We start from the raw sequence: 56920 nt of genomic DNA, 5'->3' as shown, positions 1-56920 counted from the left end.
ATTCCTCGAATGCTGGATACAGCAATGGAATGGGCTCAGCAGACATTTGATACTGCTATAGTTACGAATCCGGATGGGTCAGTAGTCGACAGGCCATCATACCCGCTGATCGCTTTTCGCGAACTGATTGCCAATGCACTGCTTCACCGGGACCTCGACAACTGGTCTCAAGGAATGGCCGTAGAGGTCCGGTTGCGCCGCGATCGACTCATCGTATCGAATCCCGGAGGACTATACGGGATCACAATCGACCGCCTGGGCAAAGAAGCAGTAACTTCCGCCCGGAATGCCCGGCTCGTCACTATCTCGCAATATCTTCGATCACCGGGATCTGGTGGGCGTGTAGTCGAGGCTCTGGCGACTGGTATCCCTACCATCACCGATTCTTTGATTCTCGCTGGCCTACCACCTGCACAGTACTCGGACACAGGCATCCGATTCACAGCCGTCCTTCATTCAGGACAGCAGAATTCGCGAGCCAACCATTTCCGGAATGCGGGGCGTCGAATGGCCGCGCCTTCGACCACCTTCCGGCAAGAAGGTAGCCGAAGTGCTGCGCGCGTAAACAACATACGTGCGGGAAATCTGACAGCCACCCAACAGCGGATTACCGAATTGCTAATGGATGGACCGCGAACCGTATCAGAACTTCAACCGCCTCTCGGTCTGACCCCCGGAGGGATTCGCAAAGCACTCAGTGATCTGCAAGTAGCGGGACTCGTGCGACAGGTCGGAGGACGCGGCCAACGGACCATATATCACTTGACGGATGCGAATATTCACATTCTGCCGACAGATTCATAGTGTTCCACACCAATTTCCATATATTCAATTATAGTGATAGCCAACAGAGGTGCCGACCACTAGACGTGGAGCACCACCTACTTCAGGGATTTCTGAAGTAGGCTACAACCTCCTGCGTGAATGGCTGACGTTTGAGACGATCAGATATCGGCATCTGACCGCCCGCAGCTTCAATTATCTTGTTCGCAGTTTCTGGTCAAGATCAGAACGCTGGCCGGTGCGGGCGTGCCGCTGGCTCGCATCGGGGGCCTGCTCGATGCCGAACCGGAGGTGCTCGCCGCCGAGATCGCCGAGATCGACCGCGCGTTGCGCAACCGCATGGCACAGCTGCGGCGGACCCGCGGTGAACTCGCCCAATTGCAGGGCGGTGACCGGCTTTTCGTCACCGCTGAGGTCGCGGATTACCTCGCCGAACTCCGCGATATCGGCGTCAGCGAACGTCATATCCGGATGGAACGTGACGGCTGGATTCTCATGCACACCGCCGCACCCGAAGACGCGGCTCGGTGGATCGCCGAAAAGCGTGAGTTTCTCGGCGATCCCGAGTTCCGCGCGCTCTGCCTCGAGCACGACGCCGCCTTCGACTGGTCACCCGAGGATCCACGCCTGCCCGCTCTCGCGGCCCGCACGCGGAGCTGGTTCGCCGACTGTCACCACCGATCCGAGGCTCGCCCGGTCCACAATCCGGCGATCGCCCGCTTGGCCGAGCAGTCACAGCCCGGCGCCTCGTCGCCGGCATGGGATCGGCTGGCCCAGCTCACCCGAGGTCAGCCCGCGTCCGACGCGGTCGAGGCCGGTGCGCGCGATCGCCGGGCGGGCGCCACCCGAGCGCGCCCGCCTCGACGAATCCGCGCAACAGACAGGGAACTCACGATGTCCGCAGTCCGTGTTCACCACTACTCCGTCGACCCGGCCCATTTGGAGCAGCTACTCGCTCAGCGCGCCCAGCTGATCGGCGGCATCCGCGCCGGCTTCCCCGGCTTGGTCGAAACTCGTTTGATCCGCCTCGAAGATGGTACGTACCAGGATATCTGGCACTGGGAAACAGCCGAACAGCTGACCGCCGCCGTCGCGGCATCGGCGGCCTTCCCGCCTGTCAGCGCCACCTTGGCGCTCACCAGCGCGGGCACCGTGCAGAACGGGGAAGTCATCGACGAGCAATAGCACACCGCGAGGGCCGTCTCCATCGAAAGATGCAGGCGGCCTTCGCCGTTCACTAGGATTGCCGGGTGTCGCAGACATGGATGCCGGTATTCGGCCACGACAAGGGCGCGACCGCGAGCGGCTTGCTGGTCGGCGCGGTCGCCGAAACCCTCGGCGTCCTGATCGCGCTGAGCACCGGATTCACGATCATCGTCGCGAGCCTGGACTATCCAGCCTCCACGTCCATCACGTTCAACCCCTGTCTGCTGATTCTCATCGGCGGGCTCGCCGCCACGCTTGTCGGCTCATGGCAGCTGCCGAAATCCCAGGATCACCAGCCCGAATCGGCCGCGTAGCTAGTGGTAGTGGGACGCGGCGTCCAGGACGGCGGACCGATAGGCGCGGCCGAAGAGGACGGCGTGGGCCAGCCATAAGTGGAGTTGGTGGAGGGGGATGCGGGTTTGCCAGTCGGGGGCCAGTGGGTGGACTTCGTTGTAGGCGGCGATGATTCGGGTGAGGTGAGGGGCGCCGCCGAAGAGGTACAGGGTGGACAGGTCGGTTTCGGGGTGGCCGCCGTGGGCAGCGGGGTCGATGAGCCAGGGGGTGTCGGACGGGTCCCAGAGGATGTTGCCGGGCCAGAGGTCGCCGTGGATTCTGGCGGGGGGTTCGGTGGGGGCTTCGATGTGGATTGATTCGATATAGGTCGCGTCGATGGGGTCGAGGGCGCCCGCGTCGACGGCGAGTTTCAGGTACGGCAGGATTCGGTGCTCGCGGTACCAGGTCGGCCAGTCCTCGCCGGGGGTGTTGGCGAGGGGCAGACCGGCGAGGAACCCGTCGGCGGGCGCGCCGAAAGTGGGGGCACTGCCCGCGTGGGTGGCCGCCAACCCCGCCCCGAACCGTTCAGCGGCGACAGCAGTCGGTTCGCCATGATCCACCCACTGCATCAACAACAGTTCATCGGTCTGCGCATACAACTCCGGCACCCCGACCCCACCAGCCTCCCGCAGCCACCGCAGCCCGTCCGCCTCGGCCGCGAAGAGCCCAGCCGGAGCGGACACGGCCTCAGCCGTCGGAGCGCCGGAAACCCCACCCGGCCAAGTCTTGAGAAACAGCTGCGTCCCGTCATCGAGCACAATCCGCTCAGCCACACAGACCGAGCCACCCCCAACCGGCGTAGTCCGAAGCCGTTGATGGGCGAGAAAAGTCGGCAGCAGGTGCGGGTTCGCACGCAGAAACGGCAGGTCCACTCCCCTATCCTGCCCACTAGCCGCCGACCATGATCGGTAATCCAGAGGAAGGGGTCTCACCTGATTCTGTGATGCGGTAGCATCAGATGTATGCGCACCACGCTGGCAATCGACGACGACGTGCTGCTCGCCGTCAAGGAGCGAGCACGCCGCGAGAACAAAACCACTGGCCAGGTCTTGTCCGACCTCGCCAGGAAGGCGCTGTCCTGCTCTGGGACCGCGTCGCGACGACGTGACAGCGCCTCGGCCTTCCATGGTTTCGAACCACTTCCCCGGCGTGGAGCAACGATCTCCAATGCCCTCATCGACCAGCTCCGTGAAGAAGAGGACGTGTGAAGCGAGCCCTGCTGGACGTCAATGTTCTCCTGGCACTGCTCGACCAAGACCACGTAGACCACGCTCGGGCCCGCGAATGGCTCGAGACAGAGATCGACCACGGCTGGGCTTCGTGCGCGATCACCGAAAACGGATTCGTCCGAATCCTCAGTCAGCCCAAGTACCCGAACGCGGCCAGCGTCGCTGAAGCCATCGATTTGCTCGACAACGCGACAAAAACCGAGTATCACGAATTCTGGCCTTGCTCGATCAGCCTGCTCGACGACACAGTGATCGACAGATCCCGACTGCACGGTCATCGACAGCTCGCTGATGCCTATCTGCTGGCTCTCGCCACTGCCACGGACGGCAGGTTCGTGACGTTCGATACGGCAATCTCGATCACTTCGGTGCGCGCGGCCGACGAAACCAATCTCCTCGTCCTGTAGTCCCAGCTCGATATCCCACCAGCTCGCAGTGTTTCGAGCGCGACGACAGCGGCTACGGAAAGGGTGGGGCAGTCGCCCAGGTTTCGCCTGCTACGACGATGTGGTCCAGATAGCGCAGGCCTACGGTGCGGGCGGCTTGCTGGAGCAGGGTGCTGGCTCGGCGGTCGTCGGGGCTCGGGGTGGGGTCGCCGGAGGGGTGGTTGTGGACTACGGCGAAGGCTCGGCCGTCGTGACGTAGGACGGTGTTGAGGATTTCTCGGACGGGGACGGCGACGTGGTCGATGGCGCCTTCGGCGACGAAAGCGCGGTGGCGTAGGCGGTTCTGGGTGTCGCAGATCAGGACGAGGAGGCGTTCGACGCGGGCGCCCGCGAACAGTGGGACTGCCACGGACGCGATGTCGTCGGGAGTGGTGAGTTGGGGTACCGAATCGATGGGAACGCGGGACCGGGTACCGAGGTGGAAGGCGGCGACGACCGTGGCGGCTTTGGCCGGGCCGATCCCGGCGCGGGCTGCCAGTTCTTCGGGCCGGGCGGCAGCGAGTTCGGCCAATCCACCGTAGTCGCCGATCAATCGGGCCGCGACTTCCAGCGCGGATTGGCCTCGGGTGCCCTGGCCGAGCAGCAGCGCCAGTAGCTCGCCGTCGCTGAGCGCGTGTGGGCCGAGCATGAGCAGTCGCTCGCGCGGACGTTGGGCGACAGGCAAACTCGCGATCGGAACCGACATCTTTCCCCCTGCGGATCGGTGACTGACTCCGATAGTCGCAGGGGGTACCGACAAGTTCGAGCTACCCCTCGGCCACCACCTCGGTGACGCAACCCGAACCTGGTCCTTCCCCGGTTAGGAGGGCTCCGCGCTGAGGACGGAATCACCGGCCGGGTCGGTGCTGAAGACCGAATCGGCCATCAACCGTTCCAGATTGCGTAGCTGGCGTTCGTGCACCACGATGCGGCGTAGCGCCTCGTTGACGGTGGCGTTGCTGTCGGCCGTGCCCATGATGTCGGCGGCAGCGGCCAGCAGGCGCTGATCGAGATCTATTCGCAGAGTGCGCACACATCCTCCTCAGGGACAAACGCAATCTTGCGTGATGACCGGAGGGCTCGTCGGCTGATTCACCGCGTCGTTACCGAAACCACGCGTTCGCAAGTCCGCACAGCGACCGAGCGCATCGGCTGGCAAGCGCACAGAAAACACAGTTCACCGCCGGAATCCGACCGCGACCAACCCTGCAACTGTGCAGTTTGCGTAGTTGGCAAGGCGGTTGTTGTCGCGACGCCACGGCGGTGCTTGCCTGGAGTCATGTTCACCGAGGCCCAGCTCTACTCGCCGGTGACGCGCGAGCGTGACGGCGACGTGACGGTTCATCTCAGCGATGACCACCCCGGCAGCCGCGACGAGGCTTACCGCGCCCGCCGCAACGCCATCGCCGCACTCGCACTCGACTACTCCCCCGGCTCCCGCCCACCGCACGTCGACTACACCGACGACGAGCAGCAGGTGTGGCGGATCGCCTCGGCGGAGCTGGCCCGCAAGCACGAGGTCTACGCCTGCCGCGAGGTCCGCGACGCCGCGCGCAACCTGGCCCTGCCGCACGATCACATCCCCCAACTCGACGAGGTGTCGCGGCTGCTCACCCCGCTGTCCGGCTTCCGCTACGTGCCCGCGGCGGGTCTGGTTCCGCTGCGCGAGTTCTTCGGTTCCTTCGCCGATCGCACCTTCCATTCCACCCAGTACATCCGCCACCACTCGGCCCCGCTCTACACCCCGGAACCCGATGCGATCCACGAGATCATCGGCCACGCCAACCAGATCGCCAGCCCACGTTTCGCCGCACTGTACGAAACGGTCGGCGCGGCGGTGGCCCGGCTGGAGACCGACAGCGCGCTGAAGTTCCTCGCCGATGTGTTCTGGTTCTCGCTCGAATTCGGTGTGGTGCGCGAGGGCGGTGAAATCCGTTGCTACGGTGCCGGATTGCTGTCCTCCTACGGTGAGATCGACGAGTTCCGGCACGCACGGCTTCGTCCGCTCGACGTCGCGGAGATGGGCACCATCGCCTACGACATCACCCACTATCAACCGGTGCTGTTCTGCGCTGATTCGGTGGATCAGATCGTCGGCGTACTCGGCGAATTCTTCGCGACGATGGACGACGAGACGCCTGCCCGACTCGGATATCCGATGCGAACCGGGCGATAGCCGACCATCGAAAACCTTGTCACAGAACACAGTTCGCCGATCAGCGTTTCTCACTTGGTGAGACCTGACACGCGCGACTCATTGCGAAACTGTTATTTTCGACCCGTTCTTCGAGCTTTTGAAAGGGTCGGGTAGACCGAAAATGACTGTGGACGTGACGGATACGCAGGCCGAGCAGAACCCGGAACCGGAAGCCCCGCTGTGGCTGCAGGGCCGCGAAGCGGTGATCGCCGCCGCGGCGCCGGAGGAATGGCGCGGCAACGTTCCCGACTACGAGCTGAGCCACGAGGTGATCCCGCGCGAGCGCAGCGTCGAGCACGCGCCCGGTTCGCTCGAGGCGATCGTCGAGGACCTGGTGAAGGTCTTCGAAATGGAGGTCTCGCACAAGGCCGACCCCGCGACGTGGCTGTCGGTGGTGGCCGATCAGTACCGCGGCCGGGTCAACGGTGGGGTGTGGCAGGACGCCGAGGAGTTCGCTCGCATCGGCAGCTACAACATCCTGATCGGCGACAACCCCTACTACGACGCCGAGAACGAGACGTTCGATTCCTCGCACAACATCTTCCACACCGCCTTCCCCGGCGGGTTCTTCTGGGAGGTTCTCGAGGTGCTGTCGGGCCCGCCGACGGTGAGCTTCCGGTGGCGGCACTGGGGCAAGTTCGAGGGTGAGTACAAGGGCCACCAGCCCACCGGTGAGCACATCGAGATGTTCGGTGTGACCATCGCGCGGGTGAGCGAGGATCTGCGCATCCTGGAGCTCGAGCACTTCTACGACAACAACAAGCTGCTGGGCCCGCTGGCCCACGGTTGCCCCGTGCAGCACGGCGAATAGGCGCTACTGCCGTTCGGCGCGAACCGGTGCGTCGAACGGCAGGCCTTTTTCCAGGAAAGCCAGTGCGTCGGTGAGGGTTTCGGTGTTCATCGGCGTGGTCGTCATGACCGCGAGCACCCCGCCGATCATCGCGCCCGCGGTGACGCGCACTTCGAAGTCCTCGGGCGATCGTCCCAGGTAGTCGGCCATCAACTCCGCGGCGAAACCGATGCTGCGGTGATATTCCTGGCCGATCGCCGAGCGCAGTTCCGGCACTCCGAACAGCAGTCCCTGACGTTGCCGTTCGAAGGCGAATTCCTCGGGGTCCATCTCGGCGAAGACCGCGCTCATCGCGTTCCGGAACGCCGCGATGGGGTGTTGGCCCCGAGGTTGCGCGCGCAACGCGGCGTCCATCGCCGGATCGAGGTCGTCGGTGAGGACGAGCTGTTCCTTGCTGGGGAAATAGCGGAAGAAGGTGCTCGGCGAGACCTCGGCCGCGGCCGCGATCTGCTCGACCGTGGTCTCGGCGTAGCCCTGCTCGCGAAAGAGCCGGAACGCCTCGACCCGGATCGTCTTGCGGGTTCGTTCCTTCTTCCGCTCACGCAGCGACCGCTCAACCGACATGCGCCGATTCTGCCGCAACCGGCCCTGTCTGCGACGACCGCTGCCCCCGCACGAACACCGCGACGGCCACCGCCGCCACCGCGCACAGCCCGGCGCACACGCCGAGCATGGTGTCCATGCCCGCCACGAACGCGGACTGCACCTGCGCCAGCGCGACCGGATCATTCGCAGTGGCGGCCACACCCGCATTCACACCGTCGGAGATCGGCGGCCGGTTCAGCGCGCCCAGATCCGACCGATACGCGGTGGCGAGCACGGTGCCGAGCACGGCCACGCCGATGGTGCCGCCCGCCTGCCGAAGTGCTTGCAGCAGTGCCGAACCCGAGCCCGACCGGGCGGCGTTGAGCTCACCCAGCGCCATACCCATGGCCGCGGGCATGACCACTCCCATTCCGACGCCGAGCACCGTCGTCCACACTGCGGTGAGCCCGTAACCACTGTCGACCCTGGTGAGGGCGCCGAGGCCGATTCCGCCGGCGAGAACAGCGAATCCGGCGGTGAGCACCACCCGTTGTCCGAGCCTCGGCAGTAGCACATCGACCAATCTGCTGCCCACAACCAGCCCTCCGATCATCGGCAACAGCCGGAGCCCGCTCCCGAGCGCGTCGACCCCGAGCACGGCTTGGAAGTACTGCGGGACGGTGAAGAACATGCCGAACATGGCGAAGCTGACGAGAATGGAAATCGCGGTGCCCCAACCGAATCCGGGGTTGGTGAACAGCGCCAGGTCGATCAGCGGGTGCGCGGTGCGCCGCTGCCACCAGAGGAAGACCGCGAGGATCAAGGCACCCGCAACGACAACGATCCAGGCGGCGATGTCGTCCCAGCCGTGGTCGCCGATTCGGATGAATCCGTAGGTCAGCCCGAGCATGCCCGCCGCCGACAGTACAGCGCCGACGAGATCGATGCGAAAGGTGTTGTCTCCCCGGGATTCCGGTACCAGAGTAGCCACCGCCAAGGCGCCGACGATCACCAGCGGCACATTGATGAGGAACACCGACCCCCACCAGTAGTGCTGCAGTAGCCACCCGCCGACGATCGGGCCGAGGGGCAGGCCGAGCGCGGTCGAGGTGACCCAGATCGTCACCGCGCGTTGCCGTTGCGCCGGATCACTGAACAGCACCGGAAGTACCGCCATCGACAGCGGCATCATCGCGGCCGCCGCGATCCCGAGCACCACCCGCGCGGCGATGAGCTGTCCCGCCGAGCCGGCGAACGCGCAGGCCAGCGAGGCCACCCCGAACAGCATCAGGGCAGCGAGCAGCATCTTCTTGCGGCCGTAGCGATCACCGAGCGCGCCCGCGGGCAGCATCAGCGCGGCGAGGGCGAGGGTGTAAGCGCTGCTGAACCATTGCAGCGCAGCGGTATTCGCGTCCAGGTCGACCGCGAGGGTCGGGATGGCGACGGTGAGCACGGTGACGTCGAGTCCGATGGTGAGCATCGCCACGGCGAGCGCGCCGAGCGCGAGCCAGCTGCGGGCTTCTTCCGTCCGCATATCTCCTCCAAAATGAGAGTCTCTAGCATTTGATGGTAGCTCTCATTTACTAGAGTGTGTCAAGAGATGTTCCTCGCGGCCGCGCTCATTAAGCTGCGAGGCGATGAGGATTCGTGAAGTCGGCGTGCGCGCCGCATGCAGTCTCTGCGCCGCCGTCACCGTCGCCGCGCTCGCGGGCGCTCCCGCCGTTGCCCAACCCACCACCGACAGGCCGTCGACCAGCGCTCCGGCGCCGGGCGCCCCGCCGACGCCGGGCAACACGTCACCGCCGATCGGCGGCCCGAGCACCACGCCCCCGTTCACCACCCCGAACACCGACGATTGCCCGCAGAAAACGCAGCCGCCGGCCCCGATCGACACCTCGGAGGTCCCCGCACCCGGCGACCCGACGCCGAGCCCGCTGCCGGTCCCCTCCCCCGCCATCGGCGGCCAGCGAATGGGCGACTGCGGGGTGGTGGTGCCCGACGACGCGCCCCCGGTGCCCGCCGAGATCTCGGCCACCTCGTGGATGGTCGCCGACCTCGATACCGGCCGCGTGCTCGCCGCCAAGGACCCGCACGGCCGCTACCGCCCCGCCAGCACCATCAAGGTGGCCCTCGCCATCGTCGCGCTACGCAGCCTGGATCTCGACGACGTGGTGATCGGCACCCAGGCCGACGCCGACGTCGAGGGCACCAAGGTCGGCATCGGACCGGGTGGCCGCTACACCAATCGTCAACTCCTGCAAGCCCTGATCATGTGTTCGGGCAATGACGCCGCCCATGCCATCGCCACCCAACTCGGGGGCGACAAGGCGACCGTGGCGAAGATGAACGACCTCGCGAAGACATTGCGCGCCTCGGACACTCGCGCGTCGACCCCGTCCGGACTCGACGGGCCCGGCTCGAGCATCTCGGCCTACGACCTGGCGGTGCTGTTCCGCGAGGCGATGAGCATCCCGCTGTTCGCCGAGCTGATCCACACCGAGCAGGCCGACTTCCCCGGGTTTCCCGCCGACCCGAAAATCCCTGGCGACAAAGATCATCCGGGCTTCCCGATCGGCAACGACAACCAGCTGCTCTACAACTACGCGGGCGCGATCGGCGGCAAGACCGGCTTCACCGACGACGCTCGCCAGACCTTCGTCGCCGCCGCCGAACGCGACGGCCACCGCCTGGTCGTGACGCTACTCAAAGCCGATGTGCGCCCGATCCGCCCGTGGGAGCAGGCCGCGCGCCTGCTCGACTACGGTTTCGCCCTCGACACCGACGCCCGAATCGGCAAGCTGCCCGAAATCGGCAGCGAGGCAGTGCAACCCAGCGTCCCACTGGCCTCACCCCCGCCACGCGCCGACGGTTCCCGAGACGATTCGGTGCGACCGGCACACGAGGGCGCCCGCATCGCGACGCTGATCGGTGGGCCCCTATTGGTCGTCGTCCTGCTGCTCTGGGCCCGCAGGGCTTTCCGACGCAGACGGTGACGCCGCCTGCCGACATTTGGACGATTGATCACCAGGCTCTCACGCAAACATCGCCCAAGAGAGAAACCCCTGAGAGCCTGGTGATCGACCGTCCAGGTGGGTCAGCGGCGTTTGCCGACCCGCATCAAGGCCAGTGCCGCGACCACGCCTGCTCCGAAGTAGGCGGCGCCCGCGCCCGTCGATACCCCGTGTTCGACCACGCGCGGCCGGATGACCACCGGGTTCGGCGGCGCCACGGTGGCGGCGCGTTCGTTGTCCGAGGAGGTCGCCGCCCACGCCGTGGCGAACAGCAGGATCCGGTAGGTCATGTAGCTGAACACCATCAGGCCGATGATCGACCCGAAGGTCGCGCCCGCGGGGCTCGACAGCACCATCCGCAGGTAGATCGCACCGATGATCTTGAAGATCTCGAAGGCGACCGCGCCGAGCACCGCCGCGCGCGCCGCACTGCGCAGCGACACCGGTTCGCGCGGCAATCGGGCGATCATCCAGGCGAACACCGCCCACGAGGCGAGGAAACCCAGCGCGATCGACGCCAGTCGCAGCACCAGCGAGGCGCCGGGCAGGTGGTCGGTTCCGAGCAGTTCGAGTATCCGCTTGCCCAGTCCGCTCGCGGCGACAGCCGACAATCCGAGCGACACCACGAAGGCGAGTCCGAGGCCGATCAGCGCACCCAGATCCGACAATTTGGCCTGCCACCAAGGCTTTTCGGGACTCTGGCTGGCCCACTGTTCGGTGAGCGCGGCGCGCAGGTTCGCGATCCAGCCGAGCCCGGTGTAGAAGCCGACCAGCAGGCCGATGACGCCGACCGTGCCGCGCGACTTCAGTGCCTGGTCGATGAGTTCGTTGATCTGGGTGCCGAAGGAACCGGGAATGTTCTCGATGACCTTGGCCTGCAGTTCGTTCAGCAGTTCCGGGTGGCCTGCCAGGATGAAACCGGCCACCGAGAACGCCACCATCAGCAGCGGAAACAGCGACAGCACAGTGAAATACGTGATGCCCGCGGCATAGAAGTCACCGCGCTGACTCTGGAATCGACCACCGGCCCTGACCAGGTGATCCAGCCAGGGCCTTTGCCCGATCTGCTTCTCGACAGCTGCCGAGATGTTGTCGATCAACTGCATGACACGCGCCCCTTCAGCGAAAACCTCAGGTGCGCAACGGGTCAGCGAGCGAGGAAGCCAACCCGGTCGTACACCTGGGCAAGTGTGTTGCCTGCGATCTCCCGCGCCCGTTCGGCGCCCGCGGCCAGAATCCGGTCCAGTTCTGCCTGATCCGACAGGTAGTCCTTGACCTTCTTCTGCACGGGCGTGACGAATTCGACGAGCGCGTCGGCCACCTCGGCCTTGAGATCACCGTAACCCTTACCGGCGAAATTCTGCTCGAGGTCGACGATCGGGGTGGCGGTGAGCGAGCTCAGGATCACCAGCAGGTTGCTCACGCCCGCCTTGTGCTCGGGGTCGTAGCGGATCTCGCGCTCGGTGTCGGTGACCGCCGAGCGCACTTTTTTCGCGGTGACCTTCGGGTCGTCGAGAAGGTTGATCAGCCCGCCGTCGCTGGAGGCCGATTTGCTCATCTTCGCGGTCGGGTCCTGCAGGTCGAAGATCTTGGCGGTGCCCTTGACGATGTGCGGCTCGGGCACGACGAAGGTCTTCTTGTAGCGAGTGTTGAAGCGCTGGGCCAGGTTTCGGGTCAGCTCGAGGTGCTGGCGCTGGTCCTCGCCGACCGGCACCTGGTGCGGGCGGTAGAGCAGGATGTCGGCGGCCATCAGCACGGGGTAGGTGAACAGGCCGACGGTGGCGTTGTCGGCGCCCTGCTTGACCGACTTGTCCTTGAACTGGGTCATCCGGCTCGCCTCACCGAAACCGGTGATACAGCTCAACACCCACGACAGCTCCGCGTGCTCGGGCACCTGACTCTGCACGAACAGGGTGGACTTCGCGGGGTCGATGCCGAGGGCGAGCAGCTGGGCGGCGGCGGACTTGGTGCGCGCGCGCAGCGCCTTGGGATCCTGGCTGACGGTGATCGCGTGCATATCCGGGATGAAGTACAGCGCGTCGTACTCGTCCTGCATCGTCACCCAGTACTGCAGCGCACCCAGGTAGTTGCCGAGGTGGAAGGAGTCGCTGGTGGGCTGGATGCCCGACAGCACCCGCTGCTTACGTTCGGCCGTCGCGGCCGGGGCAGGACTGGACATACCCCGAATCTTTCCATGCCCATCAAGCGGTATTTCGCTGCACCCAGTTGAGCGGATCGACACCGGGCATGCTCGGGTGCCCGGTTCTGATCATGTGCTGTTCGCGGCGGGCCAGTAGCTGGTAGGAGGGGGTGCTCGGTCCGGCGAGGGTGCCCGCCAGGATCAGCGGCGGGGCGAGGTGGGCGGTGCGAATGCTGCGGCTCAGCGCGCGGTTGGCCAGTTCGTCGGAGATTCCCCATTCGATGCCGTACATCTGCCGGATTCGCGGCGGCAGACTGCCCTGGACCAGCAGATACAGCGCGGCCCCTGCCTGTTCGACGGGCGGGCGCAGTCGGTACGCCTTGCGATGGCCCGCGAGATAGGAACCGACCAGCTGCGCCTCGTCGGTGAGGAACAGTTCGGTCGAGTTCAGGTAGCTGTCGAAGTAGCGGCGGAAGGCCGGGTAGTCGGCGGGGGCGGCGTCGCGTGGCATGCCGAACAGCTCGCCCCAGCGGACGTAGTCCTGGTAGAGGTCTTCGCGTTCGGTGGGCGTGAGCGTTCGGACCAGGCGGTCGAACATGACTTCGGCGGAGTCGAAGGTGAAGGCCATTGTCATGAACATCAGGTGCGGGTCGTGCGCCGAGTAGGCGGTGCCGGCAGGGTGGGTGCCGGCGTCCTCGGGCAGGGTGCCGACCACCCTTTCGTGCTTGCGCCGGGTGAAGGCCAGTGCCCGGTCGGCCTCGGCTTTGCTGCCGAGGAACACCGCTTCGAACAGCGCGCCGGTGACGGCCAGTCGCGTGTAGGGCGTCGCCCGGTGTGCGGTGTGCTCGCTGGTTCCGACGAACAGCAGCGGATGCACCGCCCCGATCACCAGGGCCCGCAGGCCGTAGGTCAGCCCGACCGCCCGTTTGCTCATCACCCGCCGGATCATCGAATCGTCGGCGAAATATCCGGGTGCTGTCTGCCGCGTAGCCATGCTGCTTCTCCTCGTCGAGTGCATCTGGCAATAGAATCCTCCAGAATTGATATTCTGGCAAGAGTCTCTACCAGAACACCGCGAGAGGACGGCGGCACGCACAATGGACGCCGTGGCAGCGCAACGGACATACGGTGGCGTTTCGGCGCAGGAGCGGCAGGCGCAGCGGCGCATCGCGCTGTTGGACGCGGCGCTCGACATCATCGCCGCCGACGGGCAGGCCAAACTGACCGTCGCCGGGCTGTGCGCGCAGGCGGGCCTGAACGAGCGGTACTACTACGAGAGCTTTCCGAATCGGGACGCGGTGCTCGAGGCACTTCTCGACCGGATCGCCCAGGAGTTGGCCGCGGCCATCGCCGGCGCCCTCGCCACCGCGGACAACGACAGCCGCGCGCAGGCGCACGCCGCGATCGGCGCCGGTATCGCGGTGCTCACCGACGACCCGCGCAAAGGCCGCGCCGCCCTCGTCACCAGCATGGCGACACCGGAACTGCGGGCCCGCACCGCGAGCACGGTCAGCGGGTTCGCCCGCCTGGTCGCGACCGAGGGCACCGGTTTCTACGGTGCGACGGCCCCGGAACCGATCGTCGACTTCCGGGCGCTCTACCTGGTCGGCGGACTCGTCCAGACGCTGACTGTCTGGCTGGCAGGCGATCTCGGACTCACCCGCGCGGAACTGGTCGACCAGATCACCGAGGTCTTCGTACTCCTCGGCGACGACCTGGCCGACCGATACCGCTGAGCGCCCTCGACCGCTAGCCGATCGGGCACATACCGCCGCAGTAGGGCTTCGACGACGACCCACCTTGCATCCAGCCGATCAGACCACCGTAGGTGCCGATGACCGACGCCAGGTCCGCCGAACCCGCAACCGGCACCGCCTGTGCCGCGCTCACGCCGCCGACCGGGACACACGCGTCGAGCATGATGCCGTCGCACTCGGCGGCCGAACCGGTCGACAGCGCGCGCAACAGGTGCCCGACCAGGTCGCTCGAACCCGTGGACGCGTCGGCGACCACCCGCACCTGCTCGGGTGCGGGATCGGCGACCGCCATCCCGGTGGTTGCCGCCATCATCGCGGCGAATACGCCCGCGCCGACCAGTATTCGCTTCATCCAACTTCTCCTCACAGGCAACCCGGCGGCCGCACCGCGAAGAATGTTGTCGAATCCGGACAGACGCCGACAGACATCAATTGCGGTGGCATCGGAAATCCGGCGGTGGGCTCGCTATCGACGTGGACGCTTGCGCAGCAACAGGATCACGATGCCGAGGGCGATGATCAGGGCGAACGCGATGACCGCGATGCCCGTCACGAGCGGGGCGGTGGAGTTGTCGTCGTCCGCGGCTTGTGCGGGCGCCTTCTCGGGGGACGAACCGGTTTCGGCGGGCTCGGTCCGGTAGGTGGGGCCCGGCTCGGGCGTTCCGGTCACCACCAGCTCCAGCTCGATGGGCACGGGGCGGACGGCGCCGCGGTCCTGCACGGTCGGGGCCGCCTGCACGGCGAGGTAATACCAACCGGCCAGGGCGTTCTCCGACACCTTCTTGTCCGAGGCGTCGCGGTTGCTGTAGCGGATTTCGGGGGTGGCCATGGCATCCTTGTTGTCCGGCACGGTATCCGGCGAACCGTTGTAGGACGAGAAGTCGTGGTCGACCTCCTTGCGATACGGGCTGTACAGCGTGGTGGTGACGACCGAGACGTTGTCGAGGCCGCGACCCGGTGTCTCGAGGAAACGCACCCGGTAGGCCAAACCCTGACCCCAGTCGAGTTTCACCTTGTAGAACACGAATTCGCCGCGCTGCAAGGTGTCGCCGTAGACGCCGGACCCGTCGAGCGGGGTCGCCACGTTGAACGAGCCGCCACCGGTCACCGGTTGCACGGGCGTGGTCGGCGCGGTGAACGGCACCGGCGCCGGTTCGGCCGCCGGGCCCGCGTCGGTGACGCCGGGTTCGACCGTGACATTCAGTTCCAGCGGCACCGTCGCCGGTGCGCTGTCGGCGACCCCGGCCCATTCCACGGTGAAGTAGTACCGGCCGCCGCCCTTGCACTTGTCGGTGCGCGCGGTGCCGTCCTTCGGCACGGTCGCGCCGGTCCAGGTCGAGCTGACCGTCAGCGCGACGCCGTCGTTGGATCGCACGGCGTTCTCGTTTTCGAAGGCGTGGCAGTCGGTCCCCTCCGCGCCGAATACCCGCAGGTACAGGCTGTTGTTCGCCCGCTCGGGATCGTCTTCGGTGAGCGGGAACGACACCGTGCCGCTGAAGTAGGCGGTGGCCCCTTCGGGAACGTCGACGGCGTAGTAGCGCGGCTTCTTGTGGCCGATGGTGTCGAGGTACTGGCCCGGTACGACCGCCGGTGCGTTCTGGTAGCCGTCGGTGCCTTCGACGGGTGTGCCCGCCGACGCGTATTCGCGCAGCGCCGCGGTGCTCACGCGGGGCAGCACCTGTTCGAGGGCTTTGCCGTCGGCGGCGTCGGTGTAGGTGCCGCCGGTGGTTTCCGCGATGCAGGTGAGTTGGGCGGCTTCGGTAGCCGCGCGGTGAAGACAGTAGGCCGACAGATCTCGCCGCGGGAGCCGTCGATTCCGGTGGCGCCCACGCCACGCGGCGGCACCGATGTACCCGGCAGGGGGATTCAGACCGACAACGCGACCGCGCCGAAAGTCTCCGGATCACCTTGCAGGACAACGCGAAATGCCACGTCACGACGGGTCCAATAGGCGGCGCAGTCGCGCATGGCCTCGTCGAACCACGCTCGTTCGGTGGGGTCGGCGGCGAGCAGGTCCGCGGCGGTGCGCACCACGGCGACATATCCGGGGGCGTCGCCGACGAAATCGTCCAAGTCGCGCAGACATTCGTCGAAGGCGTCCTTGTTGGCGCCGAAGTAGTACGGGAACTGGAAGGCCGCGGCGAACTCGTCGAACAGTTCCGCCACGGTGCGCATCTTGGCGCCGCGCAGCTCGCGCACCCGGTAGTCGGCGGGCGCGTCGTAGCGGACGCCGCTGAACTGGTTGGCATCCACCGACAACGCGCCGAGCACCGGCGCCGTGGTCGCGGCGGGCGCCTCGGCGTCGGGACGAGCGAGGAACTGCGACAGCGTCATTCGCGAAGTCATCAGCGCATCCTTGTGAAGGTTTCGTAGTGGTCGCCGGTGTACCAGGCCGAACCGTCGCTGCCGGTGACGATGCGTTCGGCGTCACGACCACGGTTGCGCTGCTTGGGATTCACATCCCACTCCTGGTACTTCACCGGGTTGCCCGCCGAATCCTTGGGCGGCAGTTTGGTTCCGCGATTCATGAACTGCTCGCCGCCTTTGGTGCCCTGCGCATTGGCCGAACCCGGCCAGCGACCCGCATCGATCTCGACGAGGGTGACATAGGCGCGATCGGGCACCCCCGCGGACTTGGTAACAGGCGACGAATTACCCGACGGCGCACCAGGTTTCGGCGCACCGACACTCGTGGTGACCCCGGCGACCGCCTTCGTGGTGGTCGTGGTGGTGGCGCCGTCGGTACCGCGACCGCCGAACAGCGTGAGCCCGATGGCCGCCAACACGAGAACGAGTCCACCGAGCAGGCTGAGAGTCTTACGTGAGAGTTTCATCGGTACTGGACTGTAACCGGCGCGTGGTCGGACCAGCGCTGGTCGTAGGCGTCAGCGCGTTCGACGACGGCCTGTTTAGCGCGCGAGGTCAGTTCGCCGAGGGCCAACTGATAATCGATCCTCCACCCGGAGTCGTTGTCGAAGGCGCGGCCGCGGTAGGACCACCAGCTGTAGGGGCCCGCGACGTCGGGGTGCAGGGCGCGCACCACGTCGACATAACCGGCGGCCAGGAGTTCGGCGATCCAGGCGCGCTCCTCGGGCAGGAAGCCCGCTGACTTCTGGTTGCCCTTCCAGTTCTTCAGGTCGACCTCGGCGGGAGCGATGTTCCAGTCGCCGCTCACCACGAACTCGCCGGTGCGCGCCTTCAGGTAGGCGCCGAGCTCGGCCATGAAGCGGTACTTCGCGTCCTGCTTGGGGGTGTTCTCCTCGCCCGAGTGCACGTACACGCTGGCCGCGGTGATGTCGCCGAAATCGGCCTCGATGTAGCGGCCCGATGCGGCGAACTCGGTGCTGCCGAATCCGATGCGCACGGCGTCGGGGGCACGCCGGGACAGAATGCCCACACCCGCCCGGCCCTTGGATTCGGGCTCGGCATGTGAAAGTACCCAGCCCGCGTCGAGTGCGGGGGCCAACGCGGTCGCGGTCTGCGCGTCGGTCGCTCGGGTCTCCTGTAGGCAGACGATGTCGGCTTCGGTCGCCGCCAACCAGGCCAGCATGCCCTTGGTCGAAGCGGCGCGGACCCCGTTAACGTTCACAGTTGAGAGGATTATCGGCACCGTACGACCGTACAATGCTGGTAGGGATGCTCCCCCGGACACTGCCGTCCAGGAAGGGGTGATTGACGATGACGTCACGCACCGCCAAGTCCACCGCCCGCCCCGCGCCGGTCGCGGCGCTGCACATCGGGTCCGGCGACCCGGTCCTGCTGTTGCACGGGTTCCTGCTCTCGCCGCACTGCTGGGAGCAGGTCGCGCAGCGGATGTCGGCGCATTGCGAGGTGTACGCGCCCGCGTTCGCCGGGCACTGGGGTGGCCCGAAGGTCGAGGGCTGGGCCCTTGACGTGTACGCACTGGCAGATCAGATCGAAGACCAGCTCGACGAGCTCGGCTGGCGCACCTGTCACATCGCGGGCAATTCACTCGGCGGCTGGGTGGGCCTCGAACTGGCGCGCCGCGGCCGGGCCCGCACGCTCACCACGATCGCGGCGGCGGGCGGGTGGGCTTCGCCGTCGCTGAGCCAGATCAGGATCGGCATCAAGTTCGCCTCGTTGATCCCGTTCATCGAAATCGGCAAGCGGCTCGGCGACGCGGCGGTCAACAACGCGCTCGTGCAGCAGGCGGCCGCGATGCTGGTCTCGAAGCGCACCAGCGCGGTCGCCCGTCGCGACCTGGCGGCCATGCTCACCGCGGCCCTACACTGCGACGCGATCCTCCCGCTGATCCTGGGCAGCCTGCGGGCACCGGGCATGGACGATCTCGGCGAGCTGAGCACCCCGGTCCGGATGCTGCTCGCCGAGTACGACCGGATCATCCCCAACCGCGTGTACGCCACCCGTTACCTGCGCGAACTGCCCGAGTCGGCGGATCGGATCGTGGTGCACGGGGTCGGCCATGTGCCGATGCTCGAAGCACCGGACCGGATCGCCACGCTGATCGCCGAGCACATCTACGCCAGCCGCGGACATCTGCGCGCGGTGTGAAATCCTTACCGCGACAACACTGTTCGCGGCCACACCCTCACCGCCGAGCCTCATCCAGGCTCGGTGGTTTTTCGTGCGCACGGGCCAGCTCTCACCGGTGACCCCGGTCACCATGGGGCGTGCGTAACAGCGGCGTAACGGATCGGAAAATTCGTGTCTACATCTATGCACCACCGTCTGTGAGTCGCCGATTTCGAGCGGCAGCGGATGAGGGAGAGAGGGAAATGGCCGGAGCAGATATTGCCGCCAAAGAAACACTCGAGGACTACACGCTGCGTTTCGCCCCGCGGAGCTACCGCAAATGGAGCCCCGCGGTCGTCGGCATTTCCGCCCTCGGCGGCATCGCCTACCTGGCCGATTTCGCGATCGGCGCGAATATCGGCATCGCCCACGGCACCGGAAACGCCCTGATCGGCATCGGTATCTTCGCCGTGGTCGTGATGCTCACCGGTTTTCCGCTGGCCTATTACGCGGCGCGCTACAACATCGATCTCGACCTGATCACGCGCGGTAGCGGTTTCGGCTACTACGGCTCGGTGATCACCAATATCGTGTTCGCGTCGTTCACTTTCATCTTCTTCGCGCTCGAGGGTTCGATCATGGCGCAGGGCCTGTTATTGGGCCTCGGAATTCCCTTGTGGATGGGCTATTTGCTGTCCACGGTGATCATCTTCCCGCTGGTCATCTTCGGGATGAACACCCTGGCGAAACTGCAGGTGTGGACCACTCCCCTGTGGCTGCTGCTGATGGTGGCGCCGTTCGGGTTCCTGTTGCTCAACCACCCCGATTCGGTCGGTTCGTTCTTCGCCTACGGCGGTAAGGACGGCCAGGGTGTGAGTGTGTCCGGTGCGCTGCTGGCCGCCGGTGTGTGTCTATCGCTGATCGCCCAGATCGCCGAGCAGATCGACTACCTGCGCTTCATGCCGCCGCGCACGCCGGAGAACCGGGCCAAGTGGTGGGGCTGGATGCTCCTGGCCGGTCCCGGCTGGGTGCTGTTCGGCGCGGCCAAGCAGGTCGTGGGCCTGTTCCTCGCGGTGTACCTGATCGCGAATCTGCCTGCGGCGCAAGGCATCGCGAACCAGCCGGTGCACCAGTTCCTGGAGATCTACAAGGACATGGTGCCGGGCTGGCTTGCCATGACCCTCGCGGTGGTGCTGGTGGTCATCAGCCAGGTCAAGATCAACGTGACCAACGCCTACTCCGGCTCGCTGGCCTGGACCAACTCCTACACCCGCGTCACCAAGACCTACCCGGGTCGCCTGGTCTTCCTGGTGGTGAACCTGGTGGTGGCGCTGATCCTGATGGAAGCGAACATGTTCGACTTCCTCAACAGCATCCTGGGCTTCTACGCCAACTGCGGCATCGCCTGGATCGTCACCGTGGCCACCGACATCGCGGTGAACAAGTACCTGCTCAAGATCTCGCCGAAGGTCCCGGAGTTCCGTCGCGGCATGCTCTACGACTTCAACCCGGTCGGCCTGGTCGGCTTCGGGCTGTCCTCGGTGCTGTCGATCATGACCTTCTTCGGCCTCTTCGGTGAGCTGCTGAAGCCGTACTCGCCGGTGGTCGCGGTGCTGGTGGCCTTCGTCGCCACCCCGCTCACCGCAATCGCCACCAAGGGCAAGTACTACCTGCGTCGCACCGACGACGGCATCGACGTGCCGATGTTCGACGAGCACGGCAACCCCGCGGGTGATCTGCTCCCCTGCCACGTCACCGGCATGGAATTCGAGCGACCGGACATGATCGCCTCGGCGGTGCCCGGACCCGAGGGCGAAATCCAGTACATCAGCTCGCTGGCGCTGTCCACGGACAAGCACGGCAAGCACCTGCTGCCCCCGCAGTGATATTGGAGCGCTGGCGCGCTCGAGTTCGCGGCCCCTTGTGTCCCGTCGATCAGGCACCGTTGCTTGCTCCTTCGTCGCCTCGCAACGGCACCTGATCGACGGGACGGCCGCGAACCGCCGCTGCGCGGCGGACCCTCCTCGAGGTCGGGTCGTGCGGGGCGAGTATCAGACCAGCTTTCGGACGATCGGGGTCGGTAGCGCGCGCAGCGCATAGCCCAGCGGGACCCACGGCCAGGCGGGAACGTACGCCTTCGCGCGACGCTTCTCGATCGCGGCGACCATGGCGCGCACACCGGTTTCGGTGTCCACCATGAACTTCGGCGGATGCTTGACCTGGTCGTTCATCTCCGAGCGGATGTAGCCGGGATAGATCACCGACACATCGACGCCCGGAATCGCCTCCATGCGAACACCTTCGGCCAACGCCGCGACGCCCGTCTTGGTGGCCGCGTAGGTGGTGAGTTGCTTGGGCATGCCGCGCACGGCGGACAAAGACGAGATCATCACCAGGTGACCGCGGCCCTGCGCACGGAAGATCTTCAACGCCGCCTCGCTCTGGGCAAGGGCGGCAATGAAATTCACCATCGCGGTCTCGCGATTGGCTTTGTGCAGCCCGGTCCCCAGCGGCGCGCCCTTACCGAGACCCGCGTTGATGATCACCCGGTCGATGGTGCCGAATTCCTCGGCGAACTCGTCGAAGACGGTGAACACCGCCGCGTCATCGGTGACGTCGAGTTGCTTCACCGAGACGATGCGATCAGGGTGTGCGGCCAGGATCTCGGCGCGCAGTTCGTCGAGTCGCTCGGTCCGCCGAGCACACAGGCCCAGGTCATAGCCGAGCGCGGCGAACTGGCGGGCCATCTCGGCGCCGAGGCCAGAACTGGCGCCGGTGATCAGAACGGTGCCCCGGCTCACGACGGCACCGGGGTTCGGGGAGTTACTCGCGATTCCATGTGCTCACGCTAGCGACTACGCGGCGGCGATGACCGAAGATCCCCCGCACGACCCCGAGCGGCCAGGACGGCAACAGCGCGTCGGCATGCCGATACCCGATCCCACTGCTGCACCGTCTGCCGCTGAGCGCCCGGCAGCAGGTCCGCCTCACTCAGGCGGACCCGGAGTGCTGCCGGTGGACGTCAGCGGGTCGCGACCAACCTCGCCGCGTTGGCCGACACGTCGTCGCCCGCTTCGTTGGCCGCGAGTTCGGCGTGGACGCGGTCGTAGTAGCGGTTGATCTCGGTGTTGGCGGTCTCCTCGGTCCAGCCGAGCAGGGGTGCGATCAGACGGGCGATCTCGGGGGCGGCGGCGAGGCCGCGGTCGGGGACCTCGATGGAGATGCGGGTGCGGCGGGTGAGGATGTCGTCGAGGTGCAGGGCGCCCTCGTGGGTGACGGCGTAGACGATCTCGGCGGCGATGTAGTCCGAAGCCCCCGGAATCGGGTGGCGCAGTGCGGGGTCGTCGGCGATGAGGCCGAAGATATCGGTGCTCAGCGAGCCGTAGCGGCCGAGCAGGTGCTCGACCACGTCGACGGGCAGTCGCTGCGACACCGCCATGGTGTTCACCTCGGCGAGCATGTCGAAGTAGCCTGCCGCGCCGACGATGGGCAGCTGCGCGGTCGACGACGCGGGCACCTCCCCACCCAGGCGCGCGGCGGCGGCGTCGACGACATCGGCAGCCATCACCCGGTAGGTGGTGTACTTGCCGCCCGCGATCACGAACAGGCCGGGCGCGGGTTCGGCGACGGCGTGTTCGCGCGAAAGCTTCGAGGTCTCCTTCGTCGCACCGGTCATCAGCGGACGAAGACCGGCGTAGGTGCCGACGATGTCAGCCCTGGTCAGCGGCTTGCGCAGCAGCGAATTGACGTGGTCGAGGATGTACTGCACATCGGCGGCGGTGGCCGTGGGGTGGTTCTTGTCCAGCGACCATTCGGTGTCGGTGGTGCCGATGATCCAGTGTTCGGCCCACGGGATCACGAACAGGACCGACTTCTCGGTGCGCATGATCATGCCGGTGTGCATGTTCAGCCGGTCGCGCGGCACGAGGATGTGCACGCCCTTCGACATCTGCACGTGGAAGGGGAAGTCGACGCCGGTCATCTTGATCATGTCGTCGGTCCACACACCGGTCGCGCTGATCACCGTGCGGGCCCGAATGGTGTGTGCCAGACCGGTTTCCATGTCAACGACGCGAGCACCGACGACCTTCTCGCCGTCGCGTTCCAGGCCGATCACCTTGGTGCGGGTCAGCACCGTGGCGCCGTGCTCGGCGGCGGTGCGGGCGATCATCATGGTGTGGCGGGCGTCGTCGACCTGCGCGTCGTAGTAGCGGATGGCGCCGGTCATCGCGTCCTCACGCAGCGCGGGCGCGAGTTCCAGTGCGCCCGAACGTGACAGGTGCTTGTGCATCGGGACGGTGCGCGCGCCGCCGAGGGTGTCGTAGAGGGCGATGCCCGCGCCGATGTAGGCGCGTTCCCACACCCGGTGCTGCAGCGGGAACAGGAACGGCACCGGGTGCACCAGGTGCGGTGCGAGCGTATTCAACAGCAGCCCACGCTCTTTGAGTGCCTCGCGCACCAGCGCGAAGTCCATCTGCTCCAGGTAGCGCAGGCCGCCATGGATGAGCTTCGATGAACGACTCGAGGTACCGGCGGCGAAATCCCTTGCCTCGACCAGGGTTACGGACAGGCCACGCGAGGCGGCGTCGAGGGCGGCACCGGCACCGGTCACGCCACCGCCGATGACCAGCACGTCGACCTCGGCGGCATCGAGCATGCCGATGGCCTTCGCGCGGTAGGTGGGGTCCAGTTGCACAGACACGATGATCTCCTCTTCGAAAATATTGGGGTAACTCAGATTTCGGCCCAGTCGAGCGTGCGCTCGACGGCTTTGAGCCAGCGGCGATAGCCGTGTTCGCGTTGTTCGTCGGACCAGCTCGGGTACCAGCGGACGTCCTCGGACCAGTTGTCGAGCAGTTCGTCGGTGCCGGCCCAGAAGCTGACGGCCAGTCCAGCGGCGTAGGCGGCGCCGAGCGCGGTGGTCTCGGCGACGACCGGCCGGGAGACCGGGACGCCGAGCAGGTCGGCCTGGATCTGCATGGCCAGCTGGTTCACGGTGACGCCGCCGTCCACCCGCAGCGTCGCCAGTCGCACACCGGCGTCGCGCTGCATGGCCTCGACCACGTCGCGGGTCTGGTAGGCGATGGATTCCAGTGTGGCCCTGGCCAAGTGGGCGTTGTTGCTGTAGCGCGACAACCCCACGACCGCACCGCGCGCATCGGGTCGCCAGTACGGCGCGAACAGACCGGAGAAGGCGGGCACGAAGTACACGCCGCCGGAATCGGCCACCTGACTCGCGAGATCTTCGATCTGCGCGGCCCCGGCGATGATGCCCATCTGGTCGCGCAACCACTGCACCGCCGAGCCGGTGACCGCGATCGAGCCCTCCAGCGCGTAGGCGGGCTTGTCGTCGCCGAACTGGTAGGCGACGGTGGTGATGAGGCCGTGGTCCGAGCGGACGATCTCCGTGCCGGTGTTGAGCATCAGGAAATTGCCTGTGCCGTAAGTGTTCTTGGCCTCGCCGGGCTGGAAGCACACCTGCCCCACACCCGCGGCCTGCTGATCACCGAGCACACCCGCGATCGGCACCGTGCCCTTGAACGGGCCGTCGGGTTTCGTCGTCCCGAACAGTTCCGGGTTCGACGACGGTGCGATCCTCGGCAGCATGGCGCGCGGGATGCCGAAGATCGCGAGGAGTTCGTCGTCCCAGTCCAGGGTTTCGAGGTCCATCAGCATGGTGCGCGAGGCATTGGTGGGGTCGGTGACGTGCACGCCGCCGGTGAGGTTCCAGATCAGCCAGCTGTCCATGGTGCCGAACAGGGCATCGCCGCGCTCGGCGTCGGCGCGCACGCCCGCGATGTTGTCCAGGATCCACTTCAGCTTGCCGCCGGAGAAGTACGGCGCGGGCGGCAGGCCGGTCTTCGCGCGGATGAGCGCGCTGTGGCCCGCTGCGTCGAGGTCGGCGATGATGCGGTCGGTGCGGGTGTCCTGCCAGACGATGGCGTTGCCGTACGGGCGGCCGGTGCGGCGATTCCAGACCACGGTGGTCTCGCGCTGGTTGGTGACGCCGATGGCGGCGAGGTCGTCGGCGGTGAGATCGGCGAGCGAGAGCGCGGTCTTGACGACGGTGCGGGTGCGTTCCCAGATCTCGTCCGGATTGTGTTCGACCCAGCCGGGGCGCGGCATGATCTGGGAATGTTCGAGCTGATGGCGGGCCACCACGGTGCCATCGTGATCGAAAACCATGAATCGCGTCGAGGTCGTGCCCTGGTCGATCGCGCCCACATAGCGGTTCATCTGCCCGTCCTTCCTCCGACCTCACCATTGAGTCCGTCTGCCGGGCTTTCGGCCCGAAACCCACGCTAGGAACCGGAGCGAGGGCACGCCACACCTACCGTTCGACAATGCTGAACGGTGGTAGGTTCGGGGCCATGCCTGGTCCGATCCAGTCGATCGAACGCGCTGCCGCGGTGCTGCGTCTGCTCGCGCGCGGGCCGGGGCCGCTGAGCGTCGGCGAGATCGCGACCGCGCTCGACCTGGCCAAACCGACCACACACGGCATTCTGCGGACATTGCTCGGGGTCGGGTTCGTCGCTCAGGACGAGAAGACCGGCAAATATCTGCTCGGCCCCGCGATCGGTGAGCTCGGTACCGATCGGCTCGATGTGAACGAGTTGCGTTCGCGGGCGATCCACCGGGCCGACGCGCTCGCCTCCCGGTCCGGGGAATCGGTGCGCATCGCCGTGGCGCGCGAGGGGCGAATCACGGTGATCCACCACGTGTTCCGGCCCGACAACACCGAGCAGGAGTTGACGGTGGGCGAGGTGGTGCCCGCTCATGCCACCGCGCTCGGGCGGGTCTTGCTCGCCTATGACGTGGCGGCGAAACCCGGTGCGCTGGAACGCTTCACCCGTCGCACGATCAGTGAACCGGCCGAACTCGACCGGGCGGTCGCCGAGGTGCGACGGACCGGCTGGGCGGGCGAAATCGGGGAATTCCATCCCGACGAAGCGGGAATCGCCGCACCGATTCGCGCCAGGGGCGGGCTGGTGGTGGCGTCGATCGACGTCTCCGGTCCCACCGATCGACTGTGCGACAACCGGTTACAGATCCGGCCCGCCTTGATCGATCAGGTGGTGGCTGCCGCCGCGGCTATCCATCGCGACCTCAGCGTGACGCAATGAATACCTTCTTCGCCGATCCCGCGATCGGCGCGGTCACCGACCCGACGCGCACCGACGAGAGCGAGCGCCGATGACACAACGCTATGTGCTCGCCATCGATCAGGGCACCACCTCGACCCGCTGCATCGTCTTCGACCAGCACGCCCGCCTGGCAGGCATGGCGCAGCGGACGCAGCGTCAGCATTACCCCAGGTCGGGATGGGTGGAGCAGGACGCGCTCGAGATCTGGCGGACGGTCGAGCGGATCGTGCCCGCGGCGCTGCGCGATGCCGGGATCACCGTCGACCAGGTGGCCGCGCTCGGGATCGCCAATCAGCGGGAGACCACTGTCGTGTGGGATCGCAACACCGGGTTGCCGGTGCGGTTGGCGATCGTCTGGCAGGACGTGCGGACCGAAGAACTCGTCGAAAGGCTGCGGAAACAGCCTGGGGCCCAGCGTGTTCCGGAACTCAGCGGCCTGCCGCTGGCCACCTACTTCGCCGCACCCCGGCTGTGCTGGTTGCTCGACAATGTCGAGGGGCTGCGCGCCAAGGCCGAACGCGGCGATGTCGTATTCGGCACCATGGAGTCCTGGCTCATCTGGAACCTCACCGGCGAGCACGTCACCGACGTGACCAACGCGGGCCGCACCCTGCTGATGAACCTGGCCACGCGACAGTGGGACGAGGAACTGTTGCGGTTCTTCGACATTCCCCGCGCCATGCTCCCCCGCATCGAAGCATCGACCGGCGATTTCGGCACCGCCCGCACCGTCGTGCCAGGGGTGCGGATAGGTGCCGCCCTCGGCGACCAACACGCGGCCCTGTTCGGCCAAACCTGTTTCGCCCCAGGGGAAACCGAGTGCACCTACGGCACCGGCGGCTTCCTCATGATGAACACCGGCACCGAACTGATCCGCTCACAGCACGGTCTGCTCACCACCATCGGCTACCAGGTCGGCCCCGAACCGGTCTACGCGCTCGAAGGGCCCATCGCGGTCACCGGCTCCCTGGTCCAGTGGCTGCGCGACATCGTCGGCCTGATCGCCACCGCCCCCGAAATCGAAACTCTCGCAAGCACAGTCGACGACAACGGCGGCTGCTACCTGGTCCCCGCCTTCTCCGGCCTCTACGCCCCCCACTGGCGCAGCGACGCCCGCGGCCTGCTCATCGGCCTCACGTCCTACGTGACCAAAGGCCACCTGGCCCGCGCCGTCCTGGAAGCCACCGCCTGGCAGACCCGTGACGTGGTCGAAGCGATGAACGCCGATGCGGGCCTCAAAGCCCAATCCCTGCGCGTAGCAGGCGGAATGGCCGCCAACAACCTGCTCATGCAAATGATCGCCGACGTCCTCGACACCCCCGTGATGCGCCCCCTCGTCACCGAAACAGTCTCCCTGGGCGCCGCCTACGCTGCGGGCCTGTCCGTCGGCTACTGGCCCGATCTCCAAGGCCTACGCCGCAATTGGCGAGTAGCCGCCCAATGGAACCCCTCCCCCGACCGCGCCCTCCGCGACGAGGAATACGAACGCTGGCAACGAGCCGTCCAACTCAGCGTCGGCTGGGCTCGCCCGGCAAGTGGCCTGGACAACCGGAATCCGCCCGCCACCCGGCGATAGCGACCACCACCGGCCCCTTCAGGCATCCGCACCCGCACCGCGCCCGGCCGCGAGGTTGGTGGCGAAACGAGTGATATCGGCGGCCACTCCGGGATGCGCGCGTGGGTGCGGTGATTCGGTGGCTGCCAGGCCCAACACTGTCGCGAGGGTGTGATCGACGATGTCGGCGGCGTCGGACAGCCCCCAGGCCCGCCCCTCGGCGATCAGATGTGCGCGGGTGATCGCATGATGGCGGTATTCGCGGTCGACGGCCAATGCCATTTCCCCGTCGTTGGGCTGATGCGCTTGGGGAACGACGTCATAAGCGGGCGCGAGACCCACCGACCCATCGGGGTGGTGCAGCAGCGAGATGTTCTTCGCGTGCATATCCAGATTGCCGATGGCGACGGCGAGCGTCGTCATACGCATCAGCTGTGCCACGGCCGCACGGTCCCCGATCGCCGACAGGACTCCGGCGATACGCGCCCCGCTGACCCGACCACCGAATTTCTGGTACTTCTGATCCCCGCCCGCGCCGAGCACCTGACTGAAATCCTCTTGGTGAATGCGGCAGGCAGGGGCATCGGGTGCGCGGTCGTACCGCTCGATCACCAAGGCGGCGACGCCGTCGAACTCCCGTATTTCGGTGCCGAACGCGGCCAATCCGACGGCACGCGCGAACCGCGCACCGTACTCCTCGTCGTAGATCACCGTGGGATGGGCATGTGACTCCGGCTTGAGAATGTGTGTGGACGGATAGCCGTCGATCACCCGGTGCCAACCGTTCGCCGTGTGGGCCAGCACGATCTTGTCCTGCACGCCTGCCAGCGACGTCTTGCCGCCGACAGGCTTGTTACCCAGCGGATTGGCGTGCACATCGGTCAGCAGAGCGGCCACGTCCGCATCGGCGAGTTGTTCCAGCGCAGGGTCTTTCGGCTCACCGGGGACATCGGGATCCCAGATCTGCAGCGCGCCCGCGACATCACGTCCATACCGTCGGAGCAGCCCGATGACGTCACGTTCGGACAGATCGGCCTCGACGGCCATCCTGGCGAGCATTCGCCCCTCGGGAAGAAGCTCTCGAAAGAAATTCTGCCGCCGGTCTTTTCGCGGACGGGTCGCGATCACCGCCAACGGGATCGACATCGACAGGATGGTGGCATCGATCCCGAACTTGTCGACCGCCCCCGGATCTGCGATGAAGTCGAAATTTCGCCAGGTGCCGACGATCGTTCCGATGCGGGTGTCGTACAACTCGACGACGAGGTCAGCCACGATCGCTCTTCGGCTCGATCGTGGCGGTGAGTTCCATGCCGGTCTCCCGCATCATGGCGAACAGCCGGTCGGTGTAGATCGATGGTTTGCCCGATTCGATTTCCCAGATGTAGCGCTGCGTCGTGCCGAGTCGCTCGGCGAGGTCGCGCTGACTGAACCCACTCAGCAGACGTGCTTGTTGGAGGATTCGGCCGAGCGATTCCGCACCGGTCACTTTTCCCGTGTACGCCACGACACCTCCTTGACTACTATTCAGTAGTCAAGATACATGACTACCTTTTAGTAGTCATTCGACACGACTACGAAAAGGTAGTCATGATGAGACCCTAGCTCGATGCGGGACGGCGTTGAAGGACGACGGTCAGGGTGAAGAGGAGGACACCCGCCACGGCGAGGAGGGCGCCGATCATGGCGGGGGCGGTGTAGCCCATGCCTGCGGCAATGACGAGGCCGCCGAGCCAGGCGCCTGCGGCGTTGGCGATGTTGAGGGCGGCGTGATTGAGGGCGGCGGCGAGGGTTTGGGCGTCGGCGGATACGTCCATGAGGCGGGTTTGCAGGCCGGGGGCGAGGGCCGCGCCGGAGGCGCCGACGAGGAAGGCGCCGATGGCGGCGGTGATGGGGTTGTGGGCTGCCAGGACGAAGCCGGCGAGGATGACGACCATCGCGATCATGGCGATGAAGATCGAGCGGTCGACGCCGCGGTCGGCGAGGATGCCGCCGCCGATGTTGCCGACGATCATGCCCAGGCCGAACAGGGCCAACACGATCGGGACGGCGCCGATGGGCATGCCCGCGACGTCGGTCATGGTGGTGGCGATGTAGGTGTAGACGGCGAACATGCCGCCGAAACCGATCGCGCCGACGGCAAGGGTGAGCAGCACCTGCGGGCGGCGCAGGGCGCCGAGCTCGGTCATCGGGTTGGTGATCTTCATGCTGGTCAGGGCGGGCACGAAGCGCCACAGGGCGGCCACCGTCGCCAGGCCGATCACGGTGACGACCACGTAGGCGTCACGCCAGCCGAAGTGCTGGCCGAGCCAGGTCGCCCCCGGCACCCCGACCACATTCGCCACACTGAGCCCCAGCATCACCGCGGCCACTGCTTTGGCCCGCTGCCCGACGGGCGCGAGGGTCGCGGCGGCCAGCGAGGCAACACCGAAGTACGCGCCGTGCGGCAGCCCGGAGACGAAACGAGCGAGCACGAGGGTGCCGAAAGTCGGCGCGAGCACGGTCCCGATATTGCCGAGGGTGAACGCGGCCATCAGAACGATCAGCAACTTCTTACGCGCAACCCGCGCGCACAACGCGGCGATCAGCGGCGCACCGACAACGACCCCCAACGCGTACGCCGACACCGCGTGCCCGGCCGAGGGCTCGGAGATGTCGAAGGCTCGCGCGATATCGGGCAGCAACCCCATGGTCACGAACTCGGTGGTCCCGATCCCGAACCCACCCAGCGCCAACGCGAGCATCGCCGGGACGTGCCACCTGGTGCGTGGCTCGTCGAGGCGATCGGGGGCTGCAATGGAAGAAGTCACGCTTCCATGCAACGGGCACGGGTACCCATCCGCTACCCGAGAGGACCGTGAGTTGCCCCACCCCGAACGAGAACGACCCGGCAAGCCACCCACTGATCTCGCGAGAACATGGGTAACTCACCGGGTCGAGCAAACCTGACCACCGCTTGCTCCGCCGGCCGCCGACGCAGGTCTCACGTCACTCGAGTCCGGCCTGAATACGCGGAGAGGCGGAGGAGTTCCGCGGTTCAGCGCGGAACGCAACACATCACTTCAGAGCACGAGCCAGGTTCACATCGAGCGCACCCAGGAATTCCTCGGTGCTCAGGTAACCCTGGTCCCCACCGACGAGCGCGGCGAGGTCCTTCGTCATCTGACCACCCTCGACGGTCTTGATGACCACATCCTCGAGCGCCTGCGCGAAGCCGATCACCTCGGGGGTGTTGTCCAGCTTGCCGCGGTGCTCGAGCCCACGCGTCCACGCGAAGATCGACGCGATCGGGTTGGTCGAGGTCGGCTTGCCCTGCTGGTGCTGGCGGTAGTGCCGGGTGACCGTGCCGTGTGCGGCCTCGGCCTCGCAGGTCTTGCCGTCCGGGGTGAGCAGCACCGAGGTCATCAGGCCGAGCGAGCCGAAGCCCTGGGCCACGGTGTCGGACTGCACGTCGCCGTCGTAGTTCTTGCAGGCCCAGACGTAGCCGCCCTCCCATTTCATGGAGGAGGCGACCATGTCGTCGATGAGGCGGTGCTCGTAGGTGAGGCCCGCCGCGTCGAACTCGGCCTTGAACTCGGCGTCGAAGACTTCCTCGAAGGTGTCTTTGAACATGCCGTCGTAGGCCTTGAGAATGGTGTTCTTGGTGGAGAGGTACACCGGGTAGTTCTGCTGCAGGCCGTAGTTGAACGAGGCCCGCGCGAAGTCCTCGATCGACTTCTTGAAGTTGTACATACCCATGACGACGCCGCCGTCTTCGGGCATCTTCACGACCTCGTGCACGATCGGCTCACTGCCGTCTTCGGGCGTGAAGGTGAGCGTGACGGTGCCCGCCTCGTAGACCTTGAAGTCGGTGGCGCGGTACTGGTCGCCGAAGGCGTGACGGCCGATGATGATCGGCTTGGTCCAGCCGGGCACCAGGCGGGGCACGTTGGAGATGATGATCGGCGCGCGGAAGATGGTGCCACCCAGGATGTTTCGGATGGTGCCGTTGGGCGAGCGCCACATCTTCTTGAGGCCGAACTCTTTCACCCGCGCTTCGTCGGGGGTGATGGTGGCGCACTTGACGCCGACGCCGTACTTCTTGATGGCGTTGGCCGCGTCGACCGTGACCTGGTCGTCTGTCTTGTCGCGGTACTCGATACCGAGGTCGTAGTACTCGAGGTTCACGTCGAGATAGGGATGGATCAGCTTGTCCTTGATGAACTGCCAGATGATCCGGGTCATCTCGTCGCCGTCGAGTTCTACAACGGTGCCTTCAACCTTGATCTTGGACATGGATCTTCGTGTCCTCCTCGGTGGGTGCCCTTATTGCACGGCCAGGCGAACACGCTTGTGAGCGGACCCCAGCTATTCCAACAAACCGTATATGCCCCGCGGTGGTTGCGGGACGTTGTGGTGCAAACATGACGAGCGTACTGCTAGGTGTTACCTCACCGCGAGGGGAGGGCGAACTGTGCGATACGCGCGCGAGGAGCCCTCACTTTACCCATCACGCGCCAACGGTCCCGCGCGGCCGAGTGGGCTGCGCGGGACCATTGGGTCGAACTCAGACGGCGACGGGGACCTGTGCCAGGCGTTCGTCACCTTCGATGAGATTCTCCGGCTTGTCGCGGATCATCGCCGCGATCACGACGGCCGCGACCAGGAAGAAGCCGGCGCCGATATAGAAGGCCACGTCATAGCTGTAGATGGAGGCGCGTTCGACGAGGTGGTCGACGGTGGGGTTGTCGGTGGCGTAGTTCTTGGCGGCCTGCACCGACAACGTGGTGAGCAGGGCGGTGCCGACCGCACCGCCGATCTGCTGGGCGGCGTTGAGCAGCGCACTGGCCACCCCGGAGTCCTCGTCGGCGACCTGGTGCAGCGCGACGGCCTGCATTCCCACGAACAGCGGCCCCATGCCGAGTGCCATCAGCAACTGCGGGCCGAGCACGCTCGCCGCATACCCGTCGCCGTAGCTCAGCTGCGCCAGCCACACCAGCCCGGCGACACCGAGCAGCGCGCCGACCACCATCAGCGGGCGCGGCCCGAACTTGGGCATCAGCGAACTGGTGATGCCCGCCGCGATCCCGATCCCCACCGGGAACGGCAGGAACGCGATGCCGGCTTTCAGCGGCGAATAACCCAAGGTGTTCTGGTAGTAGAAGCTCAGGAACAAGAACATGGCGAACATCGCGATGGGGATGAGCAGCGCCGCGATCAAGGCCCCGCCGCGATTGATCTCACCCGGAATACGCAGCGGCAGTAGCGGATTCGCCGAGCGCGCCTCGATGACGACGAAGGCGATCAACAGCGCGAAGCCGACCCCGAGCAGTCCGAGGGTACTTCCGGTCAGCCAGCCGTCCTCGGCCGCGCGACTGAATCCGTAGACGATCGAAATCAAACCGAAGGTCACCGTGACGGCGCCGGGCAGGTCGTAACCACCGGTCCGCGGCACCGGAATATCGCGCACGATCACCGCCAGCGCACCGACCACCGCGATGAGCGCGATCGGGGTGTTCATCAGCAGCGTCCATCGCCACGACGCGAACTCGGTGAGCGCGCCGCCCACGATCAGACCGAACGCGATACCGCCTGCGGTGATCCCGGCGAACACCGCGAAGGCCCGGGCCCGTTCCTGCACATCGGTGAAGATCACCGACAGCAGCGACAGTGCCGCCGGCGCGAGCAGTGCGGCGAACGCGCCCTGTAGACCGCGGCCGACGAACAGTTGCGCCCCGGTCTGCGCGAGTCCGGCCAGTGCCGACGCGGCGGCGAAGCCGACCAGCCCGATCAGGAAGATCCGGCGTCTGCCCAGGTAGTCGGCCATCCGTCCGCCGAGCAGCAGCAGGCCGCCGAAGATCAGGGTGTAGGCGGTGATCGCCCACTGCTTGTCGCCCTCACTGATGCCGAGGTCGCGTTGGGCATAGGGCAGGGCGATCGTGATCACGGTGGCATCGAGCACCACCATCAACTGGGCGGCGGAGAGCACGATCAGCGCCCACCACCGCATCGAATTCTGTTGATTGTCAACATGTTTCGCTTGTAGTTCGGTGCCGGTCACCAGGACTCCTCGTCGCTCGATCAGGTTCGTCCAATACTGGCACCACACGACAATTGGCGTCAAGAGAAAAATGTCTGAACGCGCCAATTGGCAGGTATCGACAGATGGAACGGGCAGCGGGGTAGACTGGTGACATGCTGGATTCGACCTCTCCGATCAGCGTTGACCGGACCGCCGAACCGGCTGGCGAGGCGCCGCTGGGCCTGCGCGAACGCAAAAAGCTGCAGACCAAAGCGGCGATCGTCGCGATCGGGCTCGACCTGTGCGATACGCAGGGCTTCGACGCGACGACGGTCGAGCAGATCGCCGCGGGCGCCGACGTGTCCCCGCGCACCGTCAACCGGTACTTTCCGCTCAAGGAAGACATCGTGCTCGCCCCGATCGACGATTTCGGGGTCACCGTCGCCGCCGCGCTGCGCGCCCAACCCCCTGGCAACGAACTGCAGGCGCTGTGCGGGGCCTACCTGCAGGTGATCCATGCCGAAGTGGGCGCCGACGGCGTGCGTTTCCTGCGCCAGTTCCTGCAGATGCAGCGGATCATGCGCGCCAGCCAGGCGGTGAACGCGCGAGCGTTGGAGTACGCGGAGAAGAAGAACGTCGCGGTGTGCTCGGAGCTCGCGGACCGGATGGGAACGGCGCCGGACGACTTCATGGTCCGGTTGGTGGCGGGCACCTGGCAGATGCTGTGTCACATCTCGATGGCCGATGTCGAGGAAGCGCTGCTGCATTCGACGCCCCAGGCAGCGGTGCGGGTGACCCGCGACGCGATCCTGCGCGCCTATCACGGCCTGCGCCACGTCTGCGGCGCACCGGTCGACGACACGCCCGGCCTCGGCACACCGCCCGACGAGTGATCTTCGGCGGGAAATGCGGGGGAAGTTTCCGCGGGCGGTGGATGTCCGGTTAACATGTCGGCAAGGTCATGAGTACCAGCGCCAAGCCCCGGCTCGCTGGTCGGCAACCCTCCAGCTGCGGTGGGGTGCTCCGGGTGATGACCGGGCTCTCGAAAGTCGAGAGCAAGCGCGCATTGCAGGAGGCCCCCATGTGTTGTTGCCAGTCGATCCGACCCAGTTGACGAGATCCCCCCGGCTGACACCCATTTGGAGCACGACATGACTGACTTTTCCCTGCCCGAGAACTGGTCCTTCGAGACCAAGCAGATCCACTCGGGCCAGGCCCCCGACGCCGCCACCGGCGCGCGGGCCCTGCCGATCTACCAGACCACCTCGTACGCCTTCCGCGACACCGATCACGCCGCCGCGCTGTTCGGTCTCGCCGAGCCGGGCAACATCTACACCCGGATCATGAACCCCACCCAGGACGCGGTGGAGCAGCGCGTGGCCGCCCTCGAAGGTGGCGTCGCGGCCCTGCTGCTGGCCTCGGGCCAGGCCGCGGAAACCTACGCGATCCTGAACCTGGCGAGCGCGGGCGACCACATCGTGTCCAGCCCACACCTCTACGGCGGCACCTACAACCTCTTCCACTACTCGCTGCCCAAGCTGGGCATCACGGTCTCGTTCGTCGAGGACCCCGATGACCTGGCGCAGTGGGAAGCCGCGATCCAGCCCAACACCAAGGCGTTCTACGGCGAGACCATCGCCAACCCGAGCAGCGCGGTGTTCGACATTCCCGGCATCGCCGGTGTGGCGCACGCGAACGGCCTGCCGTTGATCGTCGACAACACCGTCGCGACCCCGTACCTGATCCAGCCGCTGGCCCACGGCGCCGACATCGTCGTGCATTCGGCGACGAAGTACCTGGGTGGGCACGGCGCGGCCGTTGCGGGCGTGATCGTCGACGGCGGCACGTTCGACTGGACCGTGCGCGATGCCGACGGCAACTCGCGCTTCCCCGGTTTCACCGAGGCCGATCCGAGCTACCACGGTGCGGTGTTCGCCGATCTTGGCGCGCCCGCGTTCGCTTTGAAGGCGCGCGTGCAGTTGCTGCGCGATCTGGGCGCGGCGGTGTCGCCGTTCAACGCGTTCCTCATCGCCCAGGGCATCGAGACGCTGAGCTTGCGGGTCGAACGGCATGTCAGCAATGCCGAGACGGTCGCGAAGTTCGTCGCCGAGCAGCCGGGTGTCGACGCGGTGTTCTACGCCGGCCTCGAGTCCTCGCCCTGGCACGCGCGGGCCAAGGAGCTGGCACCCAAGGGCGCGGGCGCGATCGTGGCGTTCGAGCTGGCGGGCGGTGTCGATGCGGGCAAGAAGTTCGTGGACGCGCTCAGCCTGCACAGCCATGTAGCTAACATCGGTGATGTGCGTTCCCTCGTGATTCATCCGGCGTCGACCACGCACTCGCAGTTGACGCCCGACGAGCAGCTGGCGGCCGGTGTGACTCCCGGCCTGGTCAGGCTCGCGGTGGGCATCGAGGGAATCGACGACATTCTGGCCGATCTCCGGGCCGGGTTCGCGGCGGCGACGACGTGACCGTGAGCACCGAATCGCCGATCGCCCGACCCGGAACCGGGGTGGACCTGTTGCCACCGCCGGACGGGCGAGTCGGCGTGGTCGCCATCGGGGAGGTGGCGCTGGAGAACGGCGCCGTTGTTCCCGATGTGCGGCTGGCGGTGCAACGCTGGGGTGAGCTCTCCCCCGCACTGGACAATGTGGTGCTCGTCGAACACGCGCTCACCGGCGACTCCCATGTCGTCGGTGGGCCCGACGGGGCACCCGGTTGGTGGGAGGGCATGGTCGGGCCCGGTGCGCCGATCGACACCGACGAGTGGTGCGTGATCGCCACCAACGTGCTCGGCGGCTGCAAGGGCAGCACCGGCCCGTCTTCGCTCGCCTCCGACGGAAAGCCTTGGGGCGCACGGTTTCCCGCACTGACCATCCGTGATCAGGTGCGGGCCGAGGCGCAGTTGTTCGAGGTGCTCGGGATCGAGCGGCTCGGCGCGGTGGTCGGCGGTTCGATGGGCGGCATGCGCGTGCTCGAGTGGATCGTCGGTCTGCCCGAGCGGGTCTCGGCGGCGCTCATCCTCGCCGTCGGCGCTCGTGCCACGGCCGATCAGATCGGCACCCAGACCACCCAGATGGCCGTGATCACGGCCGATCCGGACTGGCAGGGCGGCAACTATCACGGCACCGGCCGCGCGCCGATGACCGGCATGGGCCTGGCCCGGCGCATCGCGCACCTGACCTACCGCACCGAAGGCGAGCTGGACCACCGCTTCACCAATCGTCCTCAGGGCGACGAGGATCCGTGGACCGGCGGGCGCTACGCGGTGCAGAGCTACCTCGAGCACCAAGCCGAAAAGCTGTGCCAGCGATTCGATCCGGCCACCTATGTGCTGCTCAGCGAGGCCATGAATCGTCATGATGTGGGTCGCGGGCGCGGTGGTGTCGCCGCCGCGCTGGCGTCGACGCCGGTGCCGTGCGTGGTGGGCGGGGTGGACTCGGATCGCCTGTACCCCTTGAACACTCAGGCCGAACTGGCCGAAGGTCTGCCCGGCTGTGCGGGTTTGGAGATCGTGCATTCCCGTGACGGGCACGACGGATTCCTGACCGAAGCCGCGGCGGTGTCGAAGCTGCTCACCGAGACGATGCGCCTGGCGCGGGAGAACCGCTGAGGTTCACGGTCCCGTCAGCAGGGTGACGATCGAGCGGACGTAGGCCTGAAGTCGTTCGCGCGGATACTTTTCCGGGTCGTTCACGGCCATGCGACCGAGCATTTCGGCGACGGTGAGCACCGAGTTCGCCAGTAGTTCGGCGTCCATGTCCGACCAGCGTGGCGACAGCGAAACACCCATGCGGACAAGCGATTCCGCACGCTCCACGATGTCCTTGCGCGAAGCGCGAAGGGCCGCACGGTATTCGTCGGGAGCGCTGGCGGGTGTTGCCAGGATCAGGCGCCAGCGGGTCGGATTCTGTAGTGCCACACCGACGAACGCTTCCACCGTCGACGATGCGACGGTCACCGGGTCGGCGCCGAGCAGATCCGCAGGCAGTGTGTCGGCGATCTGGTCCAGTCCGCGTTCGCGTTCGCGTTCGAGCAGGGCTTCGACGAGTTCGGCGCGGGTCTTGAACACCGTGTACAGCACCGGTTTTCCGACGCCGGCCTCCTGCGCGACGGCCTCCATGCTCAGCTCGTGCAGTTCCATCCGGCCCAGCACGGCGAACGCGGCGTCGAGCAGTTGCGCGCGGCGTTGCTCGGGCGGCAGGCGCGGGGCATAGCGGCGTCGCGGTCGTTGATCCTGCGTCGCGGTCACGCGCTCACCTGCCTTTCCCTCCGCCGACGATACCCCCGGGCCCTCCACGTAAATCCTACGCAACCGTTGTATTCACTCCACACCATTGCTACGGTGGTGTTGTATTCAAATTCGAGGTCTGACCTCGGCACTGCAAAGGAGCACGTGCAATGGCTTTCGATGCCTCCACCCTGCGCCGCGACGACTACGGCTTCTTCGGGCCCGACTCCCCCAGCTGGAAGGTCTGGACGTCGCCGACCGCCTTGATCGGATTCCAGCGCGCGGTCGCCCTCGAACACTTCGACCCGTTCCTCACCGCCGCCGTCGCCGATTCGCAGGGGATCTACAGCAACCCGCGCACGCGCCTTGACCACACGCTGCTGTACTTCGTGCTCGTCGCGGTCGGCGACGGGCGCACCGCCATCCAGGCCGCCGACCATCTGATGAAGGTGCACGCGCCGATGACGGGCATCGAACCGGTCAGCGGCAAGCGCTACAGCGCCAACAGCCCGCAGACCCAGCTCTGGATTCACATCACCGGCTGGCACTCGGTGCTCAAGGCCTACGAGATGTACGGACCTGGCCCGCTGAGTCCTGAAGAGGAACAACGCTTTTGGGCCGAATGCGCGATCGCGGCCGAACTGCAGACCTGCAAGCCGGCCGACGTTCCGCGCTCACGCGAGGAGGTGCGTGCCTACTACGCGCGGGTCCGGCCGCAGCTGTGCGTCACCGAGCGCGCCATCGAAGGCATGCACTATCTGATGTGGACGCCGCCGAGCAAGGGCTGGGGTTACGCGATCGGGAGCAGACTGCTCTCGCTGGCGAGCATCCCGACGCTGCCGATGTGGATGCGCGGGCTCGGGCGATACCGGGTGCCGCGCGTCGTCGATCTCGCGGTGCGGATTCCCGCGAAGGTGATCGTCTGGATCGCCGCCCGGCGCGACAACTGGGTGATCGTCAAGGCCGCGCCGTTCATCGCACCGATGACCGGGCAGGTCTTCGCGGCGCACGCCGCCGCGCCGGTGCCGGTCGAGCCGAGGACGATCACGCCCGAACGGGCGCGTGCGCTGTACGGCAGCCAGGGCAGTCGCAGCCTGTGGGCGGAGAAAGTCCCCGAAACCGCCTGAATGGCGAGGTCGGCCACGTCAACGACGCCGTGGTCGGCCCTTGATACACCGCGACTGGACGCCGGCTGACGCGCGTCCAGCGGCACTGCGCGGCGCCCGAACTCTTCGACGCTCGTCAGCTGACGCCGAGGGTGTTGATCGTCGCGGCCAGGAAGACGATAGCGCTGCCGAGCGCAGTCAACGCGGCCACGTCGAACGGGCGGCTGCGCACGGCGAGCAAACCCACCTGCACGGTCGGCAGGCACAACCGGAACGCGGCGGCCACCAGCGCGGCACTGCCGAAGATCAGCGCACCGCGACGCCACCGATCCCACGCGACGAACCCCACCGCGATCACGATCAGCGCGGTCACCACGGTCATCGGCAGGTGACTGCGCAGGTACTGCTCCCCCGCGCTCAACCGCGCGACCCGGTGCTTGCCGGTCGTCTCCGCCTCGTTCACGCCCCCGATTGTTCCAGACACCACCTGTGCGCGGGCAGGGCGGCGCATGACAGAGTGGTCCGCTGTGCTGCACCTGATCTTTCACGAGCCCGTGATTCCGCCCAATACCGGCAATGCGATCCGGTTGGCCGCGGGGACCGGCTGCGCGCTCCACCTCATCGAGCCGCTCGGCTTCGACCTGTCCGAATCCAAGCTGCGACGGGCCGGACTGGACTATCACGACCTCGCGGTGGTGACGGTGCATCCCGACCTGGCGACGGCGCTGGCGGCGATCCAGCCGGGGCGGGTGTTCGCCTTCACCACCCAGGCGACCACCCGGTTCACCGACATCGCCTATCAGGACAACGACGCGCTGCTGTTCGGCACCGAGCCCACGGGGCTGCCCGAGGAAGTCCTTGCCGATCCGGCGATCACCGAGCAGGTGCGCATTCCGATGCTGCCGGGGCGGCGGTCGATGAATCTGTCGAACGCGGCGGCGGTGTCGGTGTACGAGGCATGGCGGCAACTGGGGTTTCCCGGGGCTGTCTGACCCCACCGCACGCGCTGTCGGTCATTTGATCACCGGGCAACCATGGCGGCATCGCCCGAGCGAAATTCCCTGAGCGCCTGGTGAACGTTTGTCCGGGTTCTCAGTCGACATCGAAGCGCTTGAAGCGTGAGGTGGCGCCCGCAGTCAGCCGGACGGCGGATTTGGCGACACCGAAATGTTCGGCGAGGAGTTCGATCGCGGCTTTGTTCGCCTTGCCCTCGACCGCCGGGGCTCGGACGTAGAGGGTGAGGGTGCCGTCTTCGGCGGTTTCGACGAGTGGGCCTTTACGGCTGTTCGGTTTGATCGTCGCCCGCACTGTGGGCACCGGGGGTCTCCTTTTCGGACGCAGCCGGGGTCGCTGATCCGGTGGTCCCGGACGCAGTGGTCTCGGGTGCAGTGGTCGCGGGTGCAGTGGTCGCGGGTGCAGTGGTCGCCGGTGCGGCGGGCGGCGGGGTCGTGGCTGCCGGTGCGGCGGGCGCGTGCGCTGCGGTGCGACGGCGCCCGCGCAGGAATCGCAGTGCGGCATAGAGCAATCCGCCGATCACGGCGAGGAATCCGAGCCAGGGCACAGCCTTACCGGCGAAGACGACCGCGTCCTGCAGCCAGTCCACCAGCGAATTCCAGCCGGAGACGATGCCGTCCCAGAAGTTGTCCGGATCGCCGGGTGCGTGCTTGTCGTCGGCGGTCAGGGTGATGGTCAGCGTCGACAGCGAGACCTGATCGTCGAGGCTGCGTTTCTGCGCGGTGAGGCTGTCGAGTTCGCCCTGCCTGCTCGACAACGCCTCCTCGGCGGCGATCAGGTCGGCGGTGTTGGTGGCGCCGGTGATGAGCGCTTTGAGCCGGTCGACGGAGGCCTGCAGGGCGCGGATGCGGGCGTCGAGGTCCTGCCACTGCATGGTGACGTCGTCGCGGTTGGTGCTCACCCGGGTTACGGTGCCGACACCGCCGAGGCCGGTGATGAAGGCGTCGGTCTTGTCCGCGGGCACCCGCACAGTGAGCACCGCGCGCGCGGCACGCTTATCGGTACCGGGCTGTTCCATCCGGCTGTCGATCCGCCCATCGACGGCGCTGACCTGCTCGGCGACGGTCGTGGCAGCGGCGATCGGGTCGTCGGAGGTGACATCCACCGACCCGGTGATCACCTCTTTGCGATTGGACTGATCCGTCGGCGCCGGACTGTCCTTCGCCGGCGCACCCTCCCGGAACCCGGGCGCCACCGCGGGGGCGGGCCCGGTCAAAGCGCCGGGCGACCCACCGGCCTGATCCGCACTTTCGTCGCTACCGCACCCGACCAGGAACACGAGTCCGAGCAACGCGACCATCACCACGACAAGCTTGCGCATGTTCGCAGCGTAGTGCGCGCCGGGCCGCACGTCAGCGAGGTAACCGCAGCCGGTGCTCGGGGTCGAGCTCATTCACCTCCGTATCGCGGGCTTCGATCCTGCGGATCCGCTTCGCCGGAGCCGGTGCTTGTGGGTCCAGCGGGTCACCGTCGGGCGCTCGGTGTGGATCGGTTGCGGGTCAGATCGGCCGTCAGCGGTGGGCGCTCGGCCTGATTCAGCGGAAGTCGCGGGAGCGGGCGACGATGGTCAGGTCCAGGTGTTCGAGATGCTCGGCTACGAGACTTGCCGCGCCCTCGGCATTTTGGATGCGGCCGCGGATGAGCAGGGCGGTGGCGCTCTGGGCGAGGCGGCGGTAGCGGACCCACAGGCCGACCGAGCAGACGACGTTGATCATGCCGGTTTCGTCCTCGAGGTTGAGGAAGGTGACGCCCGCGGCGGTCGCGGGGCGCTGGCGATGGGTGACGGCGCCCGCCACCAGGATGCGGGCGCCGTCTTCGACGAGCAGGAGGTCTGCGGCGGGGACCACGCCGAGTGAATTCAGGTGGGCGCGAAGGAATTCGGTGGGATAGGAGTCGGGTGAGATGCCGGTGGCCCAGACGTCGGCGGCGGCGAGTTCGAGTGCGCTCATGCCGGGCAGGGACGGGGCAACGGTCGCGGGGCCGGTGCCGGGCAGGCGGTCGGTGCGCTCCACAGCTGCCGCGCCTGCCGCCCACAACGCCGCTCTGCGCACACTGCTCCCACGCGCATCCCGTTGCCTGTCCAGCGAATTCGGACCGCCGTTGCACTGCCCGAGCTGACCAGTGTCGGCCACGTCGACCAGGACATCCAGTGCCCCTGCGGTAGCCAGCGATTCCGCTTGGGCGACAGTGAGTTCCACGCGGCCGGTGAGGTCGAGCATCGAGGTGAAGGGGCCGTGTTCGGTGCGGGTGGCGACGATGCGGTCGGCGAGGTCGGTGCCGATGTGGCGCACCCCGGACAGGCCGAGGCGGATCTCGGTGCCCGCGTTCTCGAGGGTGGGTTCGGCGCGGCTGGCGTTGATGTCGGGGCCGTGCACGCGCACCCCGTGGCGGCGGGCGTCGGCGACCAGCGACTGCGGCGAGTAGAAACCCATCGGCTGCGCGCGCAACAACCCGGCGCAGAACGCGGCCGGATGATGCAGCTTGAACCACGACGAATAGAACACGATCGAGGCGAAACTCTGCGAATGACTTTCGGGGAAACCGAAATTGGCGAAGGCGTAGAGCTTTTCGTAGATGCGGTCGGCCAGCTCACCGGCGATGCCGTGCAGGTCCCGCATGCCCTGATAGAGCCGGTCCTTCAGCTGTTCCATCTTCTCGGGTGAGCGTTTGGAACCCATGGCGCGGCGCAACTGGTCGGCTTCGGCGGGACTGAAACCGGCGACGTCGATGGCCATCTGCATCAGCTGTTCCTGGAACAGCGGGATGCCGAGGGTGCGGGCGAGCGAATTCTCCAGCGCGGGATGATCGCAGACGGGCGCTTCCTTGCCGTTGCGCCTGCGGATATACGGGTGCACCGAACCACCCTGGATCGGGCCGGGGCGGATCAGCGCCACCTCCACCACCAGGTCGTAGAACTTGCGCGGCTTGAGCCGGGGCAGGGTCGCCATCTGCGCGCGCGACTCCACCTGGAACACCCCGATCGAATCGGCCCGCTGCAACATCTCGTAGACGCCGGGCTCAGCGAGATCGAGCGCGTGCAGTTCGACCTTCTCGCCCTTGTGCTCGTGCACCAGGTCGATCATGTAGTGCAGCGCCGAGAGCATGCCGAGCCCGAGCAGGTCGAACTTCACCAAACCGACTGCGGCGCAATCGTCTTTGTCCCACTGCAGCACGCTGCGTCCGGCCATCCGCGCCCACTCCACCGGGCACACGTCGGCGATCGGGCGGTCGCAGATCACCATGCCGCCGGAGTGAATACCCAAATGCCTTGGCAGACCGTCTAGTTCACCCGCTAGTTCGAGCACGGCGTCCGGGATGTCGGTGCCCGTTTCACCCGCAACCCCTGACCAGCGGCTCACCTGCTTGCTCCACGCGTCCTGCTGTCCCGGCGAAAAGCCCAGTGCCCGTGCGGCATCGCGCACCGAGGACTTGCCGCGATAGGTGATCACGTTCGCCACCTGGGCGGCATAGTCGCGACCGTACTTGGCGTAGACGTGCTGGATAGCCTCCTCACGGCGGTCGGATTCGATGTCGACATCGATGTCGGGTGGACCGTCACGCTCGGGCGAGAGGAACCGCTCGAACAGCAGTTGATTGGCGACGGGGTCCACATTGGTGATGCCGATGGCGTAGCAGACCGCCGAGTTGGCGGCCGAACCTCTTCCCTGACACAGGATGTCGCTCTTCTTGCAGAACTGGACGATGTCGTGCACCACCAGGAAGTAGCCGGGGAACTCCATCTTCTCGATCACCGCGAGCTCGTGCTCGATCTGCTGGTACGCCTTCGGGTTTCGTTCCGGTGGGCCGTAGCGTTCGGCGGCGCCGTTGAGCGCGAGGTGGCGCAACCACGAGTTCTCGTCGTGGTTGGCAGGCACTTCGAACGGGGGCAGGTTCGGGGCGATCAGCCGCAGGTCGAACACACATTCGCGAGCCAGCTCGGCCGCGTTCGCCACCGCGTGCGGATACTCGGCGAACAGCTGCGCCATCTCCGCACCAGACCGCAGATGCGCGCCGCCGGTGGGGGCGAGCCAGCCTGCCATCTCGTCGAGACTGCTCCTGGCCCGGATCGCGGCCAACGCCATCGCTCGACGCCGCTGTGCCGGTGACGCGAAATGCGCACCGGTCGTGGCGAGTACGGGCACACCGAGGCGATCGGCCAGCGCCACCAACAGCGCGTTGCGCTCGTCATCGGTGGCGATGCCGTGATGGGTGAGCTCCACACTCACCCGGTCGACACCGAACCGTTCGATCAGATCCCGCAGCGCCACTTCGGCTTGCGGCAACCTGGCATCGTCGGCACACAGATCCCGCTCGAGCGCGGTGCGCAGGTGGCCTTTTCGGCAGCCGGTGAGAATGTGCCAGTGCCCGCCGGCCGCGGCGGCAAGCGTGTCGAGGTCATAGCGCAGCACGCCTTTCTCTCCCGCGGCCATATGCGCCGCCGCCATCTCCCGCGACAGCCGCCGATACCCCTCTTGCCCCCTGGCAAGGATCAGCAGATGCGGCCCGTCCGGATCGGGAGAACCCGTGCGCGGCACCGAGTCCGGCGCATACACATGCCCGCCCCTCGGTCCGACTGAGCCGCTCGCACCATGGACGGGCGCCGAGCCGACAGCACCACCCATACCGAATCCAGCCGCCCGCGCAGGCCCGAGGTCGCCGGGTCGACCCGCGCCGCCAGGTGTCGAACCGGCCGCAACGCCGAACGACCCACCCCTGCCGAATCCAGCCGCGTACGCAGGGCCATAGCCGTCGGCCGTGCCGTCCATCGCCCCAGCACCGACTCCGCGCGCCTGCGCCGGACCGCCATTCGGGGCGCCAGTCTCCGGCGAGAACCGCGCTCCACCCCGAGGTACAGAACGGCGCCGGACCGCATCCCCTCGGCCCGGCGCCGCCTCCGCATCGGTTCCCAGTGACAGTTCGGCACCGAAAACCGTTGGCATTCCCCATTCCCTGGCCGCCTCGGCGAACCGGACGGTCCCGTAGAACCCGTTGTGGTCGGTGAGCGCGAGCGCCTCCAGACCGAGGCGCACCGCCTCCTCCACCAGCTCCTCCGGCTGACTCGCGCCGTCGAGGAAGCTGTAGGCGGAGTGGGTGTGCAGCTCCGCGTAGGGCACGGTCGGGCCGGTCGGCCGGTCGAGCTCGGCGGCGCGGTACTCGCCCCGCTTGCGCGACCAGGCCGGACTGTCGCCGCCGTCGCCGGGGTGCATGTCTTCGGTCGGCCTGCCGCTCGGCTTGCCCGAGAGCACCCGTTCCAGCTCCGACCAGGTCGGCGGCCCGTTGCTCCAGCCCATGCACCCACTCCTCTCACGACCCCCGCATCACCACACCCCTTTCCTGTTGGCACACAACTCAACTCGCGGGCAAGCGCTCCATCGACTGCGATTCCAACGCGGCCTCCACATGGCCGAGACCCTGACGGATCACCGCGCCGTAGGCATCGTTGGCGAGCACGTCCAGGTGCCCGCGCGCGATGGCCAGCTGCATCCGCGCCATCTCGAAGTCACCGACGCGGCGGTGACTGTCGGCAAGGTTCAGATACAGCGAGGGCAGGAACCCGCGCAGCCCCTCGTCGAGCGGGATGCCCGGCCCGAACACCGCGGCCAGCGCCCGCTGATCCCACAGCAACGCACCCTCCGGCAACTCCTGCACATCCGCGAGGTGGTGCGCCACCACGCAGCGATGCAACGGGTCGCCACCTTCCCCTATCTCACTCCACAGCCTGGTCAGCGCCGCGCGCGCGGCGTCAGGGTTGTAACCGCCGAGCCGCACCGCGGCATAGATGTCCGCCATCCGATCGTCCGCCATGTGCACCAGTATCGCACATACGTTCGAATAAATGCGAGAGGCATTCGAACATATTTTCGAGTTTCTCGAAGAGTCTGGTTGCCGAACTTACTTCGGAGTAAGTTCATGAGGAACGACCTGCAAAGGAGCAGTGATGTCTCAGGTTTCCCCAGGTGAACGCAAGCGGCGACGCGACCTCACCGGCAGGCACGTCGTGATCACCGGCGCGTCGTCCGGGATCGGGCGGGCCGCCGCGCTCGCGGTCGCCGACAAGGGCGCGGTCGTGTTCCTGCTCGCGCGCCGCGGCGACGAACTGGCCGCCGTGGTCACCGAGATCCTCGACGCAGGCGGGCAGGCCTACGGCTACCAGTGCGACGTCACCGATTCCGACTCCGTCGACGAGACCGTGGAGACCATCCTCACCCAGCACGGCCACGTCGACATGCTGGTCAACAACGCGGGCCGCTCCATCCGCCGCGCCATCCACCGCTCCACCGACCGCCTGCACGACTTCGAACGCACCATGGCGGTCAACTACTTCGGCGCCCTGCGCATGACCCTCGCCCTCCTGCCCCAGATGCGTGAACGCGGCTTCGGCCACATCGTCAACATCTCCAGCGCCGGCGTCCAGGTGGCCACGCCCCGTTTCGCCGCCTACCTCGCCAGCAAGGCAGCCCTGGACAAGTTCACCGAAGTCGCCTCGGTCGAAACCCTCGCCGACGGAGTCACTTTCACCACCATCCACATGCCGCTGGTGCGCACCCCGATGATCGCCCCCAGCGGCGACCAGGGCCCCTCCGAATCCCCCGAGTGGGCCGCGAGCACGATCGTGCGCGCCCTCACCGAACGCCCCAAACGCATCGACGTCCCCCTCGGCACTCTCGCCGAATACGGCGGCATCTTCACCCCCAAACTCCGCGACCGCATCATGCACCGCTACTACCGCGCGATCCCGGATTCCCCTGCGGCCAAAGGTGAATCGGTCGAAGTCACCGAGGTCCCGGTCCCGTCTAGTCCGAAAACCCCTTCACCCGCCCGCAAGGTCACCGGCACCGCTCTGCGCCGCGCGGCCCGCTGGGTCCCTGGCACCCACTGGTAGCCCGGCATAATCGCCCACTTCGCACGTTTTCAATCAGTTTTCTGACTGAATGCGCGCGAAGTGGGCGATTACGCCAGTCCTCGCTACACCCCGAGGGGCGGTGATGGTCCGCCGGCTTTGCGCCGGTCTTCTCGCTCAGGCCGTCAGAGTTCGGGGAGTTGTTCTACCTCGGCGGGTTCCAGGTAGGTGGCCGGTTTGGGGGTGGCGCCGCAGCTGGCCTGGCGGGGAGCGGCGGGGACGGTGCGGGCGGTGACTCGCCAGCGGCGGCCGTCGCGGTGGGTGACGATGGCGGCGCCCGCCTGGGTCGGGTCGTGGGTGGGGGTCGGGTCGGGGTGGGCGGTGAGGTCGGTCGCGGCGGCCGGGACCTGTTGGCGGACAGCTACTTCGGCGAGCTGGGAGATCGGGGGGTAGCAGCTGCGGCCGCGGAGGCCGGGTAGGGAGACCTCGCCTGTGTCGGCGGCTTCGAGCAGCGCCTTGGCGGCGGGGGCGTCGACGCGGCCGTAGGTGAGGCCCGACGGGAGCAGGACGACGGCGGGGGCGAAGCGGTGGCCGCCGGTGTGCGAGGCCTCCCAGACCCGGCTGGGGTAGTCGGCGGCCATGGCGGCGGCGATCGGGCGACCCAACAGCGCACAGCACTGGTCACGTTTGCCGTGCGCGCAGACCAACATCACCGGATCATCCACGCGCACACCGATTCCCGGAGCCGGACCGTCGACGAGATGCAGGTCGATATCGAACAGCTGTCGCAGGTCGGTGATCTCGAACCGCTCACACCAGGAACCCTCCGGCCGCGAACTGGCCAGCAGCACGGTGCGAGTCCCGGTGAACTCGTTGCGGCCCGGACGGCGGATCAGCGTCGGGCGAACCTTCGCCGCCGAAGTGCGGGCAGCCAGTTCGGCGGTGATCTCCGGCCCGAGTACCTCGTCACCGATCACATCGCTGCCCCACGCGCCGGGATGCTCGATACACAGCCAGCCGGTGACATGCGCCGCGGTGCCGGGAAGCGGAAGGTCGGCGGCGGCCGCCGAACACAGCATGCCCTCGAACGGGTTCACAGTGCTCCTTCCACGACCGAGCCGTCCGGACGATCCGGGACATGAGTCGTTTCACTCTAGAACCGGGGGCGTCGACCACGTTGACGCACACCCCACGCATCCGCTGTTCGATCGCGGGGTCGGCGGCGGTGCGGGCCGAGCGTGGCATGCCGCCGCGTGGGTGCCTGGCAGGTTCGCCACTGGGTGTGCCGCCTGGGATTTCGCCACTGGGTGCGCCGCCGGGGATGTCGAGTGGCGCACACTGCGCTGAGCGTTCACTATTCGACCTAGCTGTCGGAATCGCGACTGCGCGACCGACTAGCGTGCGCTCAGCGCAGTCTTCACCACAGCGGAGGTGGTGGGCAGGCCAACCGAGCCGGTCGCCACCCTCTACGAGCCACAAAGCCGCGAGGCATGAGGCATGAGCCGCGAGCCGCGAGCCGCGAGGCATGAGGCATGAGCCGCGAGCCGCGAGCCGCGAGCCGCGAGCCGCGAGCCGCGAGCCGCGAGCCGCGAGCCGCGAGGCATGAGGCATGAGCCGCGAGCCGCGAGCCGCGAGGCATGAGGCATGAGCCGCGAGCCGCGAGCCGCGAGGCATGAGGCATGAGCCGCGAGGCATGAGCCGGAATGCCGCGGTTGGTTGTCGGCCGACCGGCCAGGTGTCCAGCGGCCGATCACGAGCGCGGTCCAGACTGCGGCGGGTGCGGGGCGGCTACTCGTAGACGCCCTCGGCGTGCCATAGGGCGGACTCGTGGACGAGGAGGACTGCGCGGATTTCGGTGAGGTCGGCGTCGAGTTGGATCTGGACGCGGACGGCCAGGGCCTCGGGTTCGGTGGTGGACCACCAGCGTTCGGCGATCGGCCATGGGCCTGCCCAGCCGAGGAGGGCCCACTGTTTGCGGCCCCAGCGCAGGCGGGTGGGGGTGGCGGTGAACAGGCCGCGGTCGGTGATCAGGACAGGGGTTCCGTCGGCGGCGGTGAGGTGGACGACCGGGCGGTGCAGCAGGAGCAGGGTGGGGGCGGGTTCGGGGAGGCGGCCGGGCCAGGGGTGGGTGGGGTCGGCGGCGGGGGTGAGTTCGTCGCCGAGGGCGATCATGGTGATGCGTTCGGCGGGGCCGCGGCCGCCGCTGAGCACGCCGATACGCACGGCTTCGCCGCCGAGCAGGCCCTGCACGCGGACAAGGGCGCGGCGGGCGCGTTCGGTTTCCTCGCCTTCGCCGCCCCACAGGCCCAGTTGCAAGGCACCCGCGGCGACCACCTCTACCGGTTCCAGGGTGAGCGCGACGATCGGTCCGGTGGGGCGGGCTCGGTGGGTGAGCCAGCCGTCGAGTTGCCAGCGGACGCGGTCGGCGGTGTCGGCGGGGGTGAGCGGGCGGGCGCAGCGCCAGATTCGGGTCAGTTCCTCGCCTGTTTCGGTGCGCGCGGTCACGGCGAGGCGGGTGCAGGCCACGCCTGCCGCCGACAGGACCGCGTGCAGTTGGGTGGACAGTTGCCTGCCTGCGAAGGCAGCCGCGTCGACCCGGTCGATGGGTGGGTCGCAGGCCAGTTCGACGGTCAGTTCCGGGGCGGGGCGGCGCGCCGACGGTGGGCGTTCCGGGAGGGCACGGGCGGTGCGGTGGGCGAGCACGGCGTCGGCGCCGAACCTCGACGCCACTTCGGCGGGAGACAGGCATGCGAAATCACCGATGCGGCGTAAACCCAAGCGGCGTAACAGGTCTACGAGGTCTTTGCGCTCCGGTGCGGACAGGCTCGGTTCCATCGCGAGCTCCGAGACCAGGAGCGGGGCAAGGTACTTCGCACCCTCCCCCTGCGCCACGATCGCGCCGCGCTTGGCTGCGATCACCGCCGTCGACATGGCATCGGCGATCCCGATCTGCGCCTCCGCGCCCGCCGCCGCGACCGCATCGATCAACCGCACCACCGCGGCCTCCTCCGAACCGAAATACCGTGCGGCACCACGTGCTCCGAGCACGACGAGCCCAGGCCGCAGCACCTCCACCCTCGGCACCGTCGCATCCACCGCCCCGACCACCGGCTCGAACAACCGCGCGTCCCGATCCGGATCATCCTGCACCACAACAAGTTCCGGGCAGAACCCCTGCGCATCCCGCCGACCCATCCCCCGCCGCACCCCGTCGGCCCGTGCGATCGCCGAACACGCCACCACCGAACTCCCCCGCAACACCGCGATCGGCCGATCCGCCGACACCCCCTCCACCACCGCCGCCGCCACCGCGGGCCAGTCCGGACACCACACCGCCAACACCCGATCAACGCGCGCCACAACACCGCACCCCACGACCGAATGAACCACCACCGAGCGGGCCCAGGTGCCACCCCACCAGCACCCGATCAACGCACACCCGTCCACACCCCGCGACCGTCCGAACCACCGCACGCGACCCGGGCACGCCGCGAGCACCCGAATCAACGCACGCCACAAAGACCCCCCAGACCCACTGAACGCGGACCTCGACACCGGTCGACCCGGCGCTGGCGAACCGCAGCAGCACCACGGCCAGCCGACCGAACGAAGACCCCATCGCTTCGACCTGCCGCAAGAGGTCAGCCCGGTAGCGCCGACCCAGGCGCCACACCACCCGATCAACGCACACCACAAAGACACCCCCGACCCACTGATCGCGGACCTCGACACCGGTCGGCCCGATGCCGGTGAACCTCGGCGGCACCACAGTGGGGCGACCGGACGGAGACTTCATCGCTTCGACCGATTGTGGGAGGTCGGTCCGGTAGCCCGTGCCCGAGGACTGCGGTGTGAGCCCGGCATTTTCGTACAAAACGGCCCCATCCAGTCAGTTTTCTGACTGAACGGCGGCGAAGTGCGTGAAAATGCCGGGTCCGGGGTGCGGTTCGTGCGCGGACGAGAGGTCGGCGGCCGTTCGGTGGGCGCCGGGTGGGCGGTGGGCTCGCTCATGCCCATCGTGGTGAACCGGATAACGGGCCGACGGTCACGAGACTGCCTCGCGCAGCGCGGTGACTTCGGTTGTGCGGGTGATGGTTTCGCGCGGCAGCCATTCGGTACGGCCGGCCTGTGCGCACAGATCCATGTGGCCATGGCGGGTCTGGCCCGCTTTGGCGCTGACGCGCACGTCGAGACAGACCGAGCGCAGCCGGCCGCGACCGGGGCCGAGGCCTCGGTAGCCGGTGACGCGTGAGTCGAGGCGCAGGGTCGGGTTGACCCATTCGCCGCCGGCGACGACCAGGGTTGCGCCGCGGTTGCGGGCGCGGGCGGCCAGGACTCGGCAGCGTGACGGCGCGACGGAGAACCCGCTCAGGCCGAGGACCACCAGGTCCAGGCCGTCGAGCAGGACCGCGGCCACCTCGGCGGGGTCGGGGCCGGGGTCGGCGATCACCGCGAGGCGGGACAGTTCGGCGCCCATCTCCGCGGCGGCCAGCAAACCGAGCCGGGGCAGGCCGACCACCGCCGCGTGACCACCGTTTCCGGTCACCGAAGCGAGCAGCCCGGTCAGCAGGGAGTGGGCGCCGGTATAGGCGACCACCGACCCTTTCGGCAGCCCGCCGTCGGGCAGCAGGTCGGCGAGCGGCGGCGGTACCGGCAACAGATCACGCCGTAACGGCTGCTCACGCGGGATATGACCGGTCGCGGACTCACCGCGTCCGGGTACCGCCGCCATGCGCCTGCGCAGTTCGTCGAGCATGCCCTGATCGGGCGACAACGCTTCCGAACCCATCAACACCACCTACTTCCACGATGGACCCGCGAGCGGAAAACCGCCCTGCGCTGAAACGGCAGCACCGTTCCAGCTATCGATCGTATTCGAATATACGTTCGATAGCGACCAGCGTGACACCCACCCCCTCCCCGTGTCCATCACCGAGCACCACGAAGATCCCGGCCAGTCAGCGCCATATTCGACTACCCTCGCACCCGTGACCGAACGTGCTCGCCCCCATATCGGCCCCGACTACCTGGTCGCGGGCCGCTACCGCCTGCAGTCCAAGCTGGGTGGAGGTGGCATGGGTGCGGTCTGGCTCGCGACCGACAGGTTGCTGAACCGGGAAGTCGCGATCAAGCAGGTGCTGTCCACCGCGGGACTCAGCGCGGCCGAAGCCGAGCGGATCCGCAGCAACATCGTGCACGAGGGCCGGGTGGCCGCGAAGCTGTCGCACACCCACGCCGTGGCCGTGCACGACGTGGTGATCGAGGCGGGCGAACCGTGGCTCGTCATGGAGTACTTACCCTCGCGCAGCGTGGCCAAGGCGCTCGCGCTGGTCGACACGCTGCCCGCGGTCGAGGTCGCCCAGATCGGCGCGCAGGTGGCCGACGCGCTCGCCGCCGCGCATGCCGCGGGCATCGTGCACCGCGATATCAAGCCGGGCAACATCCTCGTCGCCGACCGCGGCAACAATGTGGGCCTGGCCAAACTCAGTGACTTCGGCATCTCGCGCGGGGCGGGCGACACGCACGGTGACGAACCCGACGGTGTGATCACCGGCACCCCCGCCTACCTCCCGCCCGAAGTCGCGCGCGGTGCGCAGCCCACCGAGGCCAGCGACGTGTTCTCCCTCGGCGCCACCCTCTACACCGCGCTGGAGGGCCAACCGCCGTTCGGTTTCGACTCCGACGAGCACGACGTCGTCGCCGCGGCCGCGATGGGCCGGATCATCCCGCCCACCCGCAGCGGCATCCTCACCCAGCCGCTGCTGCACATGCTCGAGCCCGCACCCCAGCGCCGCCCCACCATGGCCGAGGCCCGCGACGAAATCCTCACCGCCGCCTTCGGACCAGGCACCGGCGCCTACATCCTCGGCGTGCCGCTGCGCACCGAAGACGGCACCATCCCGGCCTGGTCCACCCGCAACTCCGCCAGCGGGCTGCGCAGCCCCAATTCCACCCCGCTACCGCGCCCGCACCGCACCCCGCTCGCCGCCACTGCCGCCCCCCAACAGCAGCGCACCGGCAGCTTCATCGACAACCTCCCCAACGGCGCCCCCCTCGCCATCGGCGCCGGCGTACTGATCGGCTTGGTCATCCTGATCGCGATCATCATCGCCGTGATGTAAAGGCCACACACCGCACTACCAACCCCACACCTGCGACCCATAGGGAGCAGCGGCCACGCAGTGGCCGGTCGCGGCCGGGTCGCCGGTTAGCCGCCGTTGCGAACCGCCGCAGGGGCCACCACCCGCCGCGAACCCGCGGCCCCGGCCGTATGGCGGCGTTTCGTACCCTCGCATGTCCAACCCAACGGCGGCTAACCGGCGGCCCCTCGGGGCCGCGACTCGAGCGCGCCAGCGCTCCAATAAACACAGCGTCAAACCTGCCTGGGACCACCGAACTCAGGTAGTCCCTGACACACTCATTCGATCCGTCGTCGGTGCGCCCAGCGGGTCAGTGCGTTCCGGTTCGACTGCTGGGTCTTGCGCAGCACATTCGACGCGTGCGTCTCGACGGTCTTCACCGAGATGAACAGGGATTCGGCGATCTCCCGATAGGTGTAACCGCGCGCCAGCAAGCGCAGCACCTCCAGTTCACGCGGGGTGAGCGAATCCAATTCGGGGTCGAGTGGCGGCTCCGGCACCGGTGAGCGCCCGGTGAACGAGTCGAGTACGAAACCGGCCAGCCGCGGGCTGAACACCGCGTCCCCACCGGCGACCCGGCGGATACCGTCGGCCAGCTCGGCGCCGGAGATCGTCTTGGTGACGTACCCGCGCGCGCCAGCCCTGATCACCGCGATCACATCCTCGGCCGCGTCGGACACGCTCAACGCCAAACACACCGGCCCCGTGGCGATCCCGCTCAGCACCGCCACCCCACCGCCATCGGGCATATGCACATCCAGCAGCACCACATCCGGCTTCGCGGCATCGATCCCGGCGATCGCCTCCGCCACCGCCCCCGCCTCACCGACGACCTCCATATCGGTCTCACGGCTCAGCTCGGCCCGCACCCCCGACCGGAAGACCGCGTGATCGTCGACCAGGAAAACCCGCACACTCACTACCAGACTCCTCATTCGAACCGTGTCGATCGATCTGCTGTCATCGGTACCACACTGCGGTGCCCAGGCGGCGAAATCGGCGGAGCACGGTACCGGTGCGGCCTGCCGTAGCAGCCGAATCGGCGGGGTCGGGGCCGAGTGCGATCGCGCACTCAGGGATCGGACCGGTGTTCCAACCTCGTCGCACGGCCATCGGGACACGGCGGAACAGGTGCGTCACCGGATGTTTCGACACCGCTCACGATTCCGTCCGGCCCGATGGCATGGAGTCACCCGCCACCCTGGCCCGACGTGAGGTCGCCCGCCGTCCGGTCCGACGCGAGGTCGCCCGCCGTCCGGTCCGACGCGAGGTCGCCCGCACCCTGGTCCGACGCGAGGTCACCTGCGGGTTGGTCCGGTTCGGAGGATCCGGAGTCGGTGCGCGGCATGACAATCCGCACCTCGGTGCCACGTCCCACGGTCGAGTCGATCTCGGCGGTGCCGCCGCGGCGCTCGATTCTGGCGCGGATCGACTTGGCCACCCCGCGCCGGTCGGCGGGCACCGCGGAGACGTCGAAACCGGCGCCGCGGTCGCGGACGAAGATGCTCACCTGGTGCGGTTCGGTTTCGGCGAACAGGTCGATCTCGGGGACGTCGGCGTGTTTGGCGGCGTTGACCAGTGCCTCGCGGGTGGCGCCGAGCAGGGCGGTGAAATGTTCCTTCGGCAGGCCCGCGCCGGTGTCGCCGGGGTCGAGCGCGACGTCGCCGACCACGACCGGGGTGACCTTCACACCGTGCTGGTCCTCCACCTCGCCCGCGATGGTGCGCAGCGCGGTGGCCAGGCTGGACTGCGCGGGCGCGGTGTCGTCGAAGAGCCACTTGCGCAGTTCGCGCTCCTGACTGCGGGCCAGGCGGAGCACCTCTTGTGGATCCTCGGCCTGCCGCTGGATCAGCGCGAGCGTCTGCAATACCGAATCGTGCAGGTGGGAGGCGATCTCCTCGCGTTCCTCGTTGCGAATGCGGGCGCCGCGCTCGGCATTGAGCGCGCGGACCATGCGCAGCCACAGCGGCACCGTGAGCAGACCCGCGCCGACCAGCGTGACCGCCACCGCGATCAGCGCCGATCCGAGCGAAGAGAGATCGATCCTGGCCAGCACCACCACCCCGAGCCCGACCACGATCAGCGTCGCCCCGGCCACGATCCGCGACCAGGTGACCACCGAGGGGCGCGCGGGCAGTCCGAACAGGGCACGTGGACCCGGCGCGGCGACGTCGTATTCGCGCCACACCAGCGCAGCACCGACCGCGACCACCACGATCGGCGCGATCACCTGTGCGGCTGTCCCCTGGAACAGCCAGCCCACCGTCACCGTGAGCCCGAGGCCGAGCAAGGCCAGGCCGATCGCCTGCCTGCGCTCGTCACCGGTCGGCTTCACCGCGTCGGCGCCACCGGGGGTGAAGATCCAGAGCAGCCCGTACGCCACCAATCCCGCACCGACCAGCGCGGACAGCAGCACGAACGCCAACCGCACCTTCACCACGTCGACACCGAGATGGTCGGCCAGACCACCCGCAACCCCACCTACCACCCGCCCACCGCTGCGGCGAACCAACCGCGGTGTCTCGGGCACGGGCGCACCCATCGGCTCGGGACCGGGGTTGGGCAGCATAGGCCGGTAGCCGCGAGGCACGCCGTAGCCCTGCGGATACGGGGCATAACCCGGCACGGTCCGGTACTGCTGCTGCGGAACATATTGCGGCGCCCCGTAGACCACCGGCCCACTCCCGCGCCCTACGAAACGATCACGCAGCCGATGCCCGCCGAACCGCGGATTCACCGCTGCCCCTGGCCCCTCGGAAGACCCACCCGGTCGAAACCCGTTCGCCGCCCGCGGCGCACCAGCAGCGGCCGCACCCGTGCCGACCCCAGGCTGATAACCGGGCGCGGAACTCGAACTGCGAGCGCCGTCGACACCATTACCGACCGCAGTCCGATAGCCCGGACCCGCGCTCGCCCCGTTCCCGCCCACGCCGAACGTCGAGCCGACAGCATTGTTGCCGGCGACAGGCGGGTAGCCGGCCGCGTCGCCGATACTCGCCCCGTTGCCACCAGCGGGCCGGTAGCCGGGCGCGGCACCGTTGCGTGTGTTCGCGCTGTTGCCGCCCGCAAGCCCAGCGGGCGGGTAGTAGGGCGCGTTGTTCCCGGCGGCGGCGCCGGGCCCGGGTGGGGTCGCAGACCCCTGGGCGGCAGTGCGGGCGGGAACAGACGGATCCATGTTCTCGATAGTGGCACGTGCGGCGGGGTGCTGACATCAGGAAAGTCCCTGATCTCATCCCTGATGTCGGCCATTCGGCGCTGACCTGGGTGGGAAGCTGTCCGGTCCGGACAGAAATCAGTCCCTACCAGGGTGAATGTCGGATCCGGTGACAGGCCGGAGCGGGAATGCCGGACGCCGGACCGGCAACCCGGCCGCAGCGCCCTCAGCAGGCCTTTTAAGCCGACAGGCGGTCGCACCGAAAGCCCGGCCGCAGAAGCTTTTCCTACGTTGATGGCAGGCCGAAATTGCGGCCGCCGCTTCAGGGGAGGAACACGTGAACATCTTCACCACCGTGCTGGGTGCCGCCACTATCGGATTGAGCACACTGGGGATCACCCCGATCGCCTCGGCCACGCCGATGGCACCGCACGAGACGACCTATCGCGGGCCCACCGGCTTCGAACTCACCATCGGACACACCGAGGAGTCCTACCGGCTGGTGCCCCCGCTCAACGCGATGCCGACCAATCGCGAGGTGTTTCTCGACAACACCGTCTACGTCACCGCACCGGCAGGCGCGACCGGCGAGATCACTTCCGGCTACCTCGTCGCCTGCGCGGTGGACCTGACCCTGTCGGTCGGGCTCGACGGCGGCATCTCCGCGAGCGCCGGGGCGAGCATCGGGTTCGGCTCATCCGGTCCCGACGTGTCCGCCGATATCGGTCCGTCGATCTCGGCGGGCCTGGATCTGAGCCTGTCGCTCGCGCCGGGCGAGATCAAGAA

General features: G+C 67.5%; 53 protein-coding genes and 1 riboswitch (2 of these 54 only partly in view). Of the genes, 21 read left to right on the top strand and 32 right to left on the bottom strand.

Annotation, left to right across the window (positions count from 1 at the left end):
• The 3 genes from ACFWUP_RS24685 to ACFWUP_RS24675 form a co-directional block, all read left to right on the top strand.
• On the top strand, nucleotides 1–804 hold the 3' portion of the coding sequence (locus tag ACFWUP_RS24685; protein ID WP_379238095.1) for an ATP-binding protein. It extends 354 nt beyond the left edge of the window; only the last 804 of its 1158 coding nucleotides appear in the window; its start codon lies off the left edge, out of view; the stop codon is at nucleotides 802–804.
• A gap of 225 nt (nucleotides 805–1029) precedes the next feature.
• Complete coding sequence (locus ACFWUP_RS24680) at nucleotides 1030–1968, top strand: hypothetical protein (RefSeq protein ID WP_379238093.1); 939 nt, start codon at nucleotides 1030–1032, stop codon at nucleotides 1966–1968.
• A 65-nt stretch (nucleotides 1969–2033) separates the two neighbouring features.
• On the top strand, nucleotides 2034–2303 hold the full coding sequence (locus ACFWUP_RS24675) for a hypothetical protein (protein ID WP_379238091.1): 270 nt from the start codon (nucleotides 2034–2036) through the stop codon (nucleotides 2301–2303).
• Here the strand turns inward: ACFWUP_RS24675 and ACFWUP_RS24670 are convergent, their stop codons facing one another.
• The gene (locus ACFWUP_RS24670; RefSeq protein WP_379238090.1) at nucleotides 2304–3194 is read right to left on the bottom strand and encodes a fructosamine kinase family protein; all 891 of its coding nucleotides are present in this window, start codon (nucleotides 3192–3194) and stop codon (nucleotides 2304–2306) included.
• Between the two features lie 90 nt (nucleotides 3195–3284).
• Between ACFWUP_RS24670 and ACFWUP_RS24665 the strand changes: the two genes are divergently transcribed.
• On the top strand, nucleotides 3285–3530 hold the full coding sequence (locus ACFWUP_RS24665) for an antitoxin (RefSeq protein WP_379238089.1): 246 nt from the start codon (nucleotides 3285–3287) through the stop codon (nucleotides 3528–3530).
• Entirely contained in the window at nucleotides 3527–3958 is a 432-nt protein-coding gene (locus ACFWUP_RS24660) for a TA system VapC family ribonuclease toxin (protein WP_379238088.1), read from the top strand. The genes ACFWUP_RS24665 and ACFWUP_RS24660 overlap by 4 nt, the downstream gene beginning before the upstream one ends.
• 52 nt (nucleotides 3959–4010) lie before the next feature.
• On the opposite strand, the gene ACFWUP_RS24655 is transcribed toward ACFWUP_RS24660, so the two are convergent.
• Together ACFWUP_RS24655 and ACFWUP_RS24650 are read right to left on the bottom strand one after the other, a co-directional pair.
• Complete coding sequence (locus tag ACFWUP_RS24655; RefSeq protein ID WP_379238086.1) at nucleotides 4011–4682, bottom strand: RadC family protein; 672 nt, start codon at nucleotides 4680–4682, stop codon at nucleotides 4011–4013.
• 114 nt (nucleotides 4683–4796) lie between these two features.
• Nucleotides 4797–5009: a type II toxin-antitoxin system VapB family antitoxin gene (locus tag ACFWUP_RS24650; RefSeq protein ID WP_379238084.1), complete on the bottom strand. Its 213-nt coding sequence runs from the start codon at nucleotides 5007–5009 to the stop codon at nucleotides 4797–4799.
• Between the two features lie 246 nt (nucleotides 5010–5255).
• On the opposite strand from ACFWUP_RS24650, the gene ACFWUP_RS24645 reads away from it, so the two are divergent.
• Nucleotides 5256–6152: a phenylalanine 4-monooxygenase gene (locus ACFWUP_RS24645; protein WP_379238082.1), complete on the top strand. Its 897-nt coding sequence runs from the start codon at nucleotides 5256–5258 to the stop codon at nucleotides 6150–6152.
• A gap of 154 nt (nucleotides 6153–6306) precedes the next feature.
• Nucleotides 6307–6984, top strand: a complete 678-nt coding sequence (locus ACFWUP_RS24640) for a SnoaL-like polyketide cyclase (protein WP_379238080.1) — start codon at nucleotides 6307–6309, stop codon at nucleotides 6982–6984.
• 3 nt (nucleotides 6985–6987) lie between these two features.
• On the opposite strand, the gene ACFWUP_RS24635 is transcribed toward ACFWUP_RS24640, so the two are convergent.
• Complete coding sequence (locus ACFWUP_RS24635; protein WP_379238078.1) at nucleotides 6988–7587, bottom strand: TetR family transcriptional regulator; 600 nt, start codon at nucleotides 7585–7587, stop codon at nucleotides 6988–6990.
• Nucleotides 7577–9082 (bottom strand): DHA2 family efflux MFS transporter permease subunit, encoded by a 1506-nt coding sequence (locus ACFWUP_RS24630; RefSeq protein WP_379238076.1) that lies wholly within the window; start codon nucleotides 9080–9082, stop codon nucleotides 7577–7579. Before ACFWUP_RS24630 ends, ACFWUP_RS24635 begins: the two co-directional genes overlap by 11 nt.
• 103 nt (nucleotides 9083–9185) lie before the next feature.
• On the opposite strand from ACFWUP_RS24630, the gene ACFWUP_RS24625 reads away from it, so the two are divergent.
• Nucleotides 9186–10541: a D-alanyl-D-alanine carboxypeptidase family protein gene (locus tag ACFWUP_RS24625; protein WP_379238074.1), complete on the top strand. Its 1356-nt coding sequence runs from the start codon at nucleotides 9186–9188 to the stop codon at nucleotides 10539–10541.
• Nucleotides 10542–10642: 101 nt separating this feature from the next.
• On the opposite strand, the gene yhjD is transcribed toward ACFWUP_RS24625, so the two are convergent.
• The 3 genes from yhjD to ACFWUP_RS24610 are packed head-to-tail and all read right to left on the bottom strand — an operon-like array spanning nucleotide 10643 to nucleotide 13693.
• Nucleotides 10643–11665, bottom strand: a complete 1023-nt coding sequence (yhjD, locus tag ACFWUP_RS24620) for an inner membrane protein YhjD (RefSeq protein WP_379238072.1) — start codon at nucleotides 11663–11665, stop codon at nucleotides 10643–10645.
• A 41-nt stretch (nucleotides 11666–11706) separates the two neighbouring features.
• Nucleotides 11707–12738: a tryptophan--tRNA ligase gene (gene trpS / locus ACFWUP_RS24615; RefSeq protein ID WP_379238070.1), complete on the bottom strand. Its 1032-nt coding sequence runs from the start codon at nucleotides 12736–12738 to the stop codon at nucleotides 11707–11709.
• A gap of 22 nt (nucleotides 12739–12760) precedes the next feature.
• Nucleotides 12761–13693, bottom strand: a complete 933-nt coding sequence (locus ACFWUP_RS24610; protein WP_379238069.1) for an oxygenase MpaB family protein — start codon at nucleotides 13691–13693, stop codon at nucleotides 12761–12763.
• 103 nt (nucleotides 13694–13796) lie between these two features.
• On the opposite strand from ACFWUP_RS24610, the gene ACFWUP_RS24605 reads away from it, so the two are divergent.
• Nucleotides 13797–14435, top strand: a complete 639-nt coding sequence (locus tag ACFWUP_RS24605) for a TetR/AcrR family transcriptional regulator (RefSeq protein ID WP_379238067.1) — start codon at nucleotides 13797–13799, stop codon at nucleotides 14433–14435.
• 13 nt (nucleotides 14436–14448) lie between these two features.
• On the opposite strand, the gene ACFWUP_RS24600 is transcribed toward ACFWUP_RS24605, so the two are convergent.
• The 5 genes from ACFWUP_RS24600 to ACFWUP_RS24580 form a co-directional block, all read right to left on the bottom strand.
• A complete protein-coding gene (locus tag ACFWUP_RS24600) occupies nucleotides 14449–14808 on the bottom strand; it encodes a hypothetical protein (RefSeq protein WP_379238065.1) in 360 nt (119 codons plus the stop codon).
• A gap of 114 nt (nucleotides 14809–14922) precedes the next feature.
• Entirely contained in the window at nucleotides 14923–16122 is a 1200-nt protein-coding gene (locus ACFWUP_RS24595; protein ID WP_379238063.1) for a hypothetical protein, read from the bottom strand.
• Between the two features lie 200 nt (nucleotides 16123–16322).
• Nucleotides 16323–16802: a barstar family protein gene (locus tag ACFWUP_RS24590; RefSeq protein ID WP_379238061.1), complete on the bottom strand. Its 480-nt coding sequence runs from the start codon at nucleotides 16800–16802 to the stop codon at nucleotides 16323–16325.
• Entirely contained in the window at nucleotides 16802–17290 is a 489-nt protein-coding gene (locus ACFWUP_RS24585; protein ID WP_379238059.1) for a ribonuclease domain-containing protein, read from the bottom strand. Before ACFWUP_RS24585 ends, ACFWUP_RS24590 begins: the two co-directional genes overlap by 1 nt.
• Nucleotides 17287–18066 (bottom strand): exodeoxyribonuclease III, encoded by a 780-nt coding sequence (locus ACFWUP_RS24580; protein ID WP_379238057.1) that lies wholly within the window; start codon nucleotides 18064–18066, stop codon nucleotides 17287–17289. The genes ACFWUP_RS24585 and ACFWUP_RS24580 overlap by 4 nt, the downstream gene beginning before the upstream one ends.
• 68 nt (nucleotides 18067–18134) lie before the next feature.
• On the opposite strand from ACFWUP_RS24580, the gene ACFWUP_RS24575 reads away from it, so the two are divergent.
• Both ACFWUP_RS24575 and ACFWUP_RS24570 read left to right on the top strand, forming a co-directional pair.
• Nucleotides 18135–18989, top strand: a complete 855-nt coding sequence (locus tag ACFWUP_RS24575) for an alpha/beta fold hydrolase (RefSeq protein WP_379238055.1) — start codon at nucleotides 18135–18137, stop codon at nucleotides 18987–18989.
• Nucleotides 18990–19213: 224 nt separating this feature from the next.
• Nucleotides 19214–20836, top strand: a complete 1623-nt coding sequence (locus ACFWUP_RS24570) for a purine-cytosine permease family protein (protein ID WP_379238053.1) — start codon at nucleotides 19214–19216, stop codon at nucleotides 20834–20836.
• Nucleotides 20837–21001: 165 nt separating this feature from the next.
• On the opposite strand, the gene ACFWUP_RS24565 is transcribed toward ACFWUP_RS24570, so the two are convergent.
• The 3 genes from ACFWUP_RS24565 to glpK (ACFWUP_RS24555) form a co-directional block, all read right to left on the bottom strand.
• Complete coding sequence (locus tag ACFWUP_RS24565; RefSeq protein WP_379238051.1) at nucleotides 21002–21751, bottom strand: SDR family oxidoreductase; 750 nt, start codon at nucleotides 21749–21751, stop codon at nucleotides 21002–21004.
• 221 nt (nucleotides 21752–21972) lie between these two features.
• Nucleotides 21973–23607, bottom strand: coding sequence for a glycerol-3-phosphate dehydrogenase (gene glpD / locus ACFWUP_RS24560; RefSeq protein WP_379238119.1), 1635 nt, complete (start codon nucleotides 23605–23607; stop codon nucleotides 21973–21975).
• Between the two features lie 77 nt (nucleotides 23608–23684).
• The gene (glpK, locus tag ACFWUP_RS24555; RefSeq protein ID WP_379238049.1) at nucleotides 23685–25187 is read right to left on the bottom strand and encodes a glycerol kinase GlpK; all 1503 of its coding nucleotides are present in this window, start codon (nucleotides 25185–25187) and stop codon (nucleotides 23685–23687) included.
• Nucleotides 25188–25321: 134 nt separating this feature from the next.
• Here glpK (ACFWUP_RS24555) and ACFWUP_RS24550 point away from each other — a divergent pair, with 134 nt between their 5' ends.
• Together ACFWUP_RS24550 and glpK (ACFWUP_RS24545) are read left to right on the top strand one after the other, a co-directional pair.
• Nucleotides 25322–26074 (top strand): IclR family transcriptional regulator, encoded by a 753-nt coding sequence (locus ACFWUP_RS24550; RefSeq protein WP_379238047.1) that lies wholly within the window; start codon nucleotides 25322–25324, stop codon nucleotides 26072–26074.
• A 70-nt stretch (nucleotides 26075–26144) separates the two neighbouring features.
• Nucleotides 26145–27671, top strand: coding sequence for a glycerol kinase GlpK (gene glpK / locus ACFWUP_RS24545; protein ID WP_379238045.1), 1527 nt, complete (start codon nucleotides 26145–26147; stop codon nucleotides 27669–27671).
• Nucleotides 27672–27689: 18 nt separating this feature from the next.
• On the opposite strand, the gene ACFWUP_RS24540 is transcribed toward glpK (ACFWUP_RS24545), so the two are convergent.
• The 5 genes from ACFWUP_RS24540 to ACFWUP_RS24520 all read right to left on the bottom strand — a co-directional run bounded on the left by ACFWUP_RS24540 (nucleotide 27690) and on the right by ACFWUP_RS24520 (nucleotide 33690).
• Nucleotides 27690–28925, bottom strand: coding sequence for a type II toxin-antitoxin system HipA family toxin (locus ACFWUP_RS24540; RefSeq protein WP_379238043.1), 1236 nt, complete (start codon nucleotides 28923–28925; stop codon nucleotides 27690–27692).
• Entirely contained in the window at nucleotides 28918–29157 is a 240-nt protein-coding gene (locus ACFWUP_RS24535) for a helix-turn-helix domain-containing protein (protein WP_379238041.1), read from the bottom strand. The genes ACFWUP_RS24540 and ACFWUP_RS24535 overlap by 8 nt, the downstream gene beginning before the upstream one ends.
• Before the next feature lie 94 nt (nucleotides 29158–29251).
• Nucleotides 29252–30394: an MFS transporter gene (locus ACFWUP_RS24530; protein WP_379238117.1), complete on the bottom strand. Its 1143-nt coding sequence runs from the start codon at nucleotides 30392–30394 to the stop codon at nucleotides 29252–29254.
• 313 nt (nucleotides 30395–30707) lie between these two features.
• A complete protein-coding gene (locus tag ACFWUP_RS24525; RefSeq protein WP_056818163.1) occupies nucleotides 30708–31925 on the bottom strand; it encodes an NADP-dependent isocitrate dehydrogenase in 1218 nt (405 codons plus the stop codon).
• Between the two features lie 271 nt (nucleotides 31926–32196).
• The gene (locus ACFWUP_RS24520) at nucleotides 32197–33690 is read right to left on the bottom strand and encodes an MFS transporter (RefSeq protein ID WP_379238039.1); all 1494 of its coding nucleotides are present in this window, start codon (nucleotides 33688–33690) and stop codon (nucleotides 32197–32199) included.
• 134 nt (nucleotides 33691–33824) lie between these two features.
• Between ACFWUP_RS24520 and ACFWUP_RS24515 the strand changes: the two genes are divergently transcribed.
• The 3 genes from ACFWUP_RS24515 (at nucleotide 33825) to ACFWUP_RS24505 (ending at nucleotide 37261) form a co-directional block, all read left to right on the top strand.
• A complete protein-coding gene (locus ACFWUP_RS24515) occupies nucleotides 33825–34544 on the top strand; it encodes a TetR family transcriptional regulator (protein WP_379238037.1) in 720 nt (239 codons plus the stop codon).
• Between the two features lie 64 nt (nucleotides 34545–34608).
• Nucleotides 34609–34719, top strand: a riboswitch (SAM riboswitch).
• A gap of 83 nt (nucleotides 34720–34802) precedes the next feature.
• A complete protein-coding gene (locus ACFWUP_RS24510; protein WP_379238035.1) occupies nucleotides 34803–36119 on the top strand; it encodes a bifunctional o-acetylhomoserine/o-acetylserine sulfhydrylase in 1317 nt (438 codons plus the stop codon).
• Nucleotides 36116–37261, top strand: a complete 1146-nt coding sequence (locus ACFWUP_RS24505; RefSeq protein ID WP_379238033.1) for a homoserine O-acetyltransferase — start codon at nucleotides 36116–36118, stop codon at nucleotides 37259–37261. The genes ACFWUP_RS24510 and ACFWUP_RS24505 overlap by 4 nt, the downstream gene beginning before the upstream one ends.
• Before the next feature lie 3 nt (nucleotides 37262–37264).
• On the opposite strand, the gene ACFWUP_RS24500 is transcribed toward ACFWUP_RS24505, so the two are convergent.
• The gene (locus ACFWUP_RS24500; RefSeq protein WP_379238031.1) at nucleotides 37265–37900 is read right to left on the bottom strand and encodes a TetR/AcrR family transcriptional regulator; all 636 of its coding nucleotides are present in this window, start codon (nucleotides 37898–37900) and stop codon (nucleotides 37265–37267) included.
• A gap of 149 nt (nucleotides 37901–38049) precedes the next feature.
• Here ACFWUP_RS24500 and ACFWUP_RS24495 point away from each other — a divergent pair, with 149 nt between their 5' ends.
• Nucleotides 38050–39006, top strand: coding sequence for an oxygenase MpaB family protein (locus ACFWUP_RS24495; protein ID WP_379238029.1), 957 nt, complete (start codon nucleotides 38050–38052; stop codon nucleotides 39004–39006).
• 115 nt (nucleotides 39007–39121) lie between these two features.
• On the opposite strand, the gene ACFWUP_RS24490 is transcribed toward ACFWUP_RS24495, so the two are convergent.
• Nucleotides 39122–39448 carry a DUF3017 domain-containing protein gene (locus ACFWUP_RS24490; RefSeq protein ID WP_235569656.1) on the bottom strand — a complete coding sequence of 109 codons (327 nt, stop codon included), beginning with the start codon at nucleotides 39446–39448 and terminating at the stop codon, nucleotides 39122–39124.
• 46 nt (nucleotides 39449–39494) lie between these two features.
• On the opposite strand from ACFWUP_RS24490, the gene ACFWUP_RS24485 reads away from it, so the two are divergent.
• On the top strand, nucleotides 39495–39977 hold the full coding sequence (locus tag ACFWUP_RS24485) for a tRNA (cytidine(34)-2'-O)-methyltransferase (RefSeq protein ID WP_379238027.1): 483 nt from the start codon (nucleotides 39495–39497) through the stop codon (nucleotides 39975–39977).
• A gap of 100 nt (nucleotides 39978–40077) precedes the next feature.
• Here the strand turns inward: ACFWUP_RS24485 and ACFWUP_RS24480 are convergent, their stop codons facing one another.
• The 4 genes from ACFWUP_RS24480 to ACFWUP_RS24465 all read right to left on the bottom strand — a co-directional run bounded on the left by ACFWUP_RS24480 (nucleotide 40078) and on the right by ACFWUP_RS24465 (nucleotide 45804).
• Nucleotides 40078–40302: a DUF167 domain-containing protein gene (locus tag ACFWUP_RS24480; RefSeq protein WP_379238025.1), complete on the bottom strand. Its 225-nt coding sequence runs from the start codon at nucleotides 40300–40302 to the stop codon at nucleotides 40078–40080.
• Complete coding sequence (locus ACFWUP_RS24475; protein ID WP_379238023.1) at nucleotides 40262–41392, bottom strand: DUF4349 domain-containing protein; 1131 nt, start codon at nucleotides 41390–41392, stop codon at nucleotides 40262–40264. Before ACFWUP_RS24475 ends, ACFWUP_RS24480 begins: the two co-directional genes overlap by 41 nt.
• A gap of 142 nt (nucleotides 41393–41534) precedes the next feature.
• A complete protein-coding gene (locus ACFWUP_RS24470; protein WP_379238021.1) occupies nucleotides 41535–45290 on the bottom strand; it encodes an error-prone DNA polymerase in 3756 nt (1251 codons plus the stop codon).
• A 58-nt stretch (nucleotides 45291–45348) separates the two neighbouring features.
• Nucleotides 45349–45804 (bottom strand): hypothetical protein, encoded by a 456-nt coding sequence (locus tag ACFWUP_RS24465; RefSeq protein WP_379238019.1) that lies wholly within the window; start codon nucleotides 45802–45804, stop codon nucleotides 45349–45351.
• 133 nt (nucleotides 45805–45937) lie between these two features.
• On the opposite strand from ACFWUP_RS24465, the gene ACFWUP_RS24460 reads away from it, so the two are divergent.
• The gene (locus ACFWUP_RS24460; RefSeq protein ID WP_379238017.1) at nucleotides 45938–46882 is read left to right on the top strand and encodes an SDR family NAD(P)-dependent oxidoreductase; all 945 of its coding nucleotides are present in this window, start codon (nucleotides 45938–45940) and stop codon (nucleotides 46880–46882) included.
• Nucleotides 46883–47025: 143 nt separating this feature from the next.
• On the opposite strand, the gene ACFWUP_RS24455 is transcribed toward ACFWUP_RS24460, so the two are convergent.
• The 3 genes from ACFWUP_RS24455 to ACFWUP_RS24445 all read right to left on the bottom strand — a co-directional run bounded on the left by ACFWUP_RS24455 (nucleotide 47026) and on the right by ACFWUP_RS24445 (nucleotide 51629).
• Complete coding sequence (locus ACFWUP_RS24455; protein ID WP_379238115.1) at nucleotides 47026–47919, bottom strand: sucrase ferredoxin; 894 nt, start codon at nucleotides 47917–47919, stop codon at nucleotides 47026–47028.
• Between the two features lie 709 nt (nucleotides 47920–48628).
• Complete coding sequence (locus ACFWUP_RS24450; protein ID WP_379238015.1) at nucleotides 48629–50200, bottom strand: DNA polymerase Y family protein; 1572 nt, start codon at nucleotides 50198–50200, stop codon at nucleotides 48629–48631.
• Between the two features lie 685 nt (nucleotides 50201–50885).
• Complete coding sequence (locus tag ACFWUP_RS24445) at nucleotides 50886–51629, bottom strand: hypothetical protein (RefSeq protein ID WP_379238013.1); 744 nt, start codon at nucleotides 51627–51629, stop codon at nucleotides 50886–50888.
• Nucleotides 51630–51828: 199 nt separating this feature from the next.
• Between ACFWUP_RS24445 and ACFWUP_RS24440 the strand changes: the two genes are divergently transcribed.
• On the top strand, nucleotides 51829–52962 hold the full coding sequence (locus tag ACFWUP_RS24440) for a serine/threonine-protein kinase (RefSeq protein WP_379238011.1): 1134 nt from the start codon (nucleotides 51829–51831) through the stop codon (nucleotides 52960–52962).
• A gap of 296 nt (nucleotides 52963–53258) precedes the next feature.
• On the opposite strand, the gene ACFWUP_RS24435 is transcribed toward ACFWUP_RS24440, so the two are convergent.
• Together ACFWUP_RS24435 and ACFWUP_RS24430 are read right to left on the bottom strand one after the other, a co-directional pair.
• Entirely contained in the window at nucleotides 53259–53915 is a 657-nt protein-coding gene (locus tag ACFWUP_RS24435; RefSeq protein ID WP_379220399.1) for a response regulator, read from the bottom strand.
• Between the two features lie 254 nt (nucleotides 53916–54169).
• Complete coding sequence (locus ACFWUP_RS24430; RefSeq protein WP_379238113.1) at nucleotides 54170–55549, bottom strand: PspC domain-containing protein; 1380 nt, start codon at nucleotides 55547–55549, stop codon at nucleotides 54170–54172.
• A 922-nt stretch (nucleotides 55550–56471) separates the two neighbouring features.
• Here ACFWUP_RS24430 and ACFWUP_RS24425 point away from each other — a divergent pair.
• On the top strand, nucleotides 56472–56920 hold the 5' portion of the coding sequence (locus ACFWUP_RS24425) for an MspA family porin (protein ID WP_379238009.1). The gene runs 181 nt beyond the window's last position; the window shows 449 of its 630 coding nt (coding positions 1–449); the start codon lies at nucleotides 56472–56474; its stop codon lies off the right edge, out of view.

Source organism: Nocardia sp. NPDC058658 (assembly GCF_042716665.1).
Lineage (GTDB): Bacteria > Actinomycetota > Actinomycetes > Mycobacteriales > Mycobacteriaceae > Nocardia.
The sequence above is the reverse complement of the archived record's forward strand: the minus strand, read 5'-3'. Positions and strand labels throughout refer to the sequence as shown.

Excerpts from the sequence above, each read along its gene's own strand:
- ACFWUP_RS24665 (WP_379238089.1), top strand. The coding sequence starts at position 3,285 with ATGCGCACCACGCTGGCAATCGACGACGACGTGCTGCTCGCCGTCAAG.
- ACFWUP_RS24655 (WP_379238086.1), bottom strand. The coding sequence starts at position 4,682 with ATGTCGGTTCCGATCGCGAGTTTGCCTGTCGCCCAACGTCCGCGCGAG.
- ACFWUP_RS24645 (WP_379238082.1), top strand. The coding sequence starts at position 5,256 with ATGTTCACCGAGGCCCAGCTCTACTCGCCGGTGACGCGCGAGCGTGAC.
- ACFWUP_RS24635 (WP_379238078.1), bottom strand. The coding sequence starts at position 7,587 with ATGTCGGTTGAGCGGTCGCTGCGTGAGCGGAAGAAGGAACGAACCCGC.
- ACFWUP_RS24630 (WP_379238076.1), bottom strand. The coding sequence starts at position 9,082 with ATGCGGACGGAAGAAGCCCGCAGCTGGCTCGCGCTCGGCGCGCTCGCC.
- ACFWUP_RS24625 (WP_379238074.1), top strand. The coding sequence starts at position 9,186 with ATGAGGATTCGTGAAGTCGGCGTGCGCGCCGCATGCAGTCTCTGCGCC.
- yhjD (WP_379238072.1), bottom strand. The coding sequence starts at position 11,665 with ATGCAGTTGATCGACAACATCTCGGCAGCTGTCGAGAAGCAGATCGGG.
- trpS (WP_379238070.1), bottom strand. The coding sequence starts at position 12,738 with ATGTCCAGTCCTGCCCCGGCCGCGACGGCCGAACGTAAGCAGCGGGTG.
- ACFWUP_RS24610 (WP_379238069.1), bottom strand. The coding sequence starts at position 13,693 with ATGGCTACGCGGCAGACAGCACCCGGATATTTCGCCGACGATTCGATG.
- ACFWUP_RS24605 (WP_379238067.1), top strand. The coding sequence starts at position 13,797 with ATGGACGCCGTGGCAGCGCAACGGACATACGGTGGCGTTTCGGCGCAG.
- ACFWUP_RS24600 (WP_379238065.1), bottom strand. The coding sequence starts at position 14,808 with ATGAAGCGAATACTGGTCGGCGCGGGCGTATTCGCCGCGATGATGGCG.
- ACFWUP_RS24590 (WP_379238061.1), bottom strand. The coding sequence starts at position 16,802 with ATGACTTCGCGAATGACGCTGTCGCAGTTCCTCGCTCGTCCCGACGCC.
- ACFWUP_RS24585 (WP_379238059.1), bottom strand. The coding sequence starts at position 17,290 with ATGAAACTCTCACGTAAGACTCTCAGCCTGCTCGGTGGACTCGTTCTC.
- ACFWUP_RS24575 (WP_379238055.1), top strand. The coding sequence starts at position 18,135 with ATGACGTCACGCACCGCCAAGTCCACCGCCCGCCCCGCGCCGGTCGCG.
- ACFWUP_RS24570 (WP_379238053.1), top strand. The coding sequence starts at position 19,214 with ATGGCCGGAGCAGATATTGCCGCCAAAGAAACACTCGAGGACTACACG.
- glpD (WP_379238119.1), bottom strand. The coding sequence starts at position 23,607 with ATGCTCGATGCCGCCGAGGTCGACGTGCTGGTCATCGGCGGTGGCGTG.
- glpK (WP_379238049.1), bottom strand. The coding sequence starts at position 25,187 with ATGAACCGCTATGTGGGCGCGATCGACCAGGGCACGACCTCGACGCGA.
- ACFWUP_RS24550 (WP_379238047.1), top strand. The coding sequence starts at position 25,322 with ATGCCTGGTCCGATCCAGTCGATCGAACGCGCTGCCGCGGTGCTGCGT.
- glpK (WP_379238045.1), top strand. The coding sequence starts at position 26,145 with ATGACACAACGCTATGTGCTCGCCATCGATCAGGGCACCACCTCGACC.
- ACFWUP_RS24530 (WP_379238117.1), bottom strand. The coding sequence starts at position 30,394 with ATGCTCGCGTTGGCGCTGGGTGGGTTCGGGATCGGGACCACCGAGTTC.
- ACFWUP_RS24525 (WP_056818163.1), bottom strand. The coding sequence starts at position 31,925 with ATGTCCAAGATCAAGGTTGAAGGCACCGTTGTAGAACTCGACGGCGAC.
- ACFWUP_RS24515 (WP_379238037.1), top strand. The coding sequence starts at position 33,825 with ATGCTGGATTCGACCTCTCCGATCAGCGTTGACCGGACCGCCGAACCG.
- ACFWUP_RS24510 (WP_379238035.1), top strand. The coding sequence starts at position 34,803 with ATGACTGACTTTTCCCTGCCCGAGAACTGGTCCTTCGAGACCAAGCAG.
- ACFWUP_RS24495 (WP_379238029.1), top strand. The coding sequence starts at position 38,050 with ATGGCTTTCGATGCCTCCACCCTGCGCCGCGACGACTACGGCTTCTTC.
- ACFWUP_RS24485 (WP_379238027.1), top strand. The coding sequence starts at position 39,495 with ATGACAGAGTGGTCCGCTGTGCTGCACCTGATCTTTCACGAGCCCGTG.
- ACFWUP_RS24475 (WP_379238023.1), bottom strand. The coding sequence starts at position 41,392 with ATGAGCTCGACCCCGAGCACCGGCTGCGGTTACCTCGCTGACGTGCGG.
- ACFWUP_RS24470 (WP_379238021.1), bottom strand. The coding sequence starts at position 45,290 with ATGGGCTGGAGCAACGGGCCGCCGACCTGGTCGGAGCTGGAACGGGTG.
- ACFWUP_RS24465 (WP_379238019.1), bottom strand. The coding sequence starts at position 45,804 with ATGGCGGACGATCGGATGGCGGACATCTATGCCGCGGTGCGGCTCGGC.
- ACFWUP_RS24460 (WP_379238017.1), top strand. The coding sequence starts at position 45,938 with ATGTCTCAGGTTTCCCCAGGTGAACGCAAGCGGCGACGCGACCTCACC.
- ACFWUP_RS24455 (WP_379238115.1), bottom strand. The coding sequence starts at position 47,919 with ATGCTGTGTTCGGCGGCCGCCGCCGACCTTCCGCTTCCCGGCACCGCG.
- ACFWUP_RS24445 (WP_379238013.1), bottom strand. The coding sequence starts at position 51,629 with ATGGGTTCGGAAGCGTTGTCGCCCGATCAGGGCATGCTCGACGAACTG.
- ACFWUP_RS24435 (WP_379220399.1), bottom strand. The coding sequence starts at position 53,915 with ATGAGGAGTCTGGTAGTGAGTGTGCGGGTTTTCCTGGTCGACGATCAC.
- ACFWUP_RS24430 (WP_379238113.1), bottom strand. The coding sequence starts at position 55,549 with ATGCTGCCCAACCCCGGTCCCGAGCCGATGGGTGCGCCCGTGCCCGAG.